The organism is Photorhabdus sp. RM96S, from assembly GCF_042879335.1.
Classification (GTDB): domain Bacteria; phylum Pseudomonadota; class Gammaproteobacteria; order Enterobacterales; family Enterobacteriaceae; genus Photorhabdus; species Photorhabdus kayaii.
The window spans coordinates 1-57671 of record NZ_JBHFKT010000027.1; the positions used below are offsets into that span (position 1 = coordinate 1).

47 protein-coding genes, 1 other RNA gene and 2 pseudogenes (1 of these 50 running past the window's edge) are annotated in these 57671 nt (G+C 41.7%); 30 read left to right on the plus strand and 20 right to left on the minus strand.

Annotated elements, in window-relative coordinates; translation table 11 throughout:
- Positions 1-198: 198 nt before the first annotated feature.
- The 7 genes from ACGF49_RS16220 to ACGF49_RS16250 all read left to right on the plus strand — a co-directional run bounded on the left by ACGF49_RS16220 (position 199) and on the right by ACGF49_RS16250 (position 5899).
- Complete coding sequence (locus ACGF49_RS16220) at positions 199-585, plus strand: Fic family protein (RefSeq protein ID WP_205068533.1); 387 nt, start codon at positions 199-201, stop codon at positions 583-585.
- A gap of 1061 nt (positions 586-1646) precedes the next feature.
- Positions 1647-1820 carry a hypothetical protein gene (locus tag ACGF49_RS16225; RefSeq protein ID WP_158536502.1) on the plus strand — a complete coding sequence of 58 codons (174 nt, stop codon included), beginning with the start codon at positions 1647-1649 and terminating at the stop codon, positions 1818-1820.
- Positions 1821-1918: 98 nt separating this feature from the next.
- Entirely contained in the window at positions 1919-2275 is a 357-nt protein-coding gene (locus ACGF49_RS16230) for a hypothetical protein (RefSeq protein ID WP_046973718.1), read from the plus strand.
- Positions 2275-3516, plus strand: a complete 1242-nt coding sequence (locus tag ACGF49_RS16235) for a baseplate J/gp47 family protein (protein WP_387491869.1) — start codon at positions 2275-2277, stop codon at positions 3514-3516. Before ACGF49_RS16230 ends, ACGF49_RS16235 begins: the two co-directional genes overlap by 1 nt.
- Positions 3517-4122: a DUF2612 domain-containing protein gene (locus tag ACGF49_RS16240; protein ID WP_036770749.1), complete on the plus strand. Its 606-nt coding sequence runs from the start codon at positions 3517-3519 to the stop codon at positions 4120-4122. It begins immediately after the preceding gene.
- Complete coding sequence (locus tag ACGF49_RS16245; RefSeq protein WP_387491872.1) at positions 4109-5452, plus strand: phage tail protein; 1344 nt, start codon at positions 4109-4111, stop codon at positions 5450-5452. Before ACGF49_RS16240 ends, ACGF49_RS16245 begins: the two co-directional genes overlap by 14 nt.
- On the plus strand, positions 5453-5899 hold the full coding sequence (locus ACGF49_RS16250; RefSeq protein ID WP_113041410.1) for a tail fiber assembly protein: 447 nt from the start codon (positions 5453-5455) through the stop codon (positions 5897-5899).
- 147 nt (positions 5900-6046) lie between these two features.
- Here the strand turns inward: ACGF49_RS16250 and ACGF49_RS16255 are convergent, their stop codons facing one another.
- From ACGF49_RS16255 to smpB, 4 genes are all read right to left on the minus strand, one after another.
- Positions 6047-6331 (minus strand): SymE family type I addiction module toxin, encoded by a 285-nt coding sequence (locus tag ACGF49_RS16255; protein WP_113041409.1) that lies wholly within the window; start codon positions 6329-6331, stop codon positions 6047-6049.
- 142 nt (positions 6332-6473) lie between these two features.
- On the minus strand, positions 6474-6659 hold the full coding sequence (locus ACGF49_RS16260) for a helix-turn-helix transcriptional regulator (protein ID WP_046395821.1): 186 nt from the start codon (positions 6657-6659) through the stop codon (positions 6474-6476).
- Between the two features lie 362 nt (positions 6660-7021).
- Positions 7022-7385: a transfer-messenger RNA gene (gene ssrA, locus ACGF49_RS16265) on the minus strand.
- 50 nt (positions 7386-7435) lie between these two features.
- A complete protein-coding gene (gene smpB / locus ACGF49_RS16270; RefSeq protein ID WP_015833415.1) occupies positions 7436-7918 on the minus strand; it encodes an SsrA-binding protein SmpB in 483 nt (160 codons plus the stop codon).
- 156 nt (positions 7919-8074) lie between these two features.
- Here smpB and ACGF49_RS16275 point away from each other — a divergent pair, with 156 nt between their 5' ends.
- Positions 8075-8509, plus strand: a complete 435-nt coding sequence (locus ACGF49_RS16275) for a type II toxin-antitoxin system RatA family toxin (protein ID WP_112872053.1) — start codon at positions 8075-8077, stop codon at positions 8507-8509.
- Positions 8502-8795 (plus strand): RnfH family protein, encoded by a 294-nt coding sequence (locus ACGF49_RS16280; RefSeq protein WP_112872052.1) that lies wholly within the window; start codon positions 8502-8504, stop codon positions 8793-8795. Before ACGF49_RS16275 ends, ACGF49_RS16280 begins: the two co-directional genes overlap by 8 nt.
- A gap of 55 nt (positions 8796-8850) precedes the next feature.
- Here the strand turns inward: ACGF49_RS16280 and bamE are convergent, their stop codons facing one another.
- From bamE to nadK, 3 genes are all read right to left on the minus strand, one after another.
- Complete coding sequence (gene bamE / locus ACGF49_RS16285) at positions 8851-9198, minus strand: outer membrane protein assembly factor BamE (RefSeq protein WP_387491878.1); 348 nt, start codon at positions 9196-9198, stop codon at positions 8851-8853.
- A 195-nt stretch (positions 9199-9393) separates the two neighbouring features.
- Positions 9394-11055, minus strand: a complete 1662-nt coding sequence (gene recN, locus ACGF49_RS16290) for a DNA repair protein RecN (RefSeq protein WP_113044323.1) — start codon at positions 11053-11055, stop codon at positions 9394-9396.
- Between the two features lie 88 nt (positions 11056-11143).
- On the minus strand, positions 11144-12022 hold the full coding sequence (gene nadK, locus ACGF49_RS16295) for an NAD(+) kinase (RefSeq protein WP_113044324.1): 879 nt from the start codon (positions 12020-12022) through the stop codon (positions 11144-11146).
- Between the two features lie 124 nt (positions 12023-12146).
- On the opposite strand from nadK, the gene grpE reads away from it, so the two are divergent.
- Positions 12147-12728: a nucleotide exchange factor GrpE gene (gene grpE / locus ACGF49_RS16300; RefSeq protein ID WP_011147556.1), complete on the plus strand. Its 582-nt coding sequence runs from the start codon at positions 12147-12149 to the stop codon at positions 12726-12728.
- A gap of 68 nt (positions 12729-12796) precedes the next feature.
- Here the strand turns inward: grpE and ung are convergent, their stop codons facing one another.
- Positions 12797-13477, minus strand: coding sequence for a uracil-DNA glycosylase (gene ung, locus ACGF49_RS16305; protein WP_113044325.1), 681 nt, complete (start codon positions 13475-13477; stop codon positions 12797-12799).
- Positions 13478-14124: 647 nt separating this feature from the next.
- On the opposite strand from ung, the gene ACGF49_RS16310 reads away from it, so the two are divergent.
- The 3 genes and pseudogenes from ACGF49_RS16310 to ACGF49_RS16320 form a co-directional block, all read left to right on the plus strand.
- A complete protein-coding gene (locus ACGF49_RS16310; RefSeq protein ID WP_228901020.1) occupies positions 14125-15141 on the plus strand; it encodes a phospholipase in 1017 nt (338 codons plus the stop codon).
- A gap of 15 nt (positions 15142-15156) precedes the next feature.
- Entirely contained in the window at positions 15157-15744 is a 588-nt protein-coding gene (locus ACGF49_RS16315; RefSeq protein WP_113044327.1) for an ankyrin repeat domain-containing protein, read from the plus strand.
- An 854-nt stretch (positions 15745-16598) separates the two neighbouring features.
- A pseudogene (locus ACGF49_RS16320) lies at positions 16599-16700 on the plus strand (hypothetical protein); the annotation flags it as partial.
- 306 nt (positions 16701-17006) lie between these two features.
- On the opposite strand, the gene srmB reads toward ACGF49_RS16320, so the two are convergent.
- Positions 17007-18344, minus strand: coding sequence for an ATP-dependent RNA helicase SrmB (gene srmB / locus ACGF49_RS16325; RefSeq protein WP_262977596.1), 1338 nt, complete (start codon positions 18342-18344; stop codon positions 17007-17009).
- Between the two features lie 278 nt (positions 18345-18622).
- Here srmB and ACGF49_RS16330 point away from each other — a divergent pair, with 278 nt between their 5' ends.
- Complete coding sequence (locus ACGF49_RS16330; RefSeq protein WP_112894485.1) at positions 18623-19357, plus strand: tRNA1(Val) (adenine(37)-N6)-methyltransferase; 735 nt, start codon at positions 18623-18625, stop codon at positions 19355-19357.
- 67 nt (positions 19358-19424) lie between these two features.
- Here ACGF49_RS16330 and nadB read toward each other — a convergent pair whose 3' ends face one another.
- A complete protein-coding gene (nadB, locus tag ACGF49_RS16335) occupies positions 19425-21029 on the minus strand; it encodes an L-aspartate oxidase (protein ID WP_113043773.1) in 1605 nt (534 codons plus the stop codon).
- 203 nt (positions 21030-21232) lie between these two features.
- On the opposite strand from nadB, the gene rpoE reads away from it, so the two are divergent.
- From rpoE to acpS, 11 genes are all read left to right on the plus strand, one after another.
- Positions 21233-21802: an RNA polymerase sigma factor RpoE gene (gene rpoE, locus ACGF49_RS16340; protein ID WP_112876375.1), complete on the plus strand. Its 570-nt coding sequence runs from the start codon at positions 21233-21235 to the stop codon at positions 21800-21802.
- A gap of 39 nt (positions 21803-21841) precedes the next feature.
- The gene (gene rseA, locus ACGF49_RS16345) at positions 21842-22507 is read left to right on the plus strand and encodes an anti-sigma-E factor RseA (protein ID WP_387491887.1); all 666 of its coding nucleotides are present in this window, start codon (positions 21842-21844) and stop codon (positions 22505-22507) included.
- A gap of 5 nt (positions 22508-22512) precedes the next feature.
- The gene (gene rseB, locus ACGF49_RS16350; RefSeq protein ID WP_113043771.1) at positions 22513-23472 is read left to right on the plus strand and encodes a sigma-E factor regulatory protein RseB; all 960 of its coding nucleotides are present in this window, start codon (positions 22513-22515) and stop codon (positions 23470-23472) included.
- Positions 23472-23936 carry a SoxR-reducing system protein RseC gene (gene rseC, locus ACGF49_RS16355; protein ID WP_113043770.1) on the plus strand — a complete coding sequence of 155 codons (465 nt, stop codon included), beginning with the start codon at positions 23472-23474 and terminating at the stop codon, positions 23934-23936. The genes rseB and rseC overlap by 1 nt, the downstream gene beginning before the upstream one ends.
- Before the next feature lie 319 nt (positions 23937-24255).
- Positions 24256-26052, plus strand: coding sequence for a translation elongation factor 4 (gene lepA / locus ACGF49_RS16360; RefSeq protein WP_113043778.1), 1797 nt, complete (start codon positions 24256-24258; stop codon positions 26050-26052).
- Positions 26053-26072: 20 nt separating this feature from the next.
- Positions 26073-27053, plus strand: a complete 981-nt coding sequence (lepB, locus tag ACGF49_RS16365) for a signal peptidase I (protein WP_113043769.1) — start codon at positions 26073-26075, stop codon at positions 27051-27053.
- A 176-nt stretch (positions 27054-27229) separates the two neighbouring features.
- Complete coding sequence (gene rnc, locus ACGF49_RS16370) at positions 27230-27910, plus strand: ribonuclease III (RefSeq protein ID WP_113043768.1); 681 nt, start codon at positions 27230-27232, stop codon at positions 27908-27910.
- The gene (era, locus tag ACGF49_RS16375) at positions 27907-28815 is read left to right on the plus strand and encodes a GTPase Era (protein WP_271859570.1); all 909 of its coding nucleotides are present in this window, start codon (positions 27907-27909) and stop codon (positions 28813-28815) included. Before rnc ends, era begins: the two co-directional genes overlap by 4 nt.
- A gap of 9 nt (positions 28816-28824) precedes the next feature.
- On the plus strand, positions 28825-29550 hold the full coding sequence (gene recO, locus ACGF49_RS16380; protein WP_113043766.1) for a DNA repair protein RecO: 726 nt from the start codon (positions 28825-28827) through the stop codon (positions 29548-29550).
- 194 nt (positions 29551-29744) lie between these two features.
- A complete protein-coding gene (pdxJ, locus tag ACGF49_RS16385) occupies positions 29745-30476 on the plus strand; it encodes a pyridoxine 5'-phosphate synthase (RefSeq protein WP_113043765.1) in 732 nt (243 codons plus the stop codon).
- Entirely contained in the window at positions 30476-30856 is a 381-nt protein-coding gene (gene acpS / locus ACGF49_RS16390) for a holo-ACP synthase (RefSeq protein ID WP_112894491.1), read from the plus strand. The genes pdxJ and acpS overlap by 1 nt, the downstream gene beginning before the upstream one ends.
- A 2-nt stretch (positions 30857-30858) precedes the next feature.
- Here acpS and ACGF49_RS16395 read toward each other — a convergent pair whose 3' ends face one another.
- The 8 genes and pseudogenes from ACGF49_RS16395 to ACGF49_RS16430 form a co-directional block, all read right to left on the minus strand.
- Positions 30859-31119, minus strand: coding sequence for a YfhL family 4Fe-4S dicluster ferredoxin (locus tag ACGF49_RS16395; RefSeq protein WP_112894492.1), 261 nt, complete (start codon positions 31117-31119; stop codon positions 30859-30861).
- 236 nt (positions 31120-31355) lie between these two features.
- On the minus strand, positions 31356-32078 hold the full coding sequence (locus tag ACGF49_RS16400) for a hypothetical protein (RefSeq protein WP_228903157.1): 723 nt from the start codon (positions 32076-32078) through the stop codon (positions 31356-31358).
- A gap of 400 nt (positions 32079-32478) precedes the next feature.
- On the minus strand, positions 32479-32913 hold the full coding sequence (locus tag ACGF49_RS16405; protein ID WP_113043764.1) for a tail fiber assembly protein: 435 nt from the start codon (positions 32911-32913) through the stop codon (positions 32479-32481).
- A gap of 1 nt (position 32914) precedes the next feature.
- The gene (locus tag ACGF49_RS16410; protein ID WP_113043763.1) at positions 32915-33742 is read right to left on the minus strand and encodes a phage tail protein; all 828 of its coding nucleotides are present in this window, start codon (positions 33740-33742) and stop codon (positions 32915-32917) included.
- A 364-nt stretch (positions 33743-34106) separates the two neighbouring features.
- Positions 34107-34202: pseudogene (locus ACGF49_RS16415) on the minus strand (tail fiber assembly protein); the annotation flags it as partial.
- Positions 34203-34215: 13 nt separating this feature from the next.
- Complete coding sequence (locus ACGF49_RS16420; RefSeq protein WP_387491897.1) at positions 34216-34938, minus strand: phage tail protein; 723 nt, start codon at positions 34936-34938, stop codon at positions 34216-34218.
- 293 nt (positions 34939-35231) lie between these two features.
- Entirely contained in the window at positions 35232-36503 is a 1272-nt protein-coding gene (locus ACGF49_RS16425) for a phage tail protein (protein WP_229015636.1), read from the minus strand.
- A gap of 145 nt (positions 36504-36648) precedes the next feature.
- Positions 36649-37377 (minus strand): tail fiber protein, encoded by a 729-nt coding sequence (locus ACGF49_RS16430; RefSeq protein ID WP_113043761.1) that lies wholly within the window; start codon positions 37375-37377, stop codon positions 36649-36651.
- A gap of 853 nt (positions 37378-38230) precedes the next feature.
- Between ACGF49_RS16430 and ACGF49_RS16435 the strand changes: the two genes are divergently transcribed.
- From ACGF49_RS16435 to tadA, 4 genes are all read left to right on the plus strand, one after another.
- Positions 38231-38428 (plus strand): hypothetical protein, encoded by a 198-nt coding sequence (locus tag ACGF49_RS16435; protein ID WP_387491902.1) that lies wholly within the window; start codon positions 38231-38233, stop codon positions 38426-38428.
- Between the two features lie 25 nt (positions 38429-38453).
- Positions 38454-49040 (plus strand): MARTX multifunctional-autoprocessing repeats-in-toxin holotoxin RtxA, encoded by a 10587-nt coding sequence (gene rtxA / locus ACGF49_RS16440; RefSeq protein ID WP_387491906.1) that lies wholly within the window; start codon positions 38454-38456, stop codon positions 49038-49040.
- Positions 49041-49308: 268 nt separating this feature from the next.
- Positions 49309-49902, plus strand: coding sequence for a hypothetical protein (locus ACGF49_RS16445; RefSeq protein ID WP_387491909.1), 594 nt, complete (start codon positions 49309-49311; stop codon positions 49900-49902).
- A gap of 238 nt (positions 49903-50140) precedes the next feature.
- Positions 50141-50656: a tRNA adenosine(34) deaminase TadA gene (gene tadA / locus ACGF49_RS16450; protein WP_267479098.1), complete on the plus strand. Its 516-nt coding sequence runs from the start codon at positions 50141-50143 to the stop codon at positions 50654-50656.
- Between the two features lie 15 nt (positions 50657-50671).
- On the opposite strand, the gene ACGF49_RS16455 is transcribed toward tadA, so the two are convergent.
- On the minus strand, positions 50672-52978 hold the full coding sequence (locus ACGF49_RS16455) for an Orn/Lys/Arg decarboxylase N-terminal domain-containing protein (protein WP_228901495.1): 2307 nt from the start codon (positions 52976-52978) through the stop codon (positions 50672-50674).
- 131 nt (positions 52979-53109) lie between these two features.
- Complete coding sequence (gene mltF / locus ACGF49_RS16460) at positions 53110-54525, minus strand: membrane-bound lytic murein transglycosylase MltF (RefSeq protein ID WP_113043757.1); 1416 nt, start codon at positions 54523-54525, stop codon at positions 53110-53112.
- Between the two features lie 266 nt (positions 54526-54791).
- Here mltF and purL point away from each other — a divergent pair, with 266 nt between their 5' ends.
- On the plus strand, positions 54792-57671 hold the 5' portion of the coding sequence (gene purL, locus ACGF49_RS16465) for a phosphoribosylformylglycinamidine synthase (RefSeq protein ID WP_387491913.1). The gene runs 1008 nt beyond the window's last position; 2880 of the gene's 3888 nt are visible here — the first part of the coding sequence; the start codon lies at positions 54792-54794; its stop codon lies off the right edge, out of view.

Sequence of the window (57671 nt, forward strand, 5' to 3'; positions counted from 1 at the left end):
TATGGAAGAGAGAGATCTTAACGTTTTAATGAGAGAAATGCCTATAAAAAGTCATATTCTGATTTTTATTTAACCAAAATAACCTTATTAAAAATGTGAGATCTCACCCTGCGGCGGCAAGGGAGCGAATCCCCGGGAGCATAGATAACTATGTGACCGGGGTGAGTGAGTGCAGCCAACAAAGTGGCAACTTGAAAGATGACAGGTATATATGATTGGGCTGGTCAGCTAAGGATAATTGATAAATCTAAAGGGGATACCCGCTTCTGTCATGCTAAATGTATTGAGATAGAAGGGAATAGGATATTTGATATGCTAGAGAATGAACATTATCTTGTAGGATTAAACTATCAGAAACTTATTAGAAAACTTGCTGAATATTATGCAGAATTAAATGTGATTCATCCTTTTAGAGAAGGAAATGGGCGAACACAGCGACTATTATTTGAATATATTGTTATAAACTGTGGATATAAAATCTCTTTTGAATCTATAGATGCTAAACAGTGGATTGAAGCTAATATTTCTGCTTATCAATGTAACTATCAGCCATTAATAAGGATTTTTGAAAATTGTGTCTCTTAAATTATATAATTTTGAGATGATATAATAAATTATTTACTGGTATTTTTTATCTAAGATTTCTGGTGATTTCAACTTATGAGCTTGCCGATTAAGCATTCCACTTAATTTTGATTGAATTTATTTAAAGTGATTGACGGTTTAAAAAATATAAAATAAATAGAACCGTACAATGAAAGCGACAAGAACAAAACTATCCTTGTCACTTTGTTATTAAATATATTATTATCAATTGATTTAAAGGCAAATTGTCCAAAAGAAAAGGCTAATAATCATTACTGGCGTACATGTCTTAGCGCATTTACTCAGAGATTTCTCATTGTAATAACATAAATTTGCCGACGCGAAGTTAGGCGAGAAAGCGGTAATGCTCAATACTAAAAAACAAATTGATAGCTTTTTCATGGTTGGTACCTCATCAGGGGATTATGTAGAGTAAAATAATTTATCCTAGCTACTAATTATTGTTCAAGAATAGGTAATAAGTTCTCTTTTCGTATAATTTTTTGTTGTATTGTTGAAAATCTGTTGAAGTTAAGTATGGACTTTAATGATTTTTTAGCTGCTGGTATTTTGAGTAGAAATAATATACGCTTTAGTGTTTGTTTTAACTGACTTATTTAATTTAATTAAGATCATACTATAAAATTATTTTTCTTTACCAATAAGTAGGCTAGGGTTGTTATGCTTGAATATGCGATACTAAAAAAATCAAAGGCGCTAAATTTTTAATTAATGAAAACTTTATAAAGTTTCCAGACATTAAAATACCTATTGATATTACGTATGAAAATAAAAAATATGGTTTTGATATGGGGTTGTTCAACGGAGATAAATATGTCAGATTTGACTCATTGATGATAAAAGAGCATGACGATTTTCTAATATTAGAATGTGTCAATAAAACTGGTGTTATATGGTTTGTTTTTTTATTTAAAAATTATATTCCTGAAGAAATAAAAAACTGTAATTTTAGTGTTATCATTAATAATATGTTTGGTGATAAATGTGAACACCCCTTATGAGCTCAAAGCTCTTGGAGAGAAAATCTCTTAGGAGTCATTATGTCAAAGCAGAAAGCAGCCATTAAAGATATCAAAAAATTTGATACGCAGCAGGTGTATACTGCTGTGGGTGGGGCTATTGACTTGTTGATAAAAGCTGCCCCAAAAATGTTTGAGCATAAGCCAAAAGTTGAGCTTCAGGGAAAGCGTAAGAATCATCACCAAGCTGCTTAAAATTTTTTGAGTAGTCATCAATAAACCTGCCTACAGTGCGGGTTTTTTCATATCTACACCGCTTAATTGCGGTTTTTTTATTTCCATAGGAATCGAAAATGCAAACTCGTTCATTTCTTCTTGATACCGAGTCATGGGATTTAACGTTAGATGATTCTGGAAATATCGCCATTACTGATAATCCCTATTCTGTAGCGCAGGATGTCGCTTGTGCCTGTAGTACATATCTGGGTGAGTGCTGGTATGACACAGCATTGGGTATTCCTTATTACCAGCGAATTTTGGGATATTGGCCGGGAACTCAGCTAATCAACAGCAAAATGCAACAAGAAGCAATGAAGTTACCTTATGTTCAGTCTGCCACTTGTAAAGTTATAAATGGAAAGGAGAGAACTATTGCGGGCATGATGACAATAACGGACATGAACAATCAATCAACGGTGGTAAATTTCTGATGACTAACTCTGTAGTACTGACAACAAGTGTTCCAGGTGTAACCTTTACAAAGACGGGTCTAACTGTGCCCGACGAGGTTGATATTTTAAATGGGCGGCTAAATGATTTGGCTACAGCAATGGGTGGTGCAATGAGTACGAGCTTAACAACACCGCAAGGTCAAATAGCCATGAGTGATGCGGCTATCATTGCTGACAAGAACGATCAGTTACTTGCTATCGTCAATCAAATTAATCCGGATTATGCAACCGGACGTTTTCAAGATGCTATCGGACGAATTTATTTTTTAGATCGAATTCCAGCATCGGGAACAACGGTAACAGCAACATGCACTGGGTTAGTTAATACAGTTATTCCAATTGGTAGTATTGCTCAAGATAAAAAAGGGTATCTTTATCATTCACTAACAGAGGTTAAGATCCCGGGCAGCGGCTCTGTTGATGTTGTTTTCCAAAACTCAACATCAGGGCCGTTAGCATGCCAAATTGATGACTTGAACACGATTTATAGCTCGGTGCCCGGTTGGTCAGGTATCAGTAATGCGAGTGCTGGCGTACCTGGCATAGATGAGGAAACCCGCGCTAATTTTGAGTATCGTCGTAAACAATCTGTTGCTAAAAATGCGACAAACTCATTACATGCCATTTATGCCGCAGTATTAGAAGTAAATGGCGTGGCAGACGCATACGTTATTTCAAATGATACATCGGTAGTAAAAACGGTCGGGGTATCAAAATACAGAATGGTGCCAAACTCTATTTATAGTGCTGTGTATGGGGGAAAGACTGAGGATGTCGCTAGAGTAATCTGGAAGAAAAAGCCTCCAGGTATTCCTACGAACGGAAATACAACTCACACAATTGTGGATGATGAAAACTATGTTCAGCCTTACCCCGAATATGAAATTAAATATGTGATACCCGCGCCCATTCGTGTCTATGTTGACGTCTCACTTGCGAATAGCGATTACCTTCCTGCTGATATTGAAACACAGGTTAAGTCAGCTATAGCGCAAGCATTTAACGGAGAAGACGGTGGAACGCGAGCAAGAATAGCATCTACATTATTTGCTGGTAGATATTATTCAGGCGTTTATAACATAGATACATCGAGTGTTGATATTTACAATATTACGCTTAGCCGTGACGGTATTACTTATTCAACATCAATTAGTTTTGGTATTGATGAAATCCCAACGCTTGACGTTGATAATATTTCTGTGAAATTAGTAGGTTCATAAATGGAAAATGTGGGAGCAACTATTCTTGCTCAGTATGCCGCTAGTCCAAAACTCAACTCACTTATTCGAAGCTTCAATGCCGCTGTTTCCTCTGCTGAATTTATTAATACATTTTACGATCTGATTTGGAACATTGACACAGCAAATACTTACGGACTGGATGTGTGGGGAAAAATAGTGAATGTCAGCAGGCGGCTTACTGTTAATGAAAATGTAAAATATATAGGTTTTGGTGAAGCTTTACTGAATGTTCCGACAACGACAGATCCAAATCCATTTGACCAAGCACCATTTTATTCCGGGGAGTCAAAAACAAAAACTATTGAGCTATCAGATCAGATGTACCGAAAGCTAATTATGATGAAAGCCATGTCAAATATATCTGACTGTACTATACCAAACATCAACAGAATGCTTGTTTATATGTTTAGCGATAGTGGACGTGCATATATCACTGATGATGGAAATATGAAGATGAGTTATGTATTTGAATTTCAGCTATCAACAGCAGAATTAGCAATTGTTCAAACATCGGGAGCACTGCCTTACCCGGTTGGTGTCAGTGTCGCAATCGTTCAAAGGATACCAACAAATGAAATCAACTGAAAAACCTAATCTTATTGCTGTTCCGTTTGCGAGCGCCGGAGACTATAACGAGATTGCAACAAAATCAACTGAAAGCAGCTTGGCAAAAGGCGTAGCTACGTATCTGAGCGGTTTTCCCCCGTTAACGATGACAGCAATATCTGCTGGTGGAATTCCTCCATCTGGCAAGGATATGAACGGGATATTGAATGATATTACTACCGCAATACGTTATTCAATGTCTGGTGGCTTGTATTCGTATAATGCTGACTTTAGTGCTGCCATTGATGGTTATCCTAAAGGAGCCATTGTTGCCAGTTTTGATGGAAGTAAAATTTGGTGGAATGGGGTAGAAGATAACAATACAGATCCGGATAGTACATCAGTTTCCGGTTGGAAAAATCTACTAGCAGATCCTAATGGGTTATTTCTACAGAAAGCTAATAACTTATCTGATATTAATAACAAAGCGACAGCGCGTAATAATTTGGGACTGGGAGAGATTGCAACTCAAGATTTTATTCCTGACGCCACACTCACAGAAAAAGGCATCACCCAACTTACAGACAAGACAGGTAACAGTAATACCCTTGCAGCAACTCAGAAACTTGTTTCTGATGTGAATGATAATGCCAATAATAAGCTCGCTAAAAATCAAAATGGCGCTGACATCTTCAATAAAACTGAATTTGTAAAAAATATCGGTTTATCGGAAACGATGGAGTTGGCTAAAGGGGCGGTGCCGAATAGCCGGAAAATTAACGGGAAGCTGTTGGCCGGGGATATTAGTTTGAATGCTGGGGATGTGGGAAGTTATGCTAAATCTGAGAGCGATAATACTTTCTTGCGCATTTCTAGCGATAAAACCGCAACAATTGGCAGTTTACTGATTGATAGTAAAACGCCATTTCCTGAATTGCGTTTCAAATCGAAAGATGGGTATGTATTGGGGATTAACGGTTCAGAAGGGAAATTGTTGCATATCTATTCTAACGATACCAGGAATCAGCGGCGTTACAATATATTAATACCTGAGAGAAGTGGTACTCTTGCATTACAAAATGCAGCCATAAAATCCGAAAATGGCTGGTGGCAATGTGGAGATACGGGGATTATTATTCAATGGGTTAAGGTTGCATCAGGTCAGCAATCATGGATAAAAGTAAATTATCCAATTTCTTTTAAAAATAAGTTTTTTGGTTATACTGCAAGCATGTCGAGTATAAATACATCAACTGGTCACACATTAGTACGTAATGCAACATTATCGACATTTGAATATCAAGTAGGTACTCCCAACAATAATGAGAACCCAGGCAAAGTTGTACATATATTATTTTGGGGGGTATAAATGGTCTATTTTTCCAGAAAAGAATGTGCTTTTTATAATGAAGCTCATGAAGAGTGTGTTGAAATAACAGTAGAAAAACACAATGAATTGCTTGACGGTCAATCACGCGGCTTTGCTATCGTCAGAGGTAAAGAGGGTTATCCAATTCTTACAAAGCAAGCACCGTCTGTTTATCACAAATGGGATAGTGAAAAGTGGATAATATCAGAAAGTGATAAAATAAAGCTTAGACGGGAACAGCAGCAACAAGCAGAACATAAGAAACAGCAACTTATGTTCACTGTAAGTAAACAGATCGCTCCGTTACAAGATGCTGTAGATTTGGGGATGTCGAGTGATGAGGAAAAATCGCTGTTAGCAGAGTTAAAAAAATATAGAGTATTATTGAACCGTGTTGATGTTAATTCAGCGTCAGATATTAACTGGCCCGAAAAACCCTTAGAATAATGGAATCAGGGCCAATTGAACCGACCCCCAATAGTTAGATAAGTCTAATCAAAAATGGCTTTTTTGCACTACTCTGACTGAATCGCCCTTTAAATGTTGGATAACCATCCAACATTTAAAGGTGTAGTCCATTTATGCTTTAATCTATTAGATAATCATCAACCCACCAGGATAATACTTAATCCAGTCAATAGCAGCATTGGGGTTAAATGGCTCAATACTCAGTCCTTCCAGGCATTGCCAGAGTTCCTGGGTGTTCTGGGTGGTAATAACAATACAGTCCGGCATCACCCGGATTTTTAGTGGCATTCCGAAGGTAAATCCCGCCTCCTGTAACCATTTTCCTTTTAAAGAAATGCCGTTTTTAGCTACCTTGCCAAAACGTTCAGCTTGGGAAATTCGCTGAATTGTTTTATTATCGCGTTTAGCCATAATTAACTACCTCGTATAGTTAGTTGTGGTAAGCAGGGTTATCGGGTGCCAGCCCGGTAGCTCTGCGTCAGTGAAAATAGTCTCTCAATGTCGAATTATGAACTATAGGTCACTTTTATGCAATAAAAATGTGACCTATAGTTTATCTGGGCTTTTCGTTTTCAGGCAGTCCATTGAGGGCGTCATTCCAGTGTTGATCCCGTTCTATATTATTCACTATTTTGCTGATCCATGTTTCTGATTTGCCCCACCGTATAGCCAGTTCGCGGCGCGTCCAGCCTTTTCGTTTCATTTCAGACTTAAACAATTCTGGCGGTATACGTTTCAAAATTACTCCACAAATATAAACTATTTATTGACACATCATAGTATAGCCATTTCGCCGGTAGGGTGACATTAGTAAATAAAATGACCGCAAAAACTGACGGTATCAAGTGCTGGATTTATGAATAATGCCCTATGAGGCAGAGATCTGGTGAGGCATTTTATTTTGCACTATGCATTATAAAATAGAGGTAGTTACTATGCTATAGACATAAAAAAACCAACCTAATTGTGGTTGGTTTTTCCAAAAGCTCCGCGGCTCCTTTGCGTATCCTTTTGTGTCCCTTCGTTGTCCGGTCAGTGTCCAATCAACTTTGCTAACTTACTGTTTTTAAAGCTGTTGTCCTGTCACCGTCCTTACTAAATTGGTGGAGCTGGCGGGAGTTGAACCCGCGTCCGAAATTCCTACATCCTTGGTACTACATGCTTAGTCTAATCTTTACATTCGCTTGCCAGCTGCGGATAGACACGCCACTAACAAACTAGCCTGATTAGATTTAACGCTTCAACCCCAGGCAAGGCATCCACGCGATCTCTTTTGGGTTTGACCTCTCTTGATCCCCGTCCTAAGAGCGGAGGCTAGGGAGAGAGGGCTCTGCGCAGGTTATTAAGCTGCTAGTGCGTATTTTTCGTCGTTTGCGACTATTTTTTTGCGGCTTTTTACGAGGCCAACCGCCCCTCGGCATGCACCTTGGGTTTCGCGAATCCCGTCGAATCCAGAATCAGCCCCAAGTGTCTTAAACGCAAGTATATCAGAATACTAAACCATAATGCCAGAATTTATCGCCCAGCATTCTTCATAATACGCGCTTTGTCTAATTTCCATTCACGTTCTTTGATGTCCGAACGTTTGTCGTGTGCCTTTTTGCCTTTCGCTACGCCAATTTTGACTTTGCACCAAGCATTTTTCCAATAAAGAGATAAGGCAACAACGGTATAACCTTCACGATTGACTCGACCATATAACGAATCAAGTTCGCGTTGATTAAGTAAGAGTTTGCGTGAACGCATTGGATCACAGACGACATGGGAAGAAGCTACATTTAACGGAGTGATGGTGGCACCAAAAAGATAAGCGTCGCCATCTTTGAGCAAAACGTAACTGTCGCTGATATTAGCTTTACCAGCGCGCAGTGATTTGACTTCCCATCCTTGTAACGAGAGACCCGCTTCAAATTCTTCTTCAATGAAGTATTCGTGACGAGCTCGTCTATTCATGGCAATGGTTGCCGAACCGGGTTTGTGTGCTTTTTTCTTTGTCATAGTGTATGCATTATACTGAATGCTTTGGTGAAAGAAATCTTTTCCCGCGCATATTTGCTGATTAATGCGTGTTTATTGCATTATACGCTGACAGTTTTTTCTTTGATCACGTATAGGTGATATTATTTGCTACAATTAAGCCTTACAGGAAATTATATGCCACAGATTAGTCGCTCTGCGTTAGTACCGTATAGCGTGGAACAAATGTATAAATTGGTCAATGATATCGATTCTTACCCGGATTTTTTGCCGGGGTGTGTCGGCAGTCGGGTGCTGAGTGTTAGCAGTAACGAAATGACTGCATCAGTCGATGTTTCGAAAGCGGGTATAAGTAAGACTTTTGTTACCCGGAATATTCTGGCCGATAACCAAAGCATTAATATGCAACTGGTCGACGGGCCTTTTCGTAAGTTGATGGGAGGCTGGCAGTTCATACCATTGAGTGAAGATGCCTGTAAAGTTGAGTTGCACCTTGATTTTGAATTCACTAATAAGCTGATTGAATTGGCTTTCGGTAAGATTTTTAAGGAGCTGGCTGGAAGTATGGTGCAGGCTTTTACTCTGCGTGCACGCGAGGTTTATCGTGTCTGATATCAATATCGAAGTTGTTTATGCATTGCCTGATCGCCAATATCTGCGTACGGTGAAATTGGCTCAAGGCTCAACTGTTGAGCAGGCAATAGTTGCATCAGGTTTACTGACTTTGCGTAATGATATTGATTTGCAAAAGAATAAAGTCGGAATTTATAGCCGTCCTGTCAAGTTGACGGATATTTTGGAAGAGGGTGATAGGGTGGAAATTTACCGCCCACTATTGGCTGATCCAAAAGAAATGCGTCGTAAGCGTGCTGAGCGGGCTAAAAATAATGCTCAATAATTACTATAGACAGTCAGTTATCTATTTTTTTGACGGACTGTCTATATTTCTTCGGTTATTGAAGATCTTCGGTAAGTGAATTTTCGTTTTTAATGTCAGTCAGTACACCATTACTGTTAAATGTCAGGGTCAGAGTTTGCTGAGTTACTTTTTCGTGCCCAGGTTGCTGACGGAATACATAAAACCACGTTTGAGTCCCAAACGGGTCTTGTAACATGGGGGTTCCTAATGTGTAAGCTACCTGTTGCTGGGTCATTCCCTTGTGGATTTTTGATACACTAGTCGGTGTTAGGTAGTTCCCCTGATTAATGTCAGGGCGATAAACAGCCCGTTCCAACGTAGAGCAACCCGCAGTCAGCATAACGAATGATATAGCAGCGGCAGTCAACATTTTACAGTGCATGGTAATTACATTCCTTTAGGAGTCAGGGGGTTGATAATAATAGACCTTGACGAAATTGAAAACCTTTATACCCGTTATCTTTCAAGTTGCCTCTTTGTTGGCTACGCTCACTCACCCCGTCGCGATGCATCTTGAAATCCATAGGGTATACAAGCTTTAGCTATGACCTTAAATATACGCAAAAGTTGTATCAAATTACGCTGCTAGCAGCTCTTTAGCGTTTGCCAGGGTATTTTTTGTTACTTCACTGCCCGCGAGAAGCCGCGCCAGCTCTTGTAATCTGGCTTTTTTATCCAGCAGTTGCATTTGAGTTTCAGTTTCTTCACCGTCAGTCTGTTTACTGACATAAAAATGTTGGTGACCACAACCGGCTACTTGAGGTAGGTGGGTGACGCACATAACCTGTGTAGATTCGCCTAATTCACGTAACAGACGGCCGACAATTGCAGCTGTTGGGCCGCTGATACCGACATCCACTTCATCGAAAATCAAGGCGGACGTTTCCATTTTCTTAGCCGTTATAACCTGAATTGCCAGCGCAATACGGGAAAGTTCACCACCTGAAGCAACTTTTGCGAGAGATTGGTGTGGCTGACCGGGGTTAGTGGTGACGTTAAATTCAACTTTATCTGAACCATCAGCATTCAGATGTTCAGGTGCAAAAGAGACATCAATGGTAAAGCGACCATGAGGCATGGCGAGTTGATGCATACTGTGAGTAATGAGTTCACTGAGTTCTTTAGCATATTGTTGACGAACCAGATGCAATCTTTCTGCAACTTCCAATGCCAGCTTATGGTGTTTATTGACCTGCTCGCTAAGGTGGGTGCAGTCATCTTCTTGCTGCGCCAGTAATTGCTGTTCTTCTAATAATTGTTGATGTAGTGAAGGAAGTTCTTCCGGTGCAACGTGGTGTTTGCGGGCCACTCTAATTTGTTGTGAAATTTTTTGTTCCAGCTCAAAAAGACGATTTGGGTCCATATCCAGTTGATCACCGTAATGGCGGAGTTCATCGCTGACTTCATTAATTTGAATGGATGCTTCTTCTAACATGGTGAGTAATTGACTGAATTTATCATCCATAGTAATGAGTTCTGCCAGTTCGTGTTTGGCGTAGTTCAGCAGACTGGTAATATTTTGTTCATCGTTATCACTAAGTAACTGGAGTGCGGTTTGGCTGACAGATAGTAGCTGACCACGGTTTGCTAGCCGTTTATATTCATTATCTTGTTCTTGATATTCACCTGATTGTGGTGCCAGCTCATTGAGCTCTTTTAAGTGATACTCCAGTAACTGTTGACGAGATTGACGTGCAAGCGCCTGTTGTTGGAATCGAGCCAGATCCTGACAACTTTGGTGCCATTGCTGATATGCCTGTTTCATTTCATTTTGCAGATTGAATTGATTAGCGTAAGTATCAAGCAGGCGTTTTTGGTGGCCGTTATTTAATAGTAATTGATGGGCGTGCTGACCGTGAATTTGAATAAGGTGGGTACCCAATTCGCGTAATTGGGAAATCGGTACGGCAGTGCCATTGATAAAGCCTCTGGAACGACCATCTGACGTTATTGTACGGCGTAGTAAGCATTCATTACTGTCATCAAGTTGGTGTGCTTCTAGCCATTGGCGAGCAGAAGGCGTATCAGAAAGAGAAAACCGGGCACAAATATCAGCACGAGAAGCCCCGCTACGCACCATATTGGCCTCACCACGATTACCCAGACATAAACCTAATGCATCAATTGCGATGGATTTACCCGCGCCGGTTTCACCTGTGATGGCTGTCATGCCTGGCTGGAAGTCAATTTCAAGCTCACGAACAATGGCAAAATTGCTAATGGTTAACTGGGTGAGCATCACACTTCTCCTGTGTATAAAAACACCTCTGTATCTTCATACAGTATAAACTGGTTTTTTATACAGTAAAGTAGTGAGACCTAATTTTTTAGAACATTTTTTTAGACCAGCTTAGTTTTGTACTTAATGTGTTGAAGTAATTATAGTCTTGAGGATGAATGAGATTGAGCTTCTGTTTGCTGCGGCTAATAACTACATCCTCTCCATCCTGTATAGGTAGAACTATTTGGCTATCGCAACTGACTTCATAATCGTTGCTATTTTGGGAAAATTTCAGCCTGATGCTGCTTTCACTACTGATAACCAATGGTCGGGAAGACAATGTATGTGGGAACATCGGTACCAGGACGATAGCATCCAGATTTGGTGTCAGAATTGGCCCGCCTGCGGAAAGCGAGTAAGCTGTGGAACCCGTTGGCGTTGCGATAATTAGTCCGTCAGAACGTTGGGAAAAGGCAAAACGTTCATCAATATAGACTTCGAATTCAATCATATGTGCCACTTTCCCCGGATGGAGTACGACTTCGTTGATAGCGGTACTGATACGAGGTTTCTGGCCGTTTCTTCTGACTTGAGCTTCTAGTAGGAAACGGTGTTCGTTCCGATATTCGCCATCCAATACTTCAGAAAGTTGTTGCAAAGCATTATCAGGATCTAAGTCGGTCAGAAAACCTAGATTGCCTCTGTTAATACCAATGACTTTAATGTCATAACGGGAAAGGACCCGGGCAGCGCCCAACATATTGCCGTCACCACCAACAACGACAGCTAAATCAGCTTGTTTGCCAATTTCGGTCAGACCGCCAGTTTGTGCATCTTTTAAACCAATGTCTTTGGCAACCTGACGATCAATAATGACAGAATAACCTTTGGATTTTAACCAATGATAAAGCATCTCATGAGTAGCAAGTGCTTCTGGGTGGCGAGGATGACCAACAATACCTATGCATTTGAATTTTTTATTCATCGTTGTAATTGCCTTCTAGCAAGAGGTTTTATCCTCACAATACGGCGGGTTCCCTTGAATCCCCAGTTTAGATCCCCATAATAGGCTAAGTAGCGAGATTAATGCCAAATACGCGGAGATATTCATGAGTAGTAAAGAACAAAAAATGCCTGACGAGCAAGTCTCGGAAGATATGGAAGTTGTATCTGAACAGCAAAATAGTGCGGATAAAGCAGAAGCATCAGAGACAGAAAGCGTTGTTGATCCGCGTGTCGCAGAGCTGGAAGAACAGCTCAAGCAGGCGCAACAACGTGAACGTGATGCCATTTTGCGTGCTAAGGCTGAAGTTGAAAATATCCGTCGTCGTACTGAGCAAGATGTGGAAAAAGCCCATAAGTTTGCGTTAGAAAGATTTGCCAATGAACTGCTACCAGTGATTGATAATCTTGAGCGCGCTTTGGAGGTGGCAGATCGTACTAATACCGAAATAGCACCTATGGTTGAAGGCATCGAGCTGACGTTGAAGTCTTTCCTTGGGGCTGTGGGTAAATTTGGTATTGAAGTTGTTGGCGACACAAATGTTCCTTTTAATCCTGAAATTCATCAGGCTATGACCATGATGGAATCCGATCAGCATGAACCAAATCATGTCATGATGGTCATGCAGAAAGGGTATACCTTAAATGGCCGTTTGTTACGCCCGGCAATGGTAGCTGTATCAAAGTAATTCTAGCTCAGTAGTCATTTTAGTTCAGTAATAAGTATCAATGCCGCTCCAACAGGGGCGGCATTTTTTTATTGTGGCAACTCAGGTGTCCAGTTGATTGGCTCGATGCCTTGTTTTTCTAGCAATGCATTGGCTTTTGAAAAGTGTTTGCAGCCAAAGAACCCTCTGTGAGCAGATAGTGGAGATGGATGAGGTGCTTTGAGAACATGGTGTTTATTAGCATCAATAAAGTAGCCCTTTTTCTGAGCGTGGGAGCCCCAAAGCAGAAAAACGACACCTGAACGGTGCTCATTGATAGCGGCAATGACTTTATCAGTGAACGTTTCCCACCCCAGATTCGCGTGGGAGTGTGCATTACCACGTTCTACGGTGAGTACGGTATTGAGTAGTAACACCCCTTGTTTAGCCCAACTGACTAGGCAACCGTGATTTGGATGCTGGAAGTCAGGTATATCGGATGCCAGCTCTTTGTACATATTAACCAGAGAAGGTGGCGCAGGAATACCCGGTTGTACAGAAAAAGAGAGGCCATGTGCCTGATTGGGGCCGTGGTAAGGGTCTTGCCCAAGTATCACCACCTTAATATCAGCCAATTCGGTGTAGCGGAATGCATTAAATACATCCTGTTGTGGCGGATAAATAGTTTTACCTGCCTGACGTTCTTTTGCGACATAGGCCAGCGTGTCGAGAAAATAGGGCTGTTTTTTCTCGTTACCGATTACGTCGTGCCATGTGAGGGGTGCGGACATAGTAAATCCTTTTTATATAATTACCAAATGGATGTTAGCTTACCGATTACAAAATCAGAGGAAAACCTTTGATGCACATTAAAACTAAATTCTTGATAACTATTTCAATGTTGTAAAGTATTTTTGAAAGTTTATCCAAAAAATTGCTTTGAGGTTAGCTATAGAAACTTATTTAAAACGTAAGGTAGCAGTATGTTTTATAGTAACTATATGAAATTAACTGTTTTGAATCAATGAGTATCCTCATTTGTGTGGGTATATAGGAATGAGGCATATTGTTTTGACCAAATAACCAAGATAACTCATTGATAATTTGGTTTATTGTGCGAACGTAGAGATAGAAATGATTAAAGGTATTTAACACCGTGAAGGGCCAGATTGTGGTTAAGGATAAGCTGGATCGTTTGAATATTATATGAAGCCAAAACAGTATTTGTTGTAAGTAGTCAGTTCACTTTGACTCTTTTCTGGCTATTTATTGACAAATAATAGGTAGAAATTTCTCTGTTATCAGCGAGAAGAATCACAGTTGATTAATATTTTTAACAAAATTTAAACACTTGTTTAACCCAATGGCGTTCCCTGCCGATAGATTAGTTGTACTGATTAAATCGTCGATTATTTTCAGCTATCCTTAGGGGAATTTTATGAGTTTATCAATTGAAATGAATCTATCAGTCGATTCAAGTTTTCCCGTTTTAAATAATCTTCAACTTGTTACACCGCCTTCTGTTCCAGACCAGAATATTGAAAAAGCGACCACTGAAATTTTTTCCCTCTCGGAAATAACTAAACAAAATAATAGAGTCTATCAATCATTAATTAATGAGCAGAGTATTAACGTTAATTTAAAGTCAATCACAGGAATTAAGTCTGAGCAAATTAGAGGTAAGCAATCTCATGAGATTGATTATATGTTGACTTTAATTTCTGATGATGTCTACATACGCACCACGATGGGAATAGGTGATTATGTTCGTCTTTCTGATGGTGAATTATTAAAGGCAGGAATAGAGCCGGCAAATTTAAGGGATGAAACAACGGGTTTTCAGGCAGGTATTTATCGGAATGACGATCTCTATATAGTGGCTTTTGTGGGCACTAATGATTTGAAGGATATATTAACTAATTTACGGCAAGGTTTTGGATTTGATGAAGCTCAATATCATCAAGCAATTGATTTAGCTCGCACTGCCAGAATAGCATTTGGGGAAAACTTGTTATTTACTGGGCACTCTTTGGGAGGTGGATTAGCCGCGACAGCCGCATTATCAATTGGAAAGCCTGCGGTAATATTTAATTCAGCTGGTGTTTCTGACAATATGATGAAAAATTTGGGTTTTTCACCTCAAGAGGGTAGGGCTATCGCTGAAAATGGATTGGTACGCCATTATGTTGTGGAGCATGATTTACTTGATGCATTACAACAAAAACTGCCGGTATCTCAGCCAATAGGACATAAAATCTTACTGAAATATAATGATGATTCGGAAGAATCAGGCAAAGGTTTTCCTAATAATCTGATACGTGGATTAAAAGCACATTCTCTTGAAAAGGTGCTGGAATTATTAACGATATACAAACCTTGGTCATCTTTAAATGATGAACAGCAAGAAGAATCTCTAGTCATGCTTAATGAACCGGATCTGAGCATTTCCGCATAATTAAAGAGAAGTGTGATGAAAATTAATGAAGTAATTGAGCCTGAATCGGAACTAGATGGTCAGCGGAGTGAAGAAAATATAACTCCGTTACAATGGGCGATATTCAATCAGCGAATGGATGATGTTAATAATTTGCTGAGGGATGGAGCTGATCCTACTCAACCTGGGTTGCAACAAGAAAGTGCTTTACATACGGCTGCAAAAATCAACAATCCTGATTATCTTAAATCTTTATTATCAGTCGCGCATGATGTGAATATTATACATCCCGTAACCTTAGCAACACCTTTACATGTTGCGGTTCAGGTAGGGAGAAAAATGCAGATTGAATTACTGTTGGCCGCCGGTGCTAATCCTAATCAGGCTAATCGGATTGGAGATACTCCGTTACATATTGCAGCCAAAATTAATTCGCCGGAACTGGTGCTGATATTGTTGAAGTCAGGCGCTGATCCTAAATTACAAAACAAGCAGCAATCAACATTCCTGATGTATCTTAATTTTACACCGCTAAAAGCGCGGAGCTGTGAGATGCAAGCGGAATATGATGAAGTCAATTATTGGCTGAAAGCTCAGCAAGTCAGCCGATATTATTTGAAGTAAGATAAAAACGGGCTATTTGGCCCGTTATTTTTCATTTAAAGATCAATAAATTAAATCAGTAATTGTGGGTTGAAGCATTAGGATCAATTCACAAATCACCATGTTTTTATCGTATTTTATGAATATTATATATTAATTTATTTTCCTTAATAAACAATGTCTAAAACCCAGAGTTGCTGGATATATTTCCTTAAATACGTTTTTGTTTCTCACTGTGAGCTTACGTGATAAATGATATCTACATTGTTATAATATTTTACCTGGTTTTATTAAGCGAAATCATTAATCGTGATCATCCGTGTTGTTATATGTAGTGATTATTATGAAAAGTGAAGCAATTTATGGAGACAGTATCTGGCAGCCTAGTCGGGAAAAACAAAAAGACATAAGTATTATGGTAAGTTGCTTGGTATAAAATATTAAATTATTTATTTTTTAGAGGAAATGTTTCTTTATTTATGACTAATAGGGGAAAAATTAAATTAATTTACTGATGTGGCGTGTTTTTATGAAAAATAAATAGTATAACTCGTAATTAACATTAAATAATGTTCACTTATTGAAATTATCTTTTATCTTTATCTCAAAAAAACAGTTCATATTTATTTGAGTTTGACTTTAATTTAAATTAAAGGTGGAAAAATAAACTTGTGATAAGTGTTATATTTATATTGCCTTCACGCATAAATAGCTTTCCATAATACCGATACACCTATGCTTTTTATTTTCTTTTTAAGCAATATTGGTTATGTAGCCTATTTCACTGATTCTACGGACTGCTTGGATGAAAAGGCTGTATGTCTTAGTACACAAGGGCTGGTTGGAGGTGGAGCATAATTATGGGAACTTATTTATATCCTGTTCCTAATCCTGATTTTCCATTCCTTGGTGTGCATTTCACACGAATGTTCAATGGCAAACGGGATGTTGGTCCGAACGCGGTATTAGCAATAGAAATTGGACGAGAGATTGTAAGAAGATATTTTCCGACTTTTTGAATATAGTAGAACGGTAAAAATAATCATCAATCACTCCCAGCCGTCTGTTTTTTTACCTTATACTTTGATTATCACTTTAACAGGGCGATAATCAAAACATAAAGTTGGTAGATTTTGAAAAGTATCACCCGACATTCCTGAATTGGGTGCGGAATGTTGGATTTAAAAAAACATTTTCTCGGAGCCTATTATTTACTCACAGAATAATCTTACTATGCGAAGCTGTATATTATAATTAACGGGCCAATCGGCCCGTTTAAAGATTTACGCATTGCTATTGGTTGGCGCTTCTGGTTTTGGATTACCGGAAGGTTTACGGCGTTTACCGATATTTTTGCTATCTCGATGACGTATTTTAGCTTTTTTCTTCGATTCTTCCGCTTTCTTTTTCTCTTTGCGTTTAGCCAATACTTTTTTCGATGGCTTATTGTGGGCTTTGTCACTTGGTGCTTTGGTTGTTGGGCGAAGTTCATCAACAATCCGCGACGTGAGTGGTTCATCCAGATAGCGACTGATTTTGCCTAATAAAGGATGATCATGCGCTTCCACTAAGGTAATTGCAGTACCTTTGCGACCTGCACGAGCTGTCCGGCCAATACGGTGTAGATAAATATCGGCGGTGCGCGGTAAATCAAAATTGAAAACATGGCTGATATCATCAATATCCAATCCACGGGCAGCAATATCTGTTGCAACCAGAACAGTGATACTGCCATCATTCAGGCGCTTAACCGCTTCCGTCCTTTTAGCCTGTACCATTTCCCCTTCAAGGAATCGGGCTTTAATGCCGGCTTGATGCAATTCATCCACAAGTTCATGTACACGTTCACGTTTGCGAACAAAAATAATGGATTTAGTGACATCGGGTTGTTTTAGTAAATGGCAAAGTAAGGTTGTTTTGTGTGCTAAATTATCTGCACGGTAGTAAAATTGCTGGATTTTTTTGCGTTCACGGCGTGATGGTTCAGCATCAATTTCAACTGGATCTTCCAGTAAACGTTCAGCAAAATCACGGATGGCTTCCCCTTCCAGAGTAGCAGAGAATAGCATGGTCTGTTTGCGCCAACGGGTTTCACCCGCTATGGTTTCAATATCGTTGGCAAAACCCATATCCAGCATACGATCGGCTTCATCAAGGATTAGTGTTTCAACTGCCCGACAATCAAAGTTTTCTTCCTTGATATATTGCAGCAGACGGCCTGTAGTGGCGACGACAATATCTTGATTTTCGCTGAAAATTTCTGCGTGATTCATATAGGCTACGCCGCCAGTAATGGTAGCGATATCCAAATTGGTATGTGCAGCGAATTCTTTTGCCTGATCTGCCACTTGCATGGCTAGCTCACGGGTGGGCGTCAGGATCAGAATGCGTGGTGGTCCAGATTTCTTGCGTGGAAAATCTAATAAATGTTGCATAGCTGGCAGCAGGTAAGCGGCGGTTTTGCCGGTACCGGTAGGCGCTGATCCTAGTACATTACGCCCGTCCATTGCTGCCGGAATAGCCGCAGCCTGAATGGCTGTTGGGCGGGAATAACCTTTATCATTCAGGGCGTCAAGCAGGCGTTCATCAAGCTCAAGTTCAGAAAAGTTTGTTGCAGTCATCATATACCTCTGTTTAGGCCGCCGATTATAAACGGGTTGGGCGTATTGTTCATCTATTAAAGCGGTCAATTAAGGTAGATAGCTTTTACCGAAACATAATAACCTTTATCCTATGGCGAAATTTATTGTGCTAAATAGATATATACCCTATGGATTTCAAGATGCATCGCGACGGCAAGGGAGAGAATCCCCGGGAGCATAGGTAACTATGTGACCGGGGTGAGCGAGTGCCGCCAACAAAGAGGCAACTTGAAAGATGACGGGTATAGGTTATTAATTTGAAACAGAAACGACTTTTACGCCGGGATGGATTTACTTTCAAGCAATTTTTTGTTGGTCATGAGCGGTGTGCAATGAAAGTCGGAACTGATGGCGTTTTATTGGGAGCATGGGCTCCAGTTAGTGACAAAAAAGCGATTTTAGATATTGGCTGTGGCAGTGGGCTCATTGCGTTGATGCTAGCACAGCGTACGGATGAAAATACTAAAATTGATGCAGTGGAATTGGATACAGAGGCTGCATTGCAGGCGCAAGATAATGCAGAACAATCTCCGTGGCAGAAAAAAATAAATGTTTATCAGCAGGATATTGGTGATTTCGCTGAACAGTATTCGCAATGTTATGACTTAATTGTCAGTAACCCCCCCTATTTTGAACCGGCTGTTGCTTGTCGAAATGAGGCAAGGGAACAGGCTCGTTATACGGGGTCGCTGACTCACCAGCGATTATTACAATATGCAGAGACGTTGATTACAGCGGATGGTCTGTTTTGTGTGGTATTGCCATATGCCATTGGTGAGGAATTTGAAACAATGGCATGTCGTTTGGGTTGGTTTTCTCATCATCGGGTCAATATCCGCGACAGGCAAGGCAAGCCGTTGCATCGGATGTTATTGGCATTTTCCCGTCAGGAAAAAATCAGTTTAATCAGCGAATTGACTATTCGTCAGCCAGACGGTGCATACACGCAAGCATTTCAGCAATTGGTGACGGATTTTTATCTCTATTATTGAATTATTTTATGAATTGTGGAAAGAACCACGCCGGAGCGTGGTCATGCAGAAGTTTTGCCAGTAAAAATCAGGGCGTCAAAATCGTTGGTTTTGATTCTGGCAGTAAATCGGGGTAATCCAGTGTGAAATGCAGACCTCGGCTCTCTTTTCTTTCCAGCGCACAACGCACGATTAATTCAGCGACTTGCACCAGATTTCGTAATTCCAGCAGATTGTTAGAAATCTTGAAATTGGAATAATAATCGTGAATCTCCTGTTGCAGCATATTAATACGGCGCAGTGCTCGTTCCAGGCGTTTGGTTGTACGCACAATGCCGACGTAATCCCACATAAATAGACGTAATTCGTGCCAGTTGTGCTGAATGACGACCTGTTCATCTGAATTGTCAACACGGCTCTCATCCCAGAAAGGGAGTTGCGGCACTTCTTCTATTTTTTCGATCTGTTGTTGGATATCCTCTGCCGCAGACCAGCCATACACCAGACACTCCAGCAGAGAATTAGATGCCATACGGTTTGCACCGTGCAGACCCGTATAGCTGACTTCACCGATAGCATATAAGTTGTTGAGGTCAGTATGTCCCTGATGATCGACAACAATACCACCGCAGGTGTAATGCGCGGCAGGAACGATTGGAATCGGCTCTTTTGTTAGATCAAAGCCCAGTGTCAGCAATTTTTTATAAATCATTGGAAAATGCTGGATAATGAAATCCGCTGGTTTATGGCTGATATCCAGAAACATGCAATCAGCACCAAGGCGTTTCATTTCATGGTCAATTGCTCGTGCTACGATATCGCGAGGAGCTAGTTCAGCGCGTTCATCAAAATCGGGCATAAAGCGGCTGCCGTCTGGTCGTTTCAGATATGCGCCTTCACCTCGCAGAGCTTCTGTCAGCAGGAAATTACGTGCCTGTGGATGGAACAGGCAGGTCGGGTGAAACTGGTTAAATTCCAGATTGGCGATACGGCAGCCTGCGCGCCATGCCGTTGCAATGCCATCACCGGATGAGATATCGGGATTTGTCGTATATTGATAGACTTTAGCTGCACCGCCTGTTGCCAGTACAACAACCTTAGCGCGATAAGTTTCCACCTGTTCTTGCTGACGGTTCCAAATATAAGCGCCGACGACTCGATTATCACCATCTAGCTGGGCTTTATTTGAAGTAATTAAATCAACCGCGTTGCAGCGCTCTCTCACCGTGATATTCGGATGAGACATCGCTTTATCAACCAGTGTCATTTCTACTTCTTTGCCGGTTGTATCTGCATGATGCAGAATGCGACGATGGCTGTGACCACCTTCACGGGTCAGATGATATTGTTTTTCTCCATCTTCGCTGGTTTCTGTATCAAACATAACACCTTGATCAACCAACCATTGTACGCAATGACGGGCATTACTGGTGATAAACTCAACAGCACTTTTATCGCAAAGCCCCGCTCCGGCGATAAGGGTATCTTCAACATGAGATGCGATACTGTCCGTTTTATCAAATACAGCGGCGATACCACCCTGTGCGTAATAGGATGCACCTTCACTAAGAATACTCTTGCTTAGCACAGTGACTTTATGTTGTGAGGCTAGCCGTAAAGCTAGAGATAGGCCGGCGACACCGCTGCCAATAATAAGTACATCGCTGTAATGTTGAGAGAATAATGATTGCATAATTGATGATGTATGAATGAAGATGGGTAAAAATCATGTTAGCCTATCAGATATGATCAAAGCTATGATTGCAACAAAATGATGACAAAAATTGAACTTCGCAGAATTTTATTACTCAAAGCCATGCTTGCTCAGGAATAGGACAGTATGGTTGGTTCAGTAAATATCAATGTGGAGCTTTGCTTCGGGAGATTTAACCTCGAATGAGCGAGCAGTTAACGGATCAAATGCTGGTTGAACGAGTGCAGAAAGGTGATCAAAAGGCATTTAACCTACTGGTAATCAGATATCAGCATAAAGTGGCGAGTCTTTTATCCCGCTATATTCCGCAGGGTGATGTTCCTGACGTTGCTCAGGAGGCATTTATTAAAGCCTATCGTGCATTGGCTTCGTTTCGTGGCGATAGTGCTTTTTATACTTGGTTGTATCGTATTGCAGTAAACACTGCGAAGAATTATTTGGTTTCTCAAGGGCGCCGTCCGCCGTCCAGTGATTTGGATGCTAGTGACGCAGAAAATTATGAAACTTCAAATGCACTAAAAGAAATTTCGAACCCTGAGAATTTAATGTTGTCAGAAGAATTAAGGCAGGTGGTTTTCCGAGCTATTGAATCTCTTCCCGAGGATTTGCGAATAGCAATAACGCTGAGGGAATTAGATGGGTTAAGCTATGAAGAAATAGCTACCATTATGGATTGTCCGGTTGGTACGGTTCGTTCCCGCATCTTCCGTGCAAGGGAAGCCATTGATGATAAAATTCAACCACTGATTTAAAATTAAAAATAGTGGAACAATACTGAAAGGTACTTTGGCATGCAAAGAGAAAAACTTTCCGCATTGATGGATGGCGAAACTCTTGATAGTGAAGTCGTTAGTATTTTGTCTAAAGATTCTGTAATGCAGAAACGCTGGGAAAATTACCACTTGATCCGTGATACATTGCGCGGTGATGTGACGGAAGTATTGCATCTGGATATTGCTAGTCGGGTTGCATTGGCACTTGAAAAAGAGTCGGTTCATTTCACCCCTGGGGCTATACCTGAATCTCAGCCTCAACCAGAGAGCTGGCAAAAAATGCCGTTCTGGCAAAAGCTTCGTCCTTGGGTGAGTCAAATGGTTCAAGTGAGTGTTGCAGCCTGTGTTTCGCTGGCAGTATTGGTTGGTGTACAGCAGTACAACAGCCATAGTGCTGAGGATCTTGAATATCAATCTGATACGCCTGCATTTAACACTTTGCCAATGATGGGATCGGCTTCTCCGGTGAGTTTGGGAGTGCCTTCTGGTGATGATATATTTGGCAATGATCCGCGCATTCAAATACAGGAGCGTAATAAACGTATTAACATCATGCTGCAACAATATGAACTCGATCGCCGTGTGCATTTTAGGCAAAATGATGAACGGGGAATTTCACCACAGGTTGCTATTCCGGTTCCCGGAACGCAATCTTTAGGAACGCAATCTTTAGGAACACAATAGCAGTAATGAAACAGATTTGGTTCTCCGTTTGTTTGCTGGCGGGCGGCCTGCTTGCTCCTTTACAAGCCTCGGCACAGCTCAACAGTGCTGAGGTTTTGTTGCGGGAGATGGGTAATGCCACTCGGTCTCTAACTTACGAGCTTGCTTTTATTAATCTCAACCAGCAGGCTATTGTCTCAGTTCGTTATCGCCACGCTATTATAAATGGTATTCCAATAGCTCAGATTATGCAGATGGATGGTTCTCGTAGGGAAGTTGTCCAGCGTGGTAATGAGATCAGTTATTTTGAACCTGGATTGGATGCTTTCAGTCTTAGTGGTAATCATATTATTGATTATTTACCGACCGTCATTTTTGCTGACTTCAATCAGTTGAAAAAATATTACAATTTCATTGACGTTGGTCGTACCCATATCGGTGATAGGCCTTGTAGGGTTGTACGCATCACCTCCAAAGATGAAGTGCGTTATAATTATATTTTACTGATCGACGAAGAAACTCATTTACCATTACGTATTGACTTACTTGATCGTGATAGTGAGGCGCTTGAACAATTTAGGGTTGTTTCTTCTACCATCGATGGGGATATCAATAATGCAATGAGTGTGATTACTCGCTTAAATATGCCGCCAATGCTGGTCATTCCACCATTAGAGAAGGTCGTATTTAATTGGAAAGTGGGTAAGTTGCCGGCTGGTTTCGTTGAGGTTTCGCGTAACCGTCGTAAATTGTCAAATAATAGTGGCACACTTGAATCTATTATGTTCAGTGATGGTTTATTTAGCTTTTCTGTGAATGTAACTAATGCGGATAAAACTGGTAAGTTGGAATATCCTCTCCGTCGTGGGCCTCGAACGATTTATAGTGCAATACGTGGTGCAAATGAGGTGACAATTATTGGTGAATTACCACTGGCAACTGCCAAGCGTATCGCCGCTGGTGTCGCATTTATAGGAGCTGACTGATGGTTAAAGAGTGGGCAACAGTAATTCACTGGCAACAGGGGCGGGCATTATTACGTTATGGTTCCTCTTCTGGTTGTGGCAGTTGTCAGGCGCGAGCAACGTGTGGTTCTTATTTACTCAATAAATTAGGGTCTGATGGCATACATCAGCTTGAACTTGAGATTTTACAACCGCTGCAACCCGGGCAAAAAGTGGAAGTTGGGATCTCTGAAGGGAGCTTGCTGCGTTCGGCGTTGTTGGTTTATCTGACTCCACTTATTGGGCTATTCCTTGGTGGTGCGCTTTTTCAGTTATGGGTGACCAATCAATTATGGGTGTTTTGTGGCGGTGTTTTAGGAGGCGCGTTAGGATTCTCCTTTGCCCGTAGAATCGCCACTTATTGGGATAATCGGCAGGAATATCAACCTGTCGTTTTGCAAATCGGCTTGCCTCCTGATGCCATTCACATTCAGCATCGGGAATAAATCTATACCCTATGGATTTCAAGATGCGCCGCGACGGCAAGGGAGCGAATCCCCGGGAACATAGCGAACGATGTGGCCGGGGTGAATGAGTGCAGCCAACAAAGAGGCAACTTGAAAGATAACGGGTATATTTTAGTTATCCAAAACGTTGAATGATTCATACCTTAAAGCTGCATGCATGACTAGGTTTTCGTAGATTTGGCATGTAGAATACAGCCTTTCAGGCCGGTGGCCGACCTAATAAACCGTCGCTTTATGTCCCTCTGTGTGTCCATATAGGCGAATGATTCAGAAATATCAAGGCAGAAAAATACTTATAATGAAGCAAATACGAAATTTCTCCATTATTGCTCACATTGACCACGGTAAGTCGACGTTATCTGACCGTATTATTCAAATTTGTGGTGGCTTAACAGATCGTGAGATGGCAGAGCAAGTACTGGATTCTATGGATCTTGAGCGTGAGCGTGGTATCACCATTAAGGCCCAAAGTGTTACCTTGGATTACAAGGCGAATGATGGGCAACTCTATCAATTAAACTTTATCGATACGCCGGGGCACGTTGATTTCTCATATGAAGTTTCCCGTTCACTAGCTGCCTGTGAAGGGGCATTGCTGGTGGTTGATGCTGGACAGGGAGTGGAAGCCCAGACGCTGGCTAACTGTTATACCGCGTTGGATATGAATCTAGAAGTTGTTCCTGTTCTAAATAAAATCGATTTGCCGGCGGCAGAGCCTGAGCGCGTAGCGGAAGAGATCGAAGATATTGTCGGTATTGATGCTACCGATGCAGTGCGCTGTTCGGCCAAAACGGGCGTCGGCGTACAAGACGTCATTGAGCGCTTGGTTAAAGAGATTCCAGCTCCGGAAGGCGATCCTGATGCGCCATTACAGGCTCTTATCATTGACTCATGGTTTGATAATTACCTTGGTGTTGTCTCCCTAGTGCGGATTAAAAACGGCACCTTGCGTAAGGGTGATAAAATCAAGGTGATGAGTACCGGTCAGGTATATAACGCCGATCGTCTTGGCATTTTCACTCCTAAGCGTGTTGATCGTGATGTATTGGGTTGTGGCGAAGTGGGCTGGTTAGTTTGTGCAATTAAAGACATTCTTGGTGCACCCGTTGGGGATACCTTGACATTGTCCCGTCAACCTGCGGAAAAACCACTTCCAGGCTTTAAAAAAGTGAAGCCACAGGTTTATGCAGGGCTGTTCCCTATCAGTTCTGATGACTATGAAGCGTTCCGTGACGCATTAGGTAAATTGAGTCTGAATGACGCTTCACTATTTTATGAGCCAGAAAGTTCTTCTGCGTTGGGTTTTGGTTTCCGTTGCGGTTTCCTTGGCCTGTTGCATATGGAGATTATTCAAGAGCGTCTGGAACGTGAATATGATCTCGACCTTATTACAACGGCCCCAACGGTTGTGTATGAAGTGGAGACAACTAGCCGCGATATTCTCTATGTGGATAGCCCTTCTAAACTACCACCGCTGAATAATATTGAAGAGTTACGTGAACCAATTGCTGAGTGCCATATGCTATTACCTCAGGAGTATTTGGGGAACGTCATTACCTTATGTGTTGAGAAGCGCGGGGTGCAAACTAACATGGTTTACCACGGTAAACAGGTTGCACTGACTTACGAAATACCGATGGCGGAAGTGGTTTTGGACTTCTTCGATCGATTGAAATCTACCTCTCGCGGTTATGCTTCACTGGATTATAATTTCACTCGTTTCCAGTCATCTGATATGGTTCGTGTGGATGTATTGATTAATACTGAACGAGTTGATGCATTGGCGTTGATTACTCACCGTGGCAATGCACAGTACCGTGGCCGGGAGCTGGTGGAGAAGATGAAAGAACTTATTCCTCGTCAACAGTTCGATATCGCAATTCAGGCTGCGATTGGTAATCATATTATTGCGCGCTCAACAGTGAAGCAATTGCGTAAAAACGTCTTGGCGAAGTGTTATGGTGGTGACGTCAGCCGTAAGAAAAAGCTATTGCAGAAACAGAAAGAGGGTAAGAAACGTATGAAACAAGTGGGTAACGTTGAGTTACCGCAGGAAGCTTTCTTAGCCATTCTTCATGTTGGTAAAGACAATTAATAAGCTTGTAAGGAGTCTAAATGGCTAACACTTTTGCCCTGATCCTAACGTTGGCAACGTTAGTCACCGGCATTATTTGGTGTATCGATCGTTTCAAATGGGCACCAGAGCGCAAGAAAAAACTTGCCAGATTGCAGGAGCTGACTGAAGGTACAATGGATCAGGAGCATCTGGCTGAGACTATTAACAAGCCAACATGGGTGGATACCTGTTCATCTATTTTTCCTGTGTTAGCCGTGGTTCTGATCCTGCGCTCTTTTGTTTATGAGCCTTTTCAGATCCCATCGGGTTCCATGATGCCAACTTTATTGATTGGTGATTTCATTCTGGTAGAGAAATATTCATACGGATTGAAAGATCCCATCACTCAAACGACATTGATTAAGACTGGCGAACCAAAGCGTGGTGATGTTGCTGTATTTAAATACCCGTTGGACCCCAGTTTTGATTACATTAAACGGGTGGTTGGTTTACCGGGAGATAAAATTATTTATGATCCGGCAAAGAAAGAATTGCGTATTTTTTCTAATTGCAGCAAAACAGGGAATTGTCAGGAAGAATTACCGGTTTCTTACGGTTCACTATTCCCAAGTGAATGGACAATGCAGCAGTATGGTGTCGATTCCAAGGGTGAAAGTTTGAGAAAGGTAGGTGTTTTCCAAATCCCTGTTGAAGAAACGTTGCCGCCTTACAGTATGCGGCAGGGTGAACGAATTGAGAATTTGGGCGCGGTAACTCACCATATTTTGGAGATTCCCGGTGTACTATCGGTACCTAATTTCCGTCAACCTGGCTTGCCAGAGGGAATGTGGATTGTGCCCGAAGGCCACTATTTTATGATGGGTGATAACCGTGATAATAGCGCTGATAGCCGTGCATGGGGCTTTGTCCCTGAAAAGAATTTGGTCGGTCGCGCTTCCGCCATCTGGATGAGTTTTGAAAAACAGGAAGGGGAATGGCCTACCGGAGTTCGCTTCAGCCGTATTGGTGGAATTAATTAATATTTTTATATTAGCGAAGCATTAATTTTACTCGCGGTGTAGAATGTCCTTTCAAACTTAATAACTGGCTCCTATAAGGAGCCAGTGCAAACGCAACAGTTTTGTCAGGGGTTCCTGTTACAGGTCTGTTGCGTGTGCGTTTTTATTTGACGAATTCTGACCGATATTGGTAGCACATGAATCCCATCGTAATTAACAGATTGCAGCGTAAGCTGGGGTACACTTTTGATCAGCATGATTTGCTGATACAAGCGTTAACTCATCGTAGTGCCAGCAGTAAACATAACGAACGGCTGGAATTTCTTGGTGACTCAATCCTGAGTTTTGTTATTGCCAATGCGTTGTATCATCGCTTTCCTCGTATTGATGAGGGGGATATGAGCCGCATGCGTGCTACATTGGTGCGTGGTAATACGCTGGCTGAGTTGGCAAGGGAATTTGAATTAGGTGAATGCCTTCGTTTGGGGCCGGGGGAACTGAAAAGCGGCGGTTACCGCCGTGAATCAATACTGGCTGATACGGTTGAAGCGCTGATTGGTGCTATTTTCCTTGATAGTGATATCCAGACTATTGAAAGAATTATTCTGAGATGGTACGAAACCCGTCTGAATGAAATCAGCCCTGGCGACAAACAGAAAGATCCGAAAACCCGTTTACAGGAATATTTGCAAGGGCATCATCTGCCTCTGCCGTCATATCTGGTTGTTATGGTTCGTGGTGAAGCTCACGATCAAGAATTTACTATTCACTGTCAAGTGAGCGGTATTGAACAGCCGGTTAAAGGAACAGGCTCCAGCCGTCGCAAAGCGGAACAGGCAGCGGCTGAGCAAGCATTAAAACAATTGGAGCTTGAATGAGCGAACAAGAAACCTATTGCGGATTCGTGGCAATAGTTGGACGGCCTAATGTGGGGAAATCCACGCTGCTAAATCAGCTTTTAGGTCAGAAAATATCTATCACTTCTCGTAAACCGCAGACGACCCGTCACCGTATTATGGGTATCCATACTGAAGGTGCTTATCAGGCTATTTATGTGGATACACCGGGATTGCATATTGAAGAAAAACGGGCAATTAACCGGTTGATGAACCGGGCAGCCAGCAGTTCTATTGGTGATGTGGAGTTGGTTATTTTTGTTGTCGAAGGGACTCATTGGACCCCGGATGACGAGATGGTACTGAACAAACTGCGCAATCTGCATTGTCCGGTTTTGCTGGCTATCAATAAAGTGGATAACGTGGCCGATAAAACCAGCTTATTGCCACATATTGGTTTTCTCAGTAAACAGATGAGTTTTCTTGATGTTGTTCCAATGAGCGCTGAAAAAGGCATGAATGTTGATACGATTGCCAAAATTGTGCGCGGATATATACCGAAAGCGACTCACCATTTTCCAGAAGATTACATTACTGACCGTTCTCAGCGGTTTATGGCTTCTGAAATTATTCGAGAAAAGCTTATGCGTTTTCTTGGTGAGGAATTGCCATATTCTGTCACGGTTGAAATTGAGCAGTTCGTGGCGAATGAGCGCGGTGGTTACAATATCCATGGTTTGATTCTGGTTGAGCGTGAAGGTCAGAAGAAAATGGTCATTGGTAATAAAGGCAGTAAAATCAAGACCATTGGCATTGAAGCCCGTCAGGATATGGAAAGGCTGTTTGATGCAAAAATCCACTTAGAACTGTGGGTTAAAGTTAAAGCGGGTTGGGCTGATGATGAGCGAGCATTACGTAGCTTGGGTTACGTCGATGATTTGAAATAAGGCATCCCTGTGGACGGTTGGCAACGTGTTTTTGTTCTTCATGGGCGTCCTTACAGTGAAACGAGTCTGTTACTGGATCTGTTTACTGAAAATGAAGGGCGGATTAGCGTGTTGGCAAAAGGTGCGCGTAGCCGTCGTTCCAATTTGAAAGGCTGCTTGCAGCCCTTTACCCCATTGCTGGTTCGTTGGAGTGGGCGGGGGGCAATTAAAACGCTGCGTGATGCAGATCCTATCTCTCTGGCCCTTCCTCTTACTGGCAACGTATTGTACAGCGGTTTATATATCAATGAATTGTTGTCAAGAGTGCTTGAACAGGGAACGGCTTACCCCGCCTTATTCTTTGATTATCTCCAATGTTTGCAGGTTCTTGCTGCCAGTGAATATACACCGGAACATGCATTACGTCGGTTTGAACTGGCGTTGCTGGCAAATCTTGGTTATGGCGTTGATTATCTGCATTGTGCGGGCAGTGGTGAACCTGTCGCTGACACGATGACCTACCGTTATAGAGAAGAAAAAGGATTTATCGCTAGCTTGGTTGTTGATCATTACAGTTTTACCGGGCGCGAATTAAAATCACTGGCAACTCGTGAATTCCCTGATTCTACGACATTAAAGGCAGCAAAGCGTTTCACGCGTATTGCATTAAAACCTTATCTCGGTGGCAAGCCTTTGAAAAGTCGTGAATTATTTCGGCAGTTTGTACATCGGAAGCCTGAAAAGAAAGAAAACTAATGAATTTGTTTCTCTTCAAGATGGAAAGTGTAAACTTGTCATATTCTAATATGACTATACCCTATGGATTTCAAGATGCATCGCGGCGGCAAGGGAGCGAATCCCTGGGAGCATAGAGAACTATGTGACCGGGGTGAGTGAGTGCAGCCAACAAAGAAGCAACTTGAAAGATGACGGGTATACAGGAGATAAATATGGCTGAAGTATTATTAGGCGTTAATATCGATCACATTGCGACAGTGCGCAATGCCCGTGGTACCAATTATCCTGATCCGGTTCAAGCGGCTTTTGTTGCGGAACAGGCGGGAGCCGATGGAATTACCATTCATTTGCGTGAAGATCGCCGTCATATTACCGATCGGGATGTAGAACTGTTGAAAAAAACTATCCAGACTCGGATGAACCTTGAGATGGCCGTGACAGATGAAATGGTGGATATTGCCTGTCGTATTAAACCTGAATTTTGCTGTTTGGTGCCTGAAAAACGGCAGGAAGTGACAACAGAAGGGGGCTTAGATGTTATTGGTCAGAAAGATAAAGTTGCTGCGGCGGTTAAGCGTCTATCTGATGCGGGTATTCTTGTCTCGTTATTTATTGATGCGGAACATCGACAAATTGATGCGGCTAGTGAAGTTGGCGCACCTTTCATTGAAATTCATACTGGTGCTTATGCCGATGCAGAAAGTGAAGTAGAACAGGAAAAAGAGTTTCATCGTATTAAAGCAGCCGCGACTTATGCAGCGAGTAAAGGTCTAACGGTTAATGCGGGTCATGGGCTGACGTATCATAATGTACAACGTATTGTTGCTCTGCCAGAGATTTATGAGTTGAATATTGGTCATGCCATTATTGGACGTGCGGTATTCAGTGGCTTGACTGCTGCTGTGGCGGATATGAAAACCCAAATGCGGAAAGCTCGCCGTTAATGGCTATTATTGGGTTAGGTACAGATATTGTTGAAATTGCCCGTATTGAAGGGGTCGTCGAGCGCTCAGGTGAGCGCTTGGCAAAACGCATTCTCAGTGAATTCGAATGGGAACAATATCAGCAACATGAAAAACCGGTTCGTTTTTTGGCTAAACGCTTTGCGGTAAAAGAAGCCGCAGCAAAGGCATTAGGAACGGGTATCCGTAATGGGCTGGCATTTAACCAGTTTGAAGTGGTCAATGATGCACTGGGAAAACCGATTTTGCGACTTTATGGTGCGGCCGCAGCGTTAGCTCAGCAATTGGGGGCGACCTCTTTACATGTGACATTGGCTGATGAGCGCCGCTATGCCTGTGCGACCGTTATTCTTGAGCGCTGATTTCAGATTTTATCTGCATGATGTAGTAATACAAATTTATCCCATAGTTGTTCTTCTGTTTCTTGTCGGTTTGGATCGGTGATAATGGTATTATTTATCGGACAGACTGATTGACAGGTTGGTGCATCATAATGACCGATGCATTCGGTGCAACGGTTGGCATCAATCTCATAAATTTCATCTCCCATTGATATCGCCTGATTGGGACATTCGGGTTCACACATATCACAATTGATACAGCTTTTTTTGATTAATAATGACATTTTAATATATTAACTTATTTTTCACTTTATATTTTTTTTTCATTCTTTTGAGGAAGAACAGCTCGAATAATAACAAAATATTTATGGCTGTTGTAGTATTAGTAATAAGAAAATGATTAAGACCGGGATTCAGTCTGAATCCCGGTCTTTTTGTGAATTACGATAATGGTGCAATTGGCCAGCTAATTTCTGGGGCTTTATCAAAATAATTATAAAATTTTAGATAGTTAACAAAGTTAGTTATCTGATATCCCTACTACAAATATGCGTACAGGAGGAAAGCTTGCACTGCGAGATTGCCAATGTGATACTATTACTAGGTTTTCTTTATTGATTTTTAATATATCAGCTCCTTCACCATAGTTACCTCCACTGATATATCCTCCCATGCTGGAAAGTATAGCATGAGGTTCATAAGAGTATGCAATTGGGTATGTGATAGTGAATTTTCCCTCGTTAGCTAAATTTGGAGCTATTACATATACAGATTGGAATAAGATATATTTTCTCTTTAATCCACTCAAAAATGGAATTTTAAAAGTCATGAAATTATTCCCTTGTGTAAACAAAGGAGTACCTGCCAATAATAATTCCAATAAACCGAGATTTTTCACAAACTCATTTTTATTGGGAATATCTGCCCCGTTTTTTGCTTTTTCTAATGCGGAGTTGGAAATTTTAGTTATAATTTTTTGTTCTAACGCTTTATTTAATTGGGTAGTGAGTTTGGTTATATTACCATCATCCAAAACATCACTGCCAGATTCTGCCGCAATAAAATCAGCTACAACAGAGGATATTGTTGATGACTGACGTAATGCTTTATTTAATACATGAGTAGTAATACTTTCTGGTGGAAATCCAGTATTTAAACTCTCGTTCTCTTCATATTTTTCTTGGCTCACAACATTAGCATTGTTACTAATAGAAAAAGCCTTAAAATCATTTTTTTGGCTCATGTTTTTTCCTCAAATTAAATAGTGTGTTCTATAATTAATAATATTGAATTGTTATAAAGATAACTTTAAGAAATTCATAGTCTAGTTCGGAAAAATAATAATGAAATACTTTTATAACTTAGGCGATTAACTATTTATGTGTAGTTGATGATAATTGGTTTAATTTTTCAATCAAATAACCTGATATTGATAAATAGGATGGTGAAAATATATTTAAATCATAAAAGCTTGTCAGGGTGAGCAGAAGGAATAATAATGAGTCATTATTCTCCGGGGAAAAGTATATGATATTACTGGATTGGGTTGATATTTCAATGGTTCTTGATATTGCATAACTAAAATACCAGAATGAATAGAGTGATAAAGACCGGGCACCATCCTGATCCCGGTCTTTTATTAGTTACAATAATGGTGAAATAGGCCAGTCAATTTCCGGTGCTTTTGACGTATCAACCCGATTAAGCATGACGCGGTATTTTTTCCATTCTTTGAGTAATAGTATTTCTTCATCTGTTGCTATATCAAGTTCTATAGCATCGGAAAGTGGGGTTATTTTTTCATTCGCGTGAGATATAAATTGCGTTCTTTGGCTTTCCGCTATGGATATTAATTCCTCTTTTGTTGGTGGTGGAGTGTCTTCCCAACAAGGAAGACCCTCTTCGCCACAGGAAAGTATTTTTCCGGCGGGAGGTATTCCCGAGAACTTATTGAATATGCCATCAGTTACAGATATGGGATCGTTTGGCCATGAGCTTGCTGCAATATAATCCTGCTGTAATAATAGTGGATAAAATGCTTTATTTAATGCGCTAAATACATAGTTTTTATCGTTCATATTAATACCCTATTGCTCTATAAAATGCGGCTACAGGAACTTGTAAATTTGGAATACTGCTAAAACATTGGAATTGGGTATTATTGACTGTCATTATTGAAAATGTGCCAGCATGTTGAGGGGCGTTACCAACGTGAGTTAACGTGACGTTGAGACATTTATTCGGGAATGGGATTGGAAAGTTATTTAAAGCACCAGCTTCGGCATAAGCATTGCCTTTAACTGATGCTATTCCCCACATTTCAATTAAGCCCGAAGGTAATTTTTGCCATCCGACCTGATTCAGGCTAGAGGTGAAAAACGACATATTAGGCACTTGATTTTCACCATTCCCTATCGTTATATTTGTTGAATCGGATAAACCAAGGTTCTTTATAAATGCAGCTTTATCAGGAATGTCTGCGCCGTTTTGGTCTTTTGCCAGTCGATTATTAGCATTATCATTTACATCAGAAACAAGCTTCTGAGTTGAAGCGAGTGTATTACTGTTGCCTATTTGGTCTGTGAGCTGAATAACTCCTTTTTCTGTTAATGAGGCATCGGGAGTTTCTGTTGTGTTTTTTTGTTCTAAGGATTTCTTGAATTGGGTGGTGAGTTTGTCTATATCCCCATTATCCAGAACATCTTCGCCAGATTGTGTTGCGATAAAATTAGCGACGACAGTGGATATGGTTGACGACTGACGTAATGCTTTATTTAATAGTTCAGGGGTAATATCTGCTGTTGGAAACCCAGTTTGTAATTTTTGTTCTTTTTCATATGTTTCTTGGGTCATTATATTTGCATTTTCACTAATAGAAAAAGCCTTAAAATCATTCTTTTGACTCATATATTTTTCTCCAATTAAGCAGTGTATTTTATAATCAATGTGGTGAATTTTTATAAAAATAATTTTTCCCTATTCACGCCAGCTATAGTTTAGTTAGAAAAAAGAATAATGGAATACTCTTATAACTTATAGGGTTAACTATTTTTATATAATTGTTGGTAATAAATATGTTAATTTTTTGTAATCTGAAATGTATCTAAACTATTTGCATTAATAAAGTCTCATTTATTCCTTGGAGAAATTATGTGGTATGACTGAATTGGTTTAATATTTTAATGATTATTGGTGTTGAATAACTACAAAATACCTGAATCAATAAAATGATTAAGACCGGGTTCTACCTGAATCCCGGTCTTTTTGTTAATTACGATAAGGGTGGAATTGACCAGTCAATTTCAGGTGCTTTCGAAGTATCAACCCGATTAAGCATCACCCGGTATTTTTTCCATTCTTTGAGTAATTTAATTTTTTAATTAATAACCTATTGCTCTAAAATAGACTCCAACAGGAGGAACATGATTAGTAGGACTTCTATAACATCGGAATTGGCTCCGATTTACTACGTGTACTGAACATATTCCGGCGTCTTGAGGGTTATAACCACCATGAGTTAATGTGATATTTAAACAGGCGTTAGGAAATGGTATTGGAAAATTATTTAAATACCCAGATTCAAGAGAGCCATAGCCGTTAGCCAGTACAAATCCCCATGTTTCAATTAAACCTGAAGGTAATTTTTGCCAACCAGCGCTAGTCAAGTTTGCAGTGAAATACGACATATCTGGAATCTGATTAATTCCAGTGCCTATTTCTCGTTTTGCTGCTTCATTTAAACCTAAGTTTTTCACAAATGCATTTTTATCAGGAATATCTGCGCCGTTTTGTGCTTTTTGCAATGCGAAATTGGAAATTTTAGTTGTAAATTTTTGTTCTAACGCCCTATTTAATTGAGTGTTGAGTTTAATGGTATCACCATCATCGAGAACATCACTGCCAGATTCTGCCGCAATAAAATCAGCGACAACAGAGGCTATTGTGGACGATTGGCGTAATGCTTTATTTAATACATGACGAGAAATCGTATCATCTGGTGGAAACCCAGTTTTTAAACTTTGCTCTCCTTCATATATTGCCTGGCTTACTACATTAGCGTTATTACCAATAGAAAACGCTTTAAAATCATTCTTAGGACTCATATATATTCCTTAATTAAATAATATTGTTTTGTAATTAACATGTTGAGTTATAGTATAGGTAATTTATCGAGATTAATTTCAATTATAGTCTACGCCAAAAAGTGAACAGTAAGATTTTATTTTTAATCAAATGATTAATTATTTACGTATGGCTGATGATAATAAATTATTTTATCTTATCTTTTTTGGCAATTTATTTATGTTTGCCAGATAAATAGAGAGAAATATCTTTGTAAAATAGGAAGGTAAATTATCTCCTAAAAAATAAAAGGGCTGCTATGCAGCCCATAATTCTAATCAGCAATATAAATTTCTGTAATATCAGGGCAATCCTCTTTGTTTACTATAGATAACCTCACTCCTCCGTCTGATGAGTGCACAACGAGCCATCCTTTTGATCCATATCCAGTGCCAACCAAAATATTATCGATCGGAGGCATTTGTAAAGGTAAAAATATACCTGGGCTACCAGTACGTAAATATATACATCTTCCTCGTATGTCCTGACTCAGTAATATGCTACTTCCACTATCTCCACTCCTTCCTATTTTTCGCCATCCCTGATTAGGGCCTTTCTTTTGATATCGCTCGTCGGATTCTGAACGTGAATATGCCCCCACATCTCTGGCTTCCAGATTGATGTCTTCAATCAGTGCTTTGCCGTTAATTTTCCTGTTATTAGGAACCGCATTTTTTGCCAATGTCACGGTTTCTGATAAGCCAAGTTCATTTACAGTAGGTTTGTTTTTGGTTGTATAAATGCTAGTCCAATCTTCTTCAAATCCATAATTATCACGAGCCGAGCGATAAGCAATACCCCCGTTTTTGTAATGCACTTTCAACTGAAAAGCCGGACAACTCCCAACTCCATTATAGAAATGCACAACATGATCACTAAATTTCGGCAGCAGTAAGTCATATGACCCTGAATCTGCATTCCACGGGACCTGGTTATCAACAGAGTATTTTCCTGTTAATCCGAGCCTAAATGCCCCTACATCGCCAGCCCCTAAACTGATATCTCCAGTCAGTGCCTTACCATTAATCTTCCTACTACTCGGCACAGCATTTTTCGCCAGATTGACGGTTTCCAATAAGTCGAGATTTTTCACAAACTCATTTTTATTGGGAATATCTGCCCCATTTTGGTTTTTGGCTAATCTATTGTTAGCATTATCATTGACATCAGAAACAAGCTTCTGAGTTGCAGCGAGTGAATGACTATTACCAACCACATCGGTAAGCTGAACAATACCTTTCTGTGTTAATGAGGCATCGGGAATCTTTGGCGCCATTTTCTGTTCCAACGCCTTATTTAATTGAGCGGTAAGTTTTTCTATATTTCCGTCATCCAGAACATCATTGCCAGATTGTGTCGCGATAAAATTAGCGACTACAGAGGTTATCGTGGATGATTGACGTAATGCCTTATTTAATATATTAGTGGTAATACCATCGGGCGCAAACCCAGTCTTCAAATTCTGACTTTCTTCATATTTTTCTTGGCTCGCTGCATTAGCATTGATACTAATAGAAAAAGCCTTAAAATCATTTTTTGGACTCATATTAAACTCCTTAAGTGATGTAATTTATAAATAATATGTTGAATTGTTGTGAAAATAATTCTCTGCTTAATGTGATAAGTATATGGATTTTATCATTTATAATTGCCAACCAATTGCAATGCAATAATCAAAATATTTCCTTAAATTAATATCCTACTGCTCTAAAATATGCTGTAACAACGGGAGTCCAATTAGTAGGACTCCTAAAGCATCGAAACTCACGTTGATTTTCTATGATTACTGAAAATATTCCTGCTGCGTTAGGGCTATGGCCATTATGAGTTAATGTGACATTAAAACATTTCTTTGGGAATGGTATTGGAAAGTTGTTTAAATATCCAGACGTGTAAGAGCCATAACCATCAATTTGAGCTATTCCCCACATTTCAATTAAACCTGAAGGTAATTTTTGCCAGCCATTCTGGATCAAGCTTGCGGTAAAAAGAGACATATCTGGAAGCTGATTAATTCTATTATTCAAATTATTATTGATATCGGAGACAAGTTTCTGTGTTGCAGCCAGTGTATTATTATTGCCAACCACATCTGTAAGTTGAACAACACCTTTCTGTATTAATGAGGCATTGGGAACTTGTGTTGCAAATTTTTGTTGTAACGCCTTATTTAATTGAATATTAAGTTTAGCGGTATCACCATCATCAAGAACATCTTCACCAGATTGTGTCGAAATGAAATTAGCGACTACAGAGGCTATTGTTGATGATTGGCGTAATGTTTTATTTAATAAGTGAGTAGGAACATTATCTGGTGGAAATCCAGAATATAAACTCAGACTTTCTTCATATCTTTCTTGACTCACTACATTGGCGTTGGCGCTAGTAGAAAACGCTTTAAAATCATTTTTAGGACTCATATGCTTTCCTTAAATTAAATAATATTGTTTTGTAATTAATAGCTTGGGTTATAGTACACATGATTTCTCGCGATTGATTTCAACTATAGAGTTTAGACCAAAAAAAGGTTGGTAAGATGCTATTATAGATTAAACGATTAATTGTTTGTGTATGACTGTTTGTATATGACTGATAGTGATAAATAGTTTAATCTCTTGTGATCTAAAATATACCAAGGCATTTGGTTCTGGGTCTTTGTTTTTATAACTGAATTATTAATTTGGAAAGGGAATACTATATTACTACAACTATTAATCTCGACGGTTTAATTAGAAGTTATATCATGATTATGAAAATTTCTTTATGAAAGGATGGGTGTTAGCTCTGGGCAGCAACTGAAAGATTCTTATATACATAAATAAGAAATTTTATTTATGATATATTTTTGTTTTTCTTTTGTTAATATTATGCTTTGAGGATTTATATGCGTTTTTATAAAAAAATCAGACTATTATTGTTAGATGATATTTTTGTAGATGAACTATTATTTTATTTTTCTTATTCATTTGACCATATTTATAGAGATATAAGCTCATTATATCCTTGGGGTTAATGCTTCTATTTTTCGATATGTTGGGTTGTCTTTGTGAATAAATTTATTCTTAAGGGAGGAATATGTTTAAAAAATTAGAACAAGTCATCTTTGATACCTGTGATAACAAAAGCATTTTATCTCTTTGGTTGCAAAAAGAACAGTTGGGTAAATTAAGATAGTGGCTGAAAACAGCAATCAGCCTGAATTAAAACAAATTATATAAAGCATGCTTAATTGATTGCTGTCATTGTGCTTTTTGCCGTCGGAAGGTCAGGGGTTTGTATCATCCACGGGAAATTAGATTTTCAAAACAACTGTTGTATCTGTCAGATGCAGTAGTTTTCCATACCCTATGGATTTCAAGTTGCATCGCGACGGCAAGGGAGCGAATCCCTGGGAGCATAGGTAACTATGTGACCGGGGTGAGTGAGTGCAGCCAACAAAGAGGCAGCTTGAAAGATAACGGGTATATTTAACCTAAACTTAATTAAGGGATTATTTATGGGGAAATCATCAAACCGTAGTGCGGAATTTTTCATTACTGGGAAATATTACGATGATGATGGTGGGAATAATATTGTTGCTATTGGATTGGGAGGGGAGATTTATGCCAAAAGAGGGAATGATAATATTACCGTTGGTGCGCTTGAGACAACAATCCATGCCACTTCTGGCGATAAGGCTGTAGAGGGTGCTGCCGGATATCTAAAAATAGTGGATATTGACAGTAATCTGAAGGTACATGGTGCTGCGGGTTACGCAAGTATTGATAAAAGCGGTAATGGCAATATTTCATTTGCTGGCGCGGCGGGTGGTGTTTCCATGGATCACCGAGGGAGCAGCGGTAATCTAAACTTTTCTGGGGCGGCCGCTTATAATAACCTCAGTCGTAAAGGTCAATCCGGTAATGTGGCATTTAAAGGTATCGGTGGTTATAACGGATTATGGCACGAAACTAATCAGGGGGATTTAAACTTTAATGCCGCAGGGGCGGGTAATAAAATTGACCGTACCTGGCATGACCGTTATGAAGGAAGCAAGGGAAATGTGATATTTGTTGGTGGAGGGGCAGCAAATAGCATCAGTTCGCGGGTGGAAAGCGGTAATATTAATTTCACTGGTGCTGGGGTTGATAACCACATTATTCGTAAAGGGAGAGAAGGCAATATTATCTTTCAGGGTGCTGGAGCATCAAATCGCATTGAACGTTTGCGAAATAGTAAAGATAAATATGAACAGACTCGCGGTAATATCGAATTTGAAGGTGCCGGTGGTTATAACAAAATTTATTCTGATATAGCTCATGGTAATATCCGTTTCTCCGGTGCCGGTGGTTACAATGAAATATCAAGAATGGGTGAGGATAGCGATTCGTATAATAAAGCTTTGGGATACGCTAGCGCGGAGAAAATTGTATTAATAACGGCGAAGATGGGAGCCCAGAAGCCTCAGCAAGTAACCGCTATTAAATCAACGATTGAACCCAATACTTATCTCTTTGCGTTTGCTGACGGAAAATATACTAAGATCAGCAAAGTTCAGCTAAAAAATGATCCTAAAACCGATAAATTGAGTTATTACGCCACTTCATGGCGTAAAAATGGTAATCAACTCGCAAATCTTGCTACGGAAAATATCTCTTTAGAGAATGGATATGATGATATAAGCAATGATGGTGATTATCGTCTTTTTAATTTAATCTTTGAACATCATCAACCCGTTACTATTCAGCATATTGTCGAAGAAGATTTGCGAGAAAATCAATGGGTGACTTATGCCGGCGGAACCACCGCTAAAGCAGAAGATATCAAGCTGATTGATGCAAAAATGCATGGGCGTTCAATCCATTCTAATGGTTCGGTATTGGATGTTTCGGCGGTGAAATCGAATCGTCGATCAAATGCTTATGTCTATGCCAAATATGTCGAGTCATATACCAAAGTGGTTGTGGTGGAATTGAAGAATGATGATAAAACCGGCGAGCTGAAATATTATGCCAGTGCCTGGTATAAAGCGGGCGACCATACCCGTGATTTAGCCAATGAAGATTTTTCACGCGCAAATGGTTATAGCTCGATGGAGGTGGGGGGATATTCACTCACTAACCTTAAATATCAAGTCGATACTGTACGTCGTGTCTCTGAGCATTTAGAACATATTGAAGAATATAGCCGTCAGGAATTGGTGAAATCATCTTCGGGTATCGGTGATAGCTCCGGTGACGTTAATTTTAGCGGTATGGGTGGCGGAAACCTCATTAAATCCAGTGTAATAAATGGCAATGTTAATTTTGAAGGTGATGGGATTGCTAACATCATTCTTCATAGTTCGAGATCGGGTAATACGCATTTTGAAGGCGCAGGTGCTGCCAATATCATCGAAAAAAGTGGCATAGATGGCAATCTGACATTCCGTGGTGCAGGCTTGGCGAATGTCCTTGTTCACCAAGGCCGGAGTGGGGAAATGGATGTTTACGCCGGCGGTGCGGCAAACGTTCTGGTGCGTGTCGGTGATGGACGGTATCTGGCTCATCTTTTGGCGATTGGTAATATCTCAATCCACCAAGGTAATGGCGACAGCCGGGTCATCATGTTGGGGGGGTATAACACCCATACCCAAATAGGTAATGGCAGCGCGAATTGGTTAGGTGCCGGCGGTTTTAATGTCATGACCCAAAAAGGTAAAGGGAGTATTTCCTCGCTACTTTTGGGGGGAGCTAATGTGTTGACCAAGCTTGGCGGAGATAATCTGGTTTCCGGCATGCTCGGGGGAGCCAACATTATCACGCATATTACGGGTGATAATGAAATATCAAACACCACAGCAATTGCGCTGGGCGGTGCCAATATCCTCACCAAAAAGGGAAGAGGTGATGCTGTTGCGCTGATGGGCGGTGGCGCAAATGTTCTGACTCACATTGGTCATGGAAGTACGACGGGGGTGATGTTGGGGGGTGCCAATATCCTGACCAAAGTAGGCAATGGTGATACTACCGGTATTATGCTTGGGATGGGTAATGTGCTGACGCATGTTGGAGATGATCAGACATTAGGGGTCATGGGAGCAGCAGGTAACATCTTTACTAAAGTGGGAGATGGAACCGCAATTGCGGCCATGATTGGGGTCGGCAATATCTTTACCCATGTTGGCAAGGGGGATGCATGGGCGTTGATGGGGGGGCTGGGTAATATCTTTACCAAAGTAGGGGATGGTAAAGCGCTGGCACTGATGGTAGCCGAGGGCAATGTGTTTACCCACGTTGGGGACGGGATGAGCGTTGCCCTGATGCTGGCGGAAGGTAATGTTGCAACCAAAGTGGGTAATGGGACGACCTTAGCTGCAATGATCGGTGAGGCCAATGTGATGACCCATGTCGGTAATGGCTCAACCTTTGCCGCGATGATCGGGCAGGGCAATATCCTGACGAAAGCGGGCAATGATTTGGCGCTCGGTTTGATGGTTGGTGAAGCTAATATCTATTCGCATGTAGGTGATGGCACCAGCATTGGCTTGTTTGCCGGTGAGTTGAACGTGATGACCAGAGTAGGTGACGGGACAACGCTGGCGGCAATGTTTGGTGAAGCGAATATCATGACCCATTATGGCGACGGTTTAACTGGCGTACTGGCACTGGGTAAAGCCAATATTGTCACCAAAATGGGTAAGGGTTTTATGGGAGTGGTGGCAGCGGCCGAGGCTAACGTTGTTACTCATATGGGAGCATCAACGACGGCTGCCATGCTATTAGGTAAAGGCAATATTCTGACGAAAGTGGGTAGTGGGACGACGGTCGGCCTGCTTATTTCCGATGTGGGTAACATCATGACCCACATTGGTGATGGCACAACCGTTGGTTTCGCTAAAGGTAAAGCCAATATCATAACAAAAGTGGGAGAAGGTACAGGGATTAACGCCGTTTGGGGTGAGGCTAATATCCTGACTCATGTTGGTGATGGCGACCGTTACAATTTCGCGAAAGGCAAAGCGAATATCATTACCAAAGTGGGCGGAATGCGAGAAGTCACGGTAGTTCAGGGCGATGCTAACATTATCACCCACGTTGGTAACGGTGATGATTACACGGGAGCCTGGGGCAAAGCTAATGTCATTACTAAGGTAGGCGATGGGAATAATGTGGTACTTGCTAAAGCCGATGCCAACATTGTGACTCAAGTCGGTAACGGTGACAGCTTTAATGCGTTGTGGAGTAAAGGCAATATCGTCACCAAAGTGGGTGACGGTATGCAGGTTACCGCGGCAAAGGGTAAAGCCAATATCACCACTACGGTGGGGAATGGTTTAAGCGTGACGGCGACGCATGGCGACTTGAATGTGAATACCAAAGTGGGTGACGGAGTTTCAGTCAACGCGGTGTGGGGTGAATATAACGTCAATACCAAAGTTGGAAATGGTCTCAATGTTGCGATCATGAAAGGCAAAGGTAATGCCAATATTCATATTGGTGATGGCTTGGGGATCAATGCCTCTTATGCCCGCAATAATGTGGCGATTAAGGTGGGTAATGGTGATTTCTACAGTCTTTCTATTGCAGAGAGCAACACACAAAGTCGTCATCTCTCTTCTCTGTTTGAGAACATTAAACAAACTGTGTTCAATGTAGAGGGTAGCCAGGCGATTAATTATCTGATTCGTGGTGATGAGGCAAATACTTCTGGCGTTAATAAAGGCAGAGGGGCGATTAATTTAACCGAAGTTTCCGCCATTGATGGCTTCCAGATGGATAAAATTGATGAAGTGAGTTCGGATCTGGCTAACAACTTGAGTGGCGCAATAACCCCGGTAGAAACGCCTGATACTCAGGTTATTCAGGATGCCTTGCAGATTGGAGATAATGTTGGTTCAGCTCAGGATCAGGCATCACCACACGCTGATGCGGTTGTCAGACATGCGAAGCAGGATAAAGCCGCGCAAAATGCGTTAAGCGATAAAGAAAAAGCGGAGATGAACCATCATCGTTTGGAACAAGAAAAAGATAAACAGCTTAAAACGATTTCAAAATCACAAGGCCAACTAGAATCAACCAATCAGGCAGCACTGAATACCAATGGTCAAGTACAGCGTGATGCAATAAGTGAAGAGTCTAGGGGAGTCACGGAAGAACTATTCTCCCTGACTCAAGGTATGGGCGAGCTTAATAACTATGGGAATTATGATGGCAAATCAGGTGATGAGTGGCGTAATCGGTTTGCTGTTGGATATCTGGATAATATCCAGAATAAATTAAATGATGCCAAACTGACTGCACAGAAAAAATTAGCTGATGCACAGCAGCACTTTATTGATAAACGAGAAACAGTAATAACAGCCATTGAGAAATCAGAAGTAGGTTTCACGAAAAGCGCTGAGAATCTAGATAGTGCAGACGACGATATTGCAGACGCTGAGAAAAAAGCAGAGCAGAGAAAAGAAGAGGCATTATTACAGAAACAACGAGCCGATAAAGCGGTGAGTGACGCCAATACCGCGTATGACAAAGCGAAACAGCGTGGTGAAAGTGATAGTACAGCGGCGGAAAATAAAACGACACAGGCGCGGAAGAATGCAAAAAGCGTGAAACAGGCTGATCATGCTAAACCGGATCGCTCTGGGGCAACGGGCAGCGGTTTGTCTGGGGAAGCTTATACACCGATTAAGGTGGAGAAATCGAAGAGTCATATCGATCCTGCATCAAAAGCTGAACCTGACGGTTGGATCAGTGAAGATCTGGCACTAACAGCAGAAGATTTGGCTGCTTTGAATAATGCGCAACAGGCAGTCAATCGGTTACAGCTTAATAAAGGGATTCGTTCAGGAAATACCAGTGCTTCGATCATGTCAATGTTTACCGAAACATCATCCGATGGCACGGTGAAATCAACCGTAAATGAATCCAGAGAATTAACCCGAAAAGCGCCGACGATTTCAGGTATTGATCTGCAAGGACTAGGGGGAAATAACCCTAGATCTCATTCTTCTGTACTTAAAAAATTAGAACTTATCTTACTGAAGAAGAAGGACAAACGGTTTATTGATTCGACTAAAAGACGCCTTGGTTCGATAAATACCGATTTGCCTAGTAAGGCGTTGGTGGCCGTGCGTGAGGCGTTTAACAGTACCGTCGAACGGCCCGATGAACAGCATGCATTGCAGCTTGAACAAGCACTGGCTCATTGGCAGCAGCATGATCCCAAGGAATTCACTCAACGTAGTAAGCTGGTGAAAAGTTTACGTTTTGAGATGGGTGAGCTGGTTGCACACATTCAGGCCCAGAGAGCGGAGTCAGCCGGGATTTTGGGTATCACTGTGCCCCCTGAGCAGGTTGAGCAGTTTGGACAGCAGGTATCGTTCGATGGGCTTGGCCGTGTGGTGGGCCTGAAAGGCGATATTGCGCAAAGCGAAATTAATCGTCTCATTGATGTACAAATTAAGCCATTAACCCATATTAACTCCGCTGCGGAGCGGGAAGCGCCTAAGACCGAAAGCGAAAGCCTTATCGTTTTCGTCAGCCGATTGCAACAGGAAGCGATTCCAGAAGGTAAGCCGCTGATTGAACGCGCCAGAGAACTTTGGCTTACCGGGCAAGTAACACATCAGAAAACCAAAGAATTATTTAAGGATGCTGTTGCCCAGTTGCAAGCACATCCTGAATTGCACACGCTGGCTCAACAGCTATTGACTGATGCCAACAAAGAGAAGGCCACTGGACAATATATTGATAACCTGTTTGGCCGCCATTTTGATTCTGAACTGGCTTATGAGCTGGTGAAAACAGCTTCACCGGAGGCGAAAAATACCGCTGAACGAACAGGTAACTTCTTGGTGGAAGATTTTGGGCGGTGGATAGGTGATATTTACCCTGAAGGCGAGAAACGTAACGAGGCAATTGATAAAAAGATGAAATCTTTTGCCGAGGCTATTGATAAGGATTTTCGCCCTTGGTTCAGCCGGGTGCCTGAGGTGACGACATTCTTGGACGATCCGACTTTTGCTAATTTCAAGACCATGATGACCCAGGTTGATGATGGTTTTTCTGTGATTAAAGTGCCATTTCTGGCAGTAAAAATGGCGACCACACCGGGAATGGGGATGGATGTTGCTGACTGGAAGAGAAAAGGGGATTCTTTCTATCTGAACGTGATCACCAAAGCTCGTTCAACCAGTACTGAACTGACTACCGGGACGAATGCGGAGGATGTTAAGTACAAAGTAGAAATTACGGAAAAGCAGACCAATGATTATGGCACGGCGTTGCCCTACCAACCTGCGAATAATAAACATGACGACTTTTTGTATGGCAGAAAGGTCGCGGCAGGTCGAATCTTGACCCCTGGACGGGAAACTGCATTTGAGAGTAATGCATTGGCACAAGGCCAGTCTGTGGTAACTGGCGCATCTGGTTCGACCAATATCATGGTTCACCTCAATGACTATATTGCCAGCAAGCAACCCAACTTCCCAACCGGGCAGAGCTATCTCAATACGCTGGCATTTTTGGTATTTGATGGGGGTCACTCTGTCAACGAAAGTCTGGTGGTTTATCAGGCACTACAAGCAACTGATGAGGGAAAACGTAAGCAGATACTGAACAGCTACACGGCTAATTATCAGGATCTGGCAGAGATTGCTGGGGAATCGGGTAAGGTGTGGGTCAATCAGGCGCTGGATAACGCGTTTAAAGAAACTCAAGAGTTTTATCAGAAGTATGCGGTGGTAAAACCACAAAGCCGCCCTGCGGTGGAAGAGTTAGAGGGATTATCTGGCAAAAATAAAGAGGTAGAGCCGACTATTATCGACGATAGTCACCTGAAAAAGCCCGTTGATGGTTGGCAAACGGTGGACGTGGTGCCACAGACTGATGGTCGTGAAACCCGCTTTGATGGTCAGATTATTCTTCAGATGGAAGATGAGCCGATAGCCGCCAGAGCCGCCGCTAATCTGGCGGGTAAACACCCAGATTCCAGCGTGGTTATTCAACTCGACGCCAGCGGTAAATATCGTGTGGTTTATGGTGATCTGTCTAAATTATCAAATAAATTACGTTGGCAGGTGGTCGGTCATGGTCGTGATACGTCAGAGCAAAATAACATTCGTCTGAGTGGTTACAGCGCTGATGAATTGGCGACGAAATTAAAGCAGTTTTATCAGGCGGCTAAGCTGGGCGAACAAGCCATCAGCAAACCCGATCATATCAGTCTGGTGGGTTGTTCACTGATGAGTGATGATAAACGGGATGGCTTTGCGCGTCGCTTTATTACTGAGTTGGATAAACAAGGTATTCGCAGTGATGTGTCAGCCCGTAGTAGCGAAGTCGCGGTTGACGCAACAGGCCGTAAATTTACCCGTGACGAAAATAACCAATGGGTTAACAACTCGCCTGATAACAAAATTGTATTGAGTTTGAATGCTGAGAATAAACTGATAACGCATACCGAACAGGTTCGTCGTGGTATTGCTGAAAGCGATATCGACTTCTCTAAAGTCGGGTACACGGAGGCTGATTTGGTTACCAAAGGGGAAATTGCAGATAACACAGAAATTTTCATGGAGCCGCAAAAGCGTGAAAAGGTTAACGCCAGCGATAACTCGCCTCATCAGCTCAGTTACGCCGGTAATATCCAGGTGGATGTCGGTGAAGGCGAGTTTACGGCGCTTAATTGGGGAACCTCGAACGTAGGTATTAAAGTGGGAACCGGTGGTTTTAAATCGCTGGCTTTCGGTGACAACAATGTGATGGTTCACATTGGTCATGGTGATAGCAAACATAGTTTTAATATAGGCGGCTATCAGGCGCTTGAAGGGGCGCAGATGTTTATCGGTAACCGTAATGTCAGTTTCAACCAGGGTCGCAGTAATGACCTGATTGTGATGATGGATAAATCCATCCCAACGCCGCCATTGGTCAATCCATTTGATGGTGCTGCCCGTATTGCTGACGTATTGAAAGGTATTGCCCGTTCCGGTGAAACGCAGGATTGGTTAGCGGCACAAGAGCAGCAGTGGACCATTGCCGGCGCGAAGAAGTTTGTGCGTGATATGTCTGGTTTAGACCAAACCAGTAGCGTGGATTACAAAACGCTGCTTGATTTGGACTCACAACATGAACGTAGCAGCCGTGGTTTGCAGAATGACGCCGAATCAGCCCTGAATAAGAAACTTAATCAGTGGATAGGTGAAAACGACAATAGTGTCGATGCAGGCAAAATGAGCTGGGCGGATAAATTCCGTCGGGCTGATCAGACGCTGGCTTTCAACTTTGCTGTTGGCGGGCGGGGAGCGGATATTCAGGTGACGACGGGTAATTGGAACTTTACGTTCGGTGACAATATCCAGTCAATTTTGGATACCAACCTGGGGTCGCTGTTTGGTCTGATGACTCAGCAATACTCGACAACGGGTATGGCAAAAACAACCTTTACTTACAACCCGCAGGACTTACCGCGTCAGCTTCAGAATAAGCTGCTTGGCCGATTATCGAAGGTGGGGGCGGATACCACTTTGGCGGATATTTTTGGTGTGGATTACACCGCGGATGGACGTATTGTTTCCCGCACGGGCAAGCCTGTTGATGGCGAGGCGATGCTAAAAGAGATGCTGGAAGTGATAAAGGAATTTAGCGGTGATCAACTGGAAGCTTTCACCAACCCGGGGAAATTGCTGGAGAGTTTGGAGGCCGGCATCAAAGCGGGAGAAGATGGAGTCAGGACATTTGCGGAAAGTCATGGTTTGAAAGAGAAAGCGCCCGATAAAAATCAGCAACCAGGCGCTGTGGTGAGCATTAACGGAAATAGCGCTCAAGCTAATAGCAACGCGGAACGTGCATTTGGCTTTAATTTGCCTAACCTGTTTGCAACGATGTTCAGTAAAGATAAACAAGAAGAGATGAAGTCGTTAGTGGCTAACCTGAAAGAAAACCTGACGACAGATCTGCTTAATATGGAAGAAAAAACGTTTGATTTCCTGCGTAGCAGCGGTCATCTGCAAGGGGATGGCGATATCCACGTATCGTTGGGGAACTATAACTTCAACTGGGGCGGTGACGGTAAAGATCTTGGCGCTTATCTGGGTGATAACAACAACTTCTGGGGCGGTCGCGGTGATGATGTTTATTACTCACTAGGCACATCCAATATCTTTACGGGTGGTGAAGGCAATGATCTGGGCGTACTAATGGGGCGTGAGAACTGGATGTTTGGCGGAAATGGCGATGATACCGCCGTGGTAGCCGGACGGATTAACCATGTCTTTATGGGCGAAGGGAATGACCAGACGTTTGTCTTTGGCGAAGGCGGCCTGATTGATGTCGGTAATGGACAGGATTACGTCGTGACTTCCGGTAACTATAACCGGGTGGATGCTGGGGCAGGTCAGGACTACACGGTGACCATCGGCAATAACAACCGGGTTGATTTAGGTGAAGGCAATGACTTTGCCAGAGTGTTTGGTAATGACAACCGGATTGAGGGTTATTACGGCAATGATACGATTAAGCTGATGGGCTACCATGCGATGATTAATGGCGGAGAAGGCGATGATCACTTGATAGCCGCTGCGATTTCGAAGTTCAGCCAGTTTAACGGCGGTGATGGACAGGATTTGTTAGTGCTGGGCGGTTATCAGAACAGCTTCCAGGGGGGAGCAGGCGTGGATAGCTTTGTGGTCGGCGCAGAAGTGATTGATAACCGGGTTAACGATATCAACGCAGAAGATATGATCTTGTTTAACGGGGTTGACTGGAAAGACTTATGGTTCCAGCGCAGTGGATATGATTTGGTGCTGTCAGTGAACCGTCATACTCAGGCCGACACGGCTCAGGGGAAATTTGAATCGGTAGGTTCAGTTACCTTTAATGATTACTTTAATGGTCATCGTGCCAAATTAGTGACGCAGATGGGGGATAAAGACAAATCCGGCGAGCATGAATTTACGGCACTTTCTGACAATGCGGTTGATTCATTGATTCAGGCAATGAGTAGTTTTTCCCCGACAGCGGGCGATAATGGTTTTATTGAAAGTCTGGACAGTAAGGCGAGCGTGGCTGTTGCCACGGCATGGACCGATGTCACTATTGGTAAGGGGAAATTTGCCTAATTAGTTCGCTGTAAATTAGCAAAATAATTGTCGTAGAAATAAAAATAGCTCACAGAAATGTGGGCTATTTTTTTGTTTTTGCGGATATATGTAATGCTATTATTGCTGAGGTGGTGTCGGTTTATTTTGCTATATTTTCTTTAATAACATAATGATTAAAATAGATTCATTGCTTGTTTTTACATTGATGTTATCTTTGTGTTTGAAAATTTCTATGTAAATAAGTTTTTATTGAATGAAAACTATTATTTTTTTGTAAGGTGGATAAATGAGTAATAAGAATGATTTTAAAGCATTTTCTATTGGTAATAACGCTCATGTAGTCAGTCAAGAAAGATACGAAGAAAGTCAGAATTTACAAACTGGGTTTCCTCCAGAAAGTATTACTACTCATGTGTTAAATAAGGCATTACGACAATCATCAACAATAGCCTCTGTCGTGGCTAATTTTATGTCCACGCAGTGTGGAAAGGATGTTTTGGATAATGGTGATTTGGCAACACTTAATAAGACTTTTGCTGATTCATTAGAGTGTCACGCGAACAAAAAATTCCCCGGTAGTTTATCTCATAATGGTTATCAACAACTGCCGGGTGGATTAATACTTCAATGGGGAATACATAAATTTACGCCGTTAGTTGAAAATAAAGTAATTTTACCAACGCCTTTTAAAAATAGTTGTTTGAGGGTTTTTATGACAGATGGTGGTGGGTGGGCACTTCCAATGGCTGCATTACCCAATGGAACATTGAATAGTTTTAACGCTTGGGTAGCTGGTAAAGCTTTCGATTATCTTGGAAATGAAATTAAATTATCTGCTGGTGTCCATATAGCTGGACAATATCTTGCAATTGGTTTTTAATTAGTATTTTTAAATGAATAATAAGCTGAAATTTTTTGCGGCTTATTATTTAAATGAAATATAAAGATGTCATGAAATACAATTGTATTATATGTTTGTTTGTTGATGGTATGTTGTAGTAATAATAAATATATAAAATGAACGCGGATATCTATTCCCAATGGATTAATAAAAAAATATATCTGGAAAATAGGTAAAACAAATCGTTATAATTGTCCCTGATGTAATCAAATGAGATATGGCAGTGATTGAAATCTATAGTGACGAATATTGGATGCAGCAGGCGATAGAACGAGCAATGAAAGCGCAAGAGCAGGGGGAAATACCTGTTGGTGCTCTATTGGTTGCTGATAATAAAATCATCTCGGAAGGTTGGAATCAGTCTATTATCGCGCATGATCCTACCGCTCATGCTGAAATTATTGCGTTACGCAAAGGGGGAGAGCAGTTACAAAATTATCGTTTGATAAATACCACCTTATACGTCACGCTTGAGCCTTGCACTATGTGCGCTGGTGCTATAATACATAGCCGAATACAGCGGCTGGTTTATGGCGCCAGTGATATGAAAACTGGCGCCGTAGGTTCTTTGGTTGATATATTGCGCCATCCTGGCATGAATCATCAAATTGATATTACCAGTGGCGTGCTTGCTGAGGAATGTTCGACGATGTTGAGTGCTTTTTTCAAACAACGTCGGCTGCAACATAAAGCATTAAAAGCCGCCAGAAAACAGCAGGAAGAAAATCAATAGATATACCCTATGGATTCACTCTTTTAGTACCCATATATGGTACTCGCCGTTTATCATCTCTGCGCCTTCTAGGATTTTTTCAAAGCCTGGGAACTTGTTATTCCATTCACCGAGTTGGCGAATATATTGTAACCGGGGCGCATGTTCATCACCAAAACGTTCTCCCGGTAGGATTATTGGTATACCTGGTGGATAAGGAATGACACTCACAGCAGATATGCGCCCTGCCAGTTTATTAAGTGGTAGATGTTCAGTGCGGCCTCCCATATGATCAAGGTGTGCTTGTCGGGGGAGTTTCACTATCTCAGGTAATTGGCTAAATGATTTCTTTTGCTCAATATCTATTTCATATTCTTTTATATACCCGAATATTTTATCCGAAATATCTTTGAGCCCCATATTTTCATAATATTCAGGGTATTGCTTCGCGAGTTTTGGCAAACATTGTTTAAGTGAAGTATTAGCGTCATAGTGTTTCTTGAAATTCAACAATACATTGATCAATGTTCCCCATTTACCTTTGGTGACGCCAATAGAAAACAGGCAAAGAACGATAAAATCGGTGGTACGTGCCGGCACAATATCATGCTGACTGAGATAAGCGGAAAGAATTTCGGCTGGAATGCCATTTTCCAGCAATTCATCATTATCATTCATTCCTGGGCATAAAATACCGACTTTTGTTGGATCTAGCAGGCACCATTCTTCTGATAGATTGGTAAATCCATGCCATTTGTCTCCCTCTTTTAATACCCAACAGGCAGGATCTGTTGCCAATTGTTCTCTGTTTGCCTCATGGAAGGGAATTAATTTACCGCTATCTGCGCTGATAATCTCTCTGGCATTCCAGGGTAAGAAGAACCAATCATCTTTTTGTTTAAATTGATGATGGGTTTTTGCTAATGTCAGACGGAAGTCTACGGCTTCATTAATCGCGTTTTGTATCAGTCTTTGCCCCTGCGGGCCATCCATCATGGCCGCTCCAATTTCATTAGTGGCGATAAGCGAATATAGCGGTGAGGTTGTGGAGTGCATCATATAAGACTCGTTGAAACGGGAATGTTCAACGGGTTTTTTACCATTGCGGATATGGATATAGGATGATTGTGATAGCGCTGCCAACATCTTATGCGTGGATTGAGTGGCAAATATTGTCGGGCCATTATTGTCAAAATCATTTGGGTCATCACGCATTGAGTAACGATGTTTATACATAGGATTAAAACGCGCATAAGCAAACCAGGCCTCATCAAAATGAATTTGATCAACACTTTTTGCTAGTAAATCTTGGGCTTGTTCTGCGTGATAACATATTCCATCATAAGTACAGTTGGTGATGACCGCATAAACAGGCTTATTGTCTATCGCGATCGCTTTTAATGGGTGTTGATCAATGAGTTGTTGGATATATTCTGGTTGAAATTGATCTCTGGGAATGGGGCCAATAATACCATAGCGGTTGCGTTGAGGAATAAGATATACGGGCAAAGCGCCAGTCATGATTAAACCTTGTCCAATAGATTTATGGCAATTGCGATCGCATATAACAATCTCTTTCTCACCAATAATGGCACCCATGATAATACGGTTAGAACCCGAAGTGCCGTTAAGAACGCAATAGCTTTGATGGGCACCAAAAATCGTTGCGGCATATTCTTCTGATTCTTTAATTGCACCTGTATGATCTAGCAGTGATCCAAGTATTTTTCTTTCTATGCCAATATCACTTCGGAATAAATTTTCCCCAAAGAAATTAATTAATTCTCTTCCTACCGCTGTCTTAGTCAGTGCAACACCGCCTTGATGCCCAGGAGCAGTCCAGGAATATTCTGGTGATTCTTGGGTGTATTGAAGTAATGCACGAGTGAAAGGCGGTAATAATTGAGCATAATATTTCTTAATTAGCGAACTGGCGCGAGAGGCGATAAATCCAGCCGTGTCTTCAAGCATCCAGACGAATTCATTTGCCAATCCCATGACTTCAAGTGTCAGTGTGTCGATGCTGGAATATTCCGCGGTCAACAATACCGGAATGGTTGTATTGTGTCTGCGTATTTCTTTCAGTAATTCTAAGACTTGTTTATGAGATTCATAGTTATTATCTCCTGAAGTCCAATCAACAAAAATACAGCATAGTGAGGAGTCAGAAGAAACGGTAGCGATGCCATCTTGGAATGTAGCAGCCAGAATAACAGCGAAATTGTTCTTTTTTAATGCTTCTATTAACTCTGTAAAAGCACGACCATTCGCTGTCGTCGGGCTAAATACATGGCTGCTGACGACCATAATTTTGTTTTGTTCGTTAATGTCTAAATTAATCATGATTTATCCTTTGAGAGAGATAGTGTCCTGACGAATTTAGTATGGTTAGCTGAATTAGCTGTCAAACATAATATAACTGAGGATATATAATGGCTGTAATTGACTCCTTAGGGCCTTATATTTGTTTACTTTTATTTTGGTTGGTTTTCTTGGGGAATTAATTTTTTCCGGTTTTCTTTGGCCTGTAAATATCCGACTAAACTAAGCTGATAACGGCGAATATTTTCAATATAGCGATAAGCTTCATGTCCACGGGCATAGCCATAGGTGGTATTTGTATAATATTTTTTCTGGCTTAATAGTGGAATCCGTTTTTTGACATCGAGCCAGCTATCGGGATTTCCTTTCTGTGATGCCGTCAGTTTGCGGGCATCTAACATATGTCCATAACCCATATTGTAAGCTGCCAGTGCAAACCAGATGCGCTCATCTTTAGGGATATTTTCAGGTAGTCGTTTCATTAGATTTTGCAGATAGATAGCCCCTCCCTTAATACTCTCCTCTGGATCAAGGCGATCAACGACGCCTAACCCTTTAGCCGTCTGGCTGGTTAACATCATCAGGCCACGTACACCCGTGGGTGAGGTTGCCTGTGGGTCCCAATGAGACTCTTGCCAGGCAATGGCAGCGAGGAGTTGCCAACTGATATCACCGGAATATTTTTCAAATAGTGGCCGATAGGTAGGCAGAATATTATCGATGGCACTTAGAAAAGAGAGTGTATCGAAATAATCAAATGAGTGGACGTGACCAAAGTATTTCTCCTCCAATCGTGGCATGACATTTTTTTCCGTTAGCTGGCTGAAAAAATCTAGCATGGCAGCGTAAAGGCTGTAGTCGTCAATGCGTTTTAAATACCATGTCAGTGGGTTATCTTCACTCACATCAAAAGCGACGGCCAAATTAGGGTGAGTACGTTGTTGCAAAGCGACATTAATCGAGTCACCTAACGTATAATCCAGTTTACCTTCCGATACCTGTTCCAGTAGTTCGCGAGTGTTATATTGCTGTGTCTCCTTCCATTCGAGCTCAGGGAAGGAACTCGCTTTCATTTCTTTCAATGTGCTGACATGAGCAGAACCAGAAGCGACCAGTAGTTTACCTTTTAAGTCTTTAAAAGAGCGGGGGCGTGGAGTTCCTTTGCGATAAATCAGTTGTTGGGATACAGAATAGTAGGCTGGACCTGTGCGGGTTTGATCCAGCCTTTCTTGATGATAAGTCAGGCCGGCGGCCAGAAAATCAGCTTCACCCTTTTCCAGGTCATCAAATAACTGATTGATATTTGTTCTAAATTTGATTTCTAATTTGACGCCAAGGTAATTAGCAAAGCGTTGTACCAGTTCGTAATCAAATCCATTTAGTTCTTTCTTACCGGTAAGATGGATCAGAGGTGAGCTAATGGTGCTGATCCGTAGCTCTCCTCTGGTAATGATCCTGTTAATCTGCTCCTGCTGTTTATTCGGCCAACTGATGTTCAGACTAATGATGGCGGCAGAAAAAAGAGCGATAACAATGATAACGAAATAATTTATTTTTATATTATTCAAATGGTTATCTCTGTATAACGCAGTGTGGTGCTATGTGGAAACGCGCTATATTGTTATGGTTAAATTTCCAGTGATTGAGCATTTTGCGGAACAAAAACGGGCTGTGCAACCTAATTGATACTATTTGCATGATTTGGCGATAGGATAATTGGCTGTAATAATCGTCACGCAAACGGTTTCGTCATGGGTTACAATCCTCTATAATGGCCTCATTTCCCCTTAGGCATCTATTAAGCTTTGCTTCTAAGATGAGAGAATTGATTACTATGAAAATTCTACGTGGTTCACCTGCTTTATCTGCATTTCGTATCACTAAACTCCTTTCTGTGTGTCAAGAACAGCAACTTCCGGTCAATGATATTTATGCGGAATATGTTCATTTTGCAGAGATTAATGCATCTTTGAGTGATGTTGATTCAGCAAAGTTACAACAATTACTAAAATATGGACCTTCGCTGGCTGAACATGAACCCCAAGGTACATTGCTGTTAGTCACACCCCGCCCGGGAACGATTTCCCCTTGGTCTTCCAAAGCAACCGATATTGCTCACAATTGTGGCCTGTCCCAGGTTGTGCGTCTGGAGCGTGGCCTGGCTTATTATATCCAGAGCGATGAAATGAGTGGTGCGCAGTGGCAAATATTGTCATCACTGCTGCATGATCGGATGATGGAAACGGTCTTTACTCAATTGGAACAGGCGGAGAAATTATTTTCTCGTCAGCAACCGGTTCCGTTAAAGCGCATTGATATTCTGCAAGCAGGACGCAGTGCGTTAGAAACTGCCAATATTGAACTTGGATTGGCGTTGGCCCCGGATGAAATTGATTATCTGATGGAGGCTTTCCAGAAATTAGGGCGCAATCCAACAGATGTTGAACTTTATATGTTTGCTCAGGCTAACTCAGAACATTGCCGTCATAAAATCTTTAATGCTGATTGGATTATTGATGGTCAGACGCAGCCAAAATCGCTGTTCAAAATGATTAAAAACACCTATGAGCAGACACCTGATTATGTCCTGTCAGCCTATAAAGATAATGCCGCTGTGATGGAGGGATCTTCTGTTGGCCGTTTCTTTGCCCGTGCGGAAAATGGTTCATATGATTACCATCAGGAGCAGGCTCATATTCTGATGAAAGTGGAAACGCATAATCACCCGACAGCAATTTCTCCTTGGCCGGGCGCATCGACAGGTTCGGGTGGTGAAATCCGCGACGAAGGGGCGACCGGTCGTGGGGCTAAGCCAAAAGCGGGTCTGGTGGGATTTTCGGTATCCAATTTGCGGATACCGGGTTTTGAACAGCCGTGGGAAGAGGATTTCGGTAAACCGGAGCGTATCGTTAGTGCTCTGGATATCATGATGGAAGGCCCTTTAGGGGGGGCGGCATTTAATAATGAATTTGGTCGTCCGGCTTTGTTGGGTTATTTCCGTACCTATGAAGAAAAAGTCAACAGTCATAACGGCAGCGAATTACGTGGTTATCACAAGCCCATCATGCTGGCAGGTGGGATCGGTAATATCCGAGATGAACATGTCAAAAAGGGTGAAATTTCTGTTGGCGCAAAACTGATTGTGCTTGGTGGCCCATCCATGAATATTGGCTTGGGGGGAGGGGCCGCATCTTCTATGGCATCGGGGCAATCCGATGCTGATCTGGATTTTGCTTCGGTACAACGCGATAACCCGGAAATGGAGCGCCGTTGTCAGGAGGTGATCGATCGCTGTTGGCAGTTAGGCGAAAACAACCCGATTCTGTTTATTCATGATGTGGGTGCTGGTGGGCTTTCCAATGCGATGCCTGAGCTAGTCAGTGATGGTGGTCGCGGTGGACGATTTGAGTTACGTAGAATTCTTAATGATGAGCCGGGAATGAGCCCGCTGGAAGTCTGGTGTAACGAATCACAAGAGCGTTACGTACTGGCTGTTGCGCCGGAACAACTTCCGCTGTTTGAGGCGATTTGTCGACGAGAGCGTGCACCTTACGCCATTATCGGTGAGGCAACAGAGGAACGTCATTTACTGCTTAATGATGAACACTTTGATAATCATCCAATCGATATGCCTTTGGATGTACTGTTAGGTAAAACGCCAAAAATGTTACGTAATGTCAGTACATTAAAAGCGAGGGGTGAAAGCCTTGAGCGTCGGGATATCGATCTGACAGAAGCTGTTAAACGCATTATGCATTTGCCGGCGGTGGCAGAAAAAACCTTCCTGATCACGATAGGCGATCGCTCTGTCACTGGTATGGTTGCTCGTGATCAAATGGTGGGTCCGTGGCAGATCCCTGTTGCGGACTGCGCTGTTACCACCGCCAGCCTTGATAGCTACTATGGCGAAGCGATGTCCATGGGTGAACGTGCGCCGATCGCTTTGCTGGATTTTGCTGCTTCTGCCCGAATGGCGGTCGGTGAAGCTCTGACCAATATCGCTTCTGCTTATATTCAGGACTTAAAGCGCATTAAACTTTCAGCTAACTGGATGTCTGCTGCGGGTCACCCTGGCGAGGATGCTGGTTTGTATGCGGCGGTTAAAGCGGTGGGTGAGGAGTTGTGCCCTGTGCTAGGGCTGACTATTCCGGTGGGTAAAGATTCCATGTCGATGAAAACCCGTTGGCATGACCAAGGTGAAGAGCGTGAGATGACGGCGCCTTTGTCACTGGTGATTACCGCTTTTGCCAGAGTGGAAGATGTCCGCCGTACAGTCACTTCTGAGCTTTCCACTGATGAAAATAATGCGTTGTTATTAATCGATCTGGGGCAAGGAAAGAACACGCTGGGCGGTACAGCATTGGCACAGGTTTACCGTCAACTGGGTAATAAAAACGCGGATGTACGTAGTGCTGAGCAATTGGCGGGTTTCTTCAATGCGATTCAGCAACTGATTTCGGAACAAAAATTACTGGCTTATCACGACCGCTCCGATGGTGGTTTACTGGTAACGTTGGCTGAAATGGCTTTTGCCGGCCATTGTGGCATTGAAGCTGATATCAGTGTATTTGATGAAGATATTCTGGCGGCGCTCTTTACGGAAGAGTTGGGTGCTGTGGTTCAGATTCGAGCATCGGATAGAGGATTTGTTGAAAGCGTTTTGGCAGAACATGGTCTGGCCGATTGCGTACATTATCTGGGTAAAGCTAAAGCA

Bases quoted from the DNA above. Each gene is read 5' to 3' on its own strand.
- acpS (WP_112894491.1), top strand. From the start codon at position 30,476: ATGGCTATTATTGGGTTAGGTACAGATATTGTTGAAATTGCCCGTATT.
- ACGF49_RS16395 (WP_112894492.1), bottom strand. From the start codon at position 31,119: ATGTCATTATTAATCAAAAAAAGCTGTATCAATTGTGATATGTGTGAA.
- ACGF49_RS16220 (WP_205068533.1), top strand. From the start codon at position 199: ATGACAGGTATATATGATTGGGCTGGTCAGCTAAGGATAATTGATAAA.
- ACGF49_RS16315 (WP_113044327.1), top strand. From the start codon at position 15,157: ATGAAAATTAATGAAGTAATTGAGCCTGAATCGGAACTAGATGGTCAG.
- srmB (WP_262977596.1), bottom strand. From the start codon at position 18,344: ATGACTGCAACAAACTTTTCTGAACTTGAGCTTGATGAACGCCTGCTT.
- ACGF49_RS16430 (WP_113043761.1), bottom strand. From the start codon at position 37,377: ATGAGTCCTAAAAATGATTTTAAAGCGTTTTCTACTAGCGCCAACGCC.
- ACGF49_RS16405 (WP_113043764.1), bottom strand. From the start codon at position 32,913: ATGAACGATAAAAACTATGTATTTAGCGCATTAAATAAAGCATTTTAT.
- ACGF49_RS16310 (WP_228901020.1), top strand. From the start codon at position 14,125: ATGAGTTTATCAATTGAAATGAATCTATCAGTCGATTCAAGTTTTCCC.
- ACGF49_RS16410 (WP_113043763.1), bottom strand. From the start codon at position 33,742: ATGAGTCAAAAGAATGATTTTAAGGCTTTTTCTATTAGTGAAAATGCA.
- nadB (WP_113043773.1), bottom strand. From the start codon at position 21,029: ATGCAATCATTATTCTCTCAACATTACAGCGATGTACTTATTATTGGC.
- rpoE (WP_112876375.1), top strand. From the start codon at position 21,233: ATGAGCGAGCAGTTAACGGATCAAATGCTGGTTGAACGAGTGCAGAAA.
- rseC (WP_113043770.1), top strand. From the start codon at position 23,472: ATGGTTAAAGAGTGGGCAACAGTAATTCACTGGCAACAGGGGCGGGCA.
- recN (WP_113044323.1), bottom strand. From the start codon at position 11,055: ATGCTCACCCAGTTAACCATTAGCAATTTTGCCATTGTTCGTGAGCTT.
- ACGF49_RS16420 (WP_387491897.1), bottom strand. From the start codon at position 34,938: ATGAGTCCTAAGAATGATTTTAAAGCGTTTTCTATTGGTAATAACGCT.
- ACGF49_RS16275 (WP_112872053.1), top strand. From the start codon at position 8,075: ATGCCACAGATTAGTCGCTCTGCGTTAGTACCGTATAGCGTGGAACAA.
- rseB (WP_113043771.1), top strand. From the start codon at position 22,513: ATGAAACAGATTTGGTTCTCCGTTTGTTTGCTGGCGGGCGGCCTGCTT.
- era (WP_271859570.1), top strand. From the start codon at position 27,907: ATGAGCGAACAAGAAACCTATTGCGGATTCGTGGCAATAGTTGGACGG.
- ACGF49_RS16445 (WP_387491909.1), top strand. From the start codon at position 49,309: ATGAGTAATAAGAATGATTTTAAAGCATTTTCTATTGGTAATAACGCT.
- ACGF49_RS16225 (WP_158536502.1), top strand. From the start codon at position 1,647: ATGTCAAAGCAGAAAGCAGCCATTAAAGATATCAAAAAATTTGATACG.
- tadA (WP_267479098.1), top strand. From the start codon at position 50,141: ATGGCAGTGATTGAAATCTATAGTGACGAATATTGGATGCAGCAGGCG.
- rnc (WP_113043768.1), top strand. From the start codon at position 27,230: ATGAATCCCATCGTAATTAACAGATTGCAGCGTAAGCTGGGGTACACT.
- ACGF49_RS16235 (WP_387491869.1), top strand. From the start codon at position 2,275: ATGACTAACTCTGTAGTACTGACAACAAGTGTTCCAGGTGTAACCTTT.
- ACGF49_RS16425 (WP_229015636.1), bottom strand. From the start codon at position 36,503: ATGAGTCCAAAAAATGATTTTAAGGCTTTTTCTATTAGTATCAATGCT.
- ACGF49_RS16245 (WP_387491872.1), top strand. From the start codon at position 4,109: ATGAAATCAACTGAAAAACCTAATCTTATTGCTGTTCCGTTTGCGAGC.
- rtxA (WP_387491906.1), top strand. From the start codon at position 38,454: ATGGGGAAATCATCAAACCGTAGTGCGGAATTTTTCATTACTGGGAAA.
- ACGF49_RS16455 (WP_228901495.1), bottom strand. From the start codon at position 52,978: ATGATTAATTTAGACATTAACGAACAAAACAAAATTATGGTCGTCAGC.
- ACGF49_RS16400 (WP_228903157.1), bottom strand. From the start codon at position 32,078: ATGAGCCAAAAAAATGATTTTAAGGCTTTTTCTATTAGTAACAATGCT.
- pdxJ (WP_113043765.1), top strand. From the start codon at position 29,745: ATGGCTGAAGTATTATTAGGCGTTAATATCGATCACATTGCGACAGTG.
- ACGF49_RS16230 (WP_046973718.1), top strand. From the start codon at position 1,919: ATGCAAACTCGTTCATTTCTTCTTGATACCGAGTCATGGGATTTAACG.
- nadK (WP_113044324.1), bottom strand. From the start codon at position 12,022: ATGAATAAAAAATTCAAATGCATAGGTATTGTTGGTCATCCTCGCCAC.
- grpE (WP_011147556.1), top strand. From the start codon at position 12,147: ATGAGTAGTAAAGAACAAAAAATGCCTGACGAGCAAGTCTCGGAAGAT.
- ung (WP_113044325.1), bottom strand. From the start codon at position 13,477: ATGTCCGCACCCCTCACATGGCACGACGTAATCGGTAACGAGAAAAAA.
- smpB (WP_015833415.1), bottom strand. From the start codon at position 7,918: ATGACAAAGAAAAAAGCACACAAACCCGGTTCGGCAACCATTGCCATG.
- ACGF49_RS16250 (WP_113041410.1), top strand. From the start codon at position 5,453: ATGGTCTATTTTTCCAGAAAAGAATGTGCTTTTTATAATGAAGCTCAT.
- bamE (WP_387491878.1), bottom strand. From the start codon at position 9,198: ATGCACTGTAAAATGTTGACTGCCGCTGCTATATCATTCGTTATGCTG.
- lepA (WP_113043778.1), top strand. From the start codon at position 24,256: ATGAAGCAAATACGAAATTTCTCCATTATTGCTCACATTGACCACGGT.
- ACGF49_RS16240 (WP_036770749.1), top strand. From the start codon at position 3,517: ATGGAAAATGTGGGAGCAACTATTCTTGCTCAGTATGCCGCTAGTCCA.
- ACGF49_RS16255 (WP_113041409.1), bottom strand. From the start codon at position 6,331: ATGGCTAAACGCGATAATAAAACAATTCAGCGAATTTCCCAAGCTGAA.
- lepB (WP_113043769.1), top strand. From the start codon at position 26,073: ATGGCTAACACTTTTGCCCTGATCCTAACGTTGGCAACGTTAGTCACC.
- rseA (WP_387491887.1), top strand. From the start codon at position 21,842: ATGCAAAGAGAAAAACTTTCCGCATTGATGGATGGCGAAACTCTTGAT.